Origin of the sequence: Bacillus sp. FSL M8-0266 (genome assembly GCF_038613425.1) — a bacterium.
In the GTDB taxonomy this organism is placed as follows: Bacteria; Bacillota; Bacilli; order Bacillales; family Bacillaceae; genus Bacillus; species Bacillus pumilus.
In genome coordinates this window covers 1,730,147-1,787,817 of the sequence record NZ_CP152015.1, presented here as the reverse complement: position 1 = coordinate 1,787,817, position 57,671 = coordinate 1,730,147, and the positions used below count along the sequence as shown (strand labels likewise).

General features: G+C 40.4%; 54 protein-coding genes and 1 pseudogene (2 of these 55 running past the window's edge). 8 read left to right on the top strand and 47 right to left on the bottom strand.

Annotated elements, in window-relative coordinates:
- From MKY83_RS08950 to spoVK, 9 genes and pseudogenes are all read right to left on the bottom strand, one after another.
- Window positions 1–104, bottom strand: the start of a protein-coding gene (locus MKY83_RS08950; protein ID WP_185107313.1) for a S8 family serine peptidase. The gene continues 781 nt to the left of window position 1, outside the view; 104 of the gene's 885 nt are visible here — the first part of the coding sequence; its start codon is at window positions 102–104; its stop codon lies beyond the left edge, outside the window.
- Window positions 105–184: 80 nt separating this feature from the next.
- Window positions 185–564: pseudogene (locus MKY83_RS08945) on the bottom strand (ArpU family phage packaging/lysis transcriptional regulator).
- A gap of 44 nt (window positions 565–608) precedes the next feature.
- Complete coding sequence (locus tag MKY83_RS08940) at window positions 609–1,448, bottom strand: hypothetical protein (protein ID WP_065097333.1); 840 nt, start codon at window positions 1,446–1,448, stop codon at window positions 609–611.
- 80 nt (window positions 1,449–1,528) lie between these two features.
- Window positions 1,529–1,735: an XtrA/YqaO family protein gene (locus tag MKY83_RS08935; protein ID WP_065097332.1), complete on the bottom strand. Its 207-nt coding sequence runs from the start codon at window positions 1,733–1,735 to the stop codon at window positions 1,529–1,531.
- Between the two features lie 661 nt (window positions 1,736–2,396).
- Window positions 2,397–3,731, bottom strand: a complete 1,335-nt coding sequence (glnA, locus tag MKY83_RS08930; RefSeq protein ID WP_003211015.1) for a type I glutamate--ammonia ligase — start codon at window positions 3,729–3,731, stop codon at window positions 2,397–2,399.
- Between the two features lie 59 nt (window positions 3,732–3,790).
- Window positions 3,791–4,201, bottom strand: a complete 411-nt coding sequence (locus MKY83_RS08925; RefSeq protein WP_003211674.1) for a MerR family transcriptional regulator — start codon at window positions 4,199–4,201, stop codon at window positions 3,791–3,793.
- A 91-nt stretch (window positions 4,202–4,292) separates the two neighbouring features.
- A complete protein-coding gene (locus MKY83_RS08920; protein ID WP_065097331.1) occupies window positions 4,293–5,573 on the bottom strand; it encodes an aminotransferase class I/II-fold pyridoxal phosphate-dependent enzyme in 1,281 nt (426 codons plus the stop codon).
- A gap of 18 nt (window positions 5,574–5,591) precedes the next feature.
- Window positions 5,592–6,854 (bottom strand): GTPase HflX, encoded by a 1,263-nt coding sequence (gene hflX / locus MKY83_RS08915; protein WP_050944939.1) that lies wholly within the window; start codon window positions 6,852–6,854, stop codon window positions 5,592–5,594.
- 121 nt (window positions 6,855–6,975) lie between these two features.
- On the bottom strand, window positions 6,976–7,935 hold the full coding sequence (spoVK, locus tag MKY83_RS08910; RefSeq protein ID WP_003211912.1) for a stage V sporulation protein K: 960 nt from the start codon (window positions 7,933–7,935) through the stop codon (window positions 6,976–6,978).
- A 320-nt stretch (window positions 7,936–8,255) separates the two neighbouring features.
- On the opposite strand from spoVK, the gene MKY83_RS08905 reads away from it, so the two are divergent.
- A complete protein-coding gene (locus tag MKY83_RS08905) occupies window positions 8,256–9,014 on the top strand; it encodes an N-acetylmuramoyl-L-alanine amidase (protein WP_065097329.1) in 759 nt (252 codons plus the stop codon).
- 66 nt (window positions 9,015–9,080) lie between these two features.
- Here MKY83_RS08905 and MKY83_RS08900 read toward each other — a convergent pair whose 3' ends face one another.
- From MKY83_RS08900 to MKY83_RS08860, 9 genes are all read right to left on the bottom strand, one after another.
- Entirely contained in the window at window positions 9,081–9,698 is a 618-nt protein-coding gene (locus MKY83_RS08900; RefSeq protein WP_065097328.1) for a hypothetical protein, read from the bottom strand.
- Between the two features lie 84 nt (window positions 9,699–9,782).
- Window positions 9,783–10,763 (bottom strand): class 1b ribonucleoside-diphosphate reductase subunit beta, encoded by a 981-nt coding sequence (nrdF, locus tag MKY83_RS08895; RefSeq protein WP_003212452.1) that lies wholly within the window; start codon window positions 10,761–10,763, stop codon window positions 9,783–9,785.
- Between the two features lie 17 nt (window positions 10,764–10,780).
- Window positions 10,781–12,883 carry a class 1b ribonucleoside-diphosphate reductase subunit alpha gene (gene nrdE / locus MKY83_RS08890; protein WP_044141838.1) on the bottom strand — a complete coding sequence of 701 codons (2,103 nt, stop codon included), beginning with the start codon at window positions 12,881–12,883 and terminating at the stop codon, window positions 10,781–10,783.
- Entirely contained in the window at window positions 12,843–13,235 is a 393-nt protein-coding gene (nrdI, locus tag MKY83_RS08885; RefSeq protein WP_008360380.1) for a class Ib ribonucleoside-diphosphate reductase assembly flavoprotein NrdI, read from the bottom strand. The genes nrdE and nrdI overlap by 41 nt, the downstream gene beginning before the upstream one ends.
- A gap of 265 nt (window positions 13,236–13,500) precedes the next feature.
- Window positions 13,501–13,713 (bottom strand): hypothetical protein, encoded by a 213-nt coding sequence (locus MKY83_RS08880; protein WP_003212415.1) that lies wholly within the window; start codon window positions 13,711–13,713, stop codon window positions 13,501–13,503.
- Window positions 13,714–13,792: 79 nt separating this feature from the next.
- Window positions 13,793–14,122, bottom strand: coding sequence for a YmzC family protein (locus tag MKY83_RS08875; protein ID WP_044141839.1), 330 nt, complete (start codon window positions 14,120–14,122; stop codon window positions 13,793–13,795).
- 161 nt (window positions 14,123–14,283) lie between these two features.
- Window positions 14,284–14,505: an RNA chaperone Hfq gene (gene hfq, locus MKY83_RS08870; RefSeq protein ID WP_003211269.1), complete on the bottom strand. Its 222-nt coding sequence runs from the start codon at window positions 14,503–14,505 to the stop codon at window positions 14,284–14,286.
- Window positions 14,506–14,530: 25 nt separating this feature from the next.
- On the bottom strand, window positions 14,531–15,487 hold the full coding sequence (miaA, locus tag MKY83_RS08865) for a tRNA (adenosine(37)-N6)-dimethylallyltransferase MiaA (RefSeq protein WP_065097326.1): 957 nt from the start codon (window positions 15,485–15,487) through the stop codon (window positions 14,531–14,533).
- A 69-nt stretch (window positions 15,488–15,556) separates the two neighbouring features.
- Window positions 15,557–15,958 (bottom strand): YmaF family protein, encoded by a 402-nt coding sequence (locus tag MKY83_RS08860; RefSeq protein ID WP_003211728.1) that lies wholly within the window; start codon window positions 15,956–15,958, stop codon window positions 15,557–15,559.
- Window positions 15,959–16,062: 104 nt separating this feature from the next.
- Between MKY83_RS08860 and MKY83_RS08855 the strand changes: the two genes are divergently transcribed.
- The 4 genes from MKY83_RS08855 (at window position 16,063) to MKY83_RS08840 (ending at window position 17,681) form a co-directional block, all read left to right on the top strand.
- The gene (locus tag MKY83_RS08855) at window positions 16,063–16,320 is read left to right on the top strand and encodes a spore coat protein (RefSeq protein WP_065097324.1); all 258 of its coding nucleotides are present in this window, start codon (window positions 16,063–16,065) and stop codon (window positions 16,318–16,320) included.
- Between the two features lie 114 nt (window positions 16,321–16,434).
- Window positions 16,435–16,980 carry a TetR/AcrR family transcriptional regulator gene (locus MKY83_RS08850; RefSeq protein WP_065097323.1) on the top strand — a complete coding sequence of 182 codons (546 nt, stop codon included), beginning with the start codon at window positions 16,435–16,437 and terminating at the stop codon, window positions 16,978–16,980.
- Entirely contained in the window at window positions 16,980–17,297 is a 318-nt protein-coding gene (locus MKY83_RS08845; RefSeq protein WP_065097322.1) for a multidrug efflux SMR transporter, read from the top strand. The genes MKY83_RS08850 and MKY83_RS08845 overlap by 1 nt, the downstream gene beginning before the upstream one ends.
- Before the next feature lie 15 nt (window positions 17,298–17,312).
- A complete protein-coding gene (locus tag MKY83_RS08840) occupies window positions 17,313–17,681 on the top strand; it encodes a multidrug efflux SMR transporter (protein WP_065097321.1) in 369 nt (122 codons plus the stop codon).
- Window positions 17,682–17,728: 47 nt separating this feature from the next.
- Here the strand turns inward: MKY83_RS08840 and MKY83_RS08835 are convergent, their stop codons facing one another.
- A complete protein-coding gene (locus tag MKY83_RS08835; RefSeq protein WP_050944954.1) occupies window positions 17,729–18,178 on the bottom strand; it encodes an OsmC family protein in 450 nt (149 codons plus the stop codon).
- Between the two features lie 77 nt (window positions 18,179–18,255).
- Window positions 18,256–18,990: a poly-gamma-glutamate hydrolase family protein gene (locus MKY83_RS08830; protein ID WP_044141847.1), complete on the bottom strand. Its 735-nt coding sequence runs from the start codon at window positions 18,988–18,990 to the stop codon at window positions 18,256–18,258.
- A 585-nt stretch (window positions 18,991–19,575) separates the two neighbouring features.
- Between MKY83_RS08830 and MKY83_RS08825 the strand changes: the two genes are divergently transcribed.
- The gene (locus MKY83_RS08825) at window positions 19,576–20,901 is read left to right on the top strand and encodes a S8 family peptidase (RefSeq protein ID WP_340910881.1); all 1,326 of its coding nucleotides are present in this window, start codon (window positions 19,576–19,578) and stop codon (window positions 20,899–20,901) included.
- Window positions 20,902–20,992: 91 nt separating this feature from the next.
- Here MKY83_RS08825 and MKY83_RS08820 read toward each other — a convergent pair whose 3' ends face one another.
- The 3 genes from MKY83_RS08820 to MKY83_RS08810 form a co-directional block, all read right to left on the bottom strand.
- On the bottom strand, window positions 20,993–22,141 hold the full coding sequence (locus MKY83_RS08820) for a Rap family tetratricopeptide repeat protein (protein WP_106067499.1): 1,149 nt from the start codon (window positions 22,139–22,141) through the stop codon (window positions 20,993–20,995).
- Window positions 22,142–22,306: 165 nt separating this feature from the next.
- Window positions 22,307–23,056, bottom strand: a complete 750-nt coding sequence (locus tag MKY83_RS08815) for a poly-gamma-glutamate hydrolase family protein (RefSeq protein WP_113767692.1) — start codon at window positions 23,054–23,056, stop codon at window positions 22,307–22,309.
- 313 nt (window positions 23,057–23,369) lie between these two features.
- Window positions 23,370–23,843 (bottom strand): CarD family transcriptional regulator, encoded by a 474-nt coding sequence (locus MKY83_RS08810; RefSeq protein WP_044141851.1) that lies wholly within the window; start codon window positions 23,841–23,843, stop codon window positions 23,370–23,372.
- 566 nt (window positions 23,844–24,409) lie between these two features.
- On the opposite strand from MKY83_RS08810, the gene MKY83_RS08805 reads away from it, so the two are divergent.
- Both MKY83_RS08805 and bslA read left to right on the top strand, forming a co-directional pair.
- Window positions 24,410–24,805, top strand: coding sequence for a hypothetical protein (locus tag MKY83_RS08805; protein ID WP_106028924.1), 396 nt, complete (start codon window positions 24,410–24,412; stop codon window positions 24,803–24,805).
- A 125-nt stretch (window positions 24,806–24,930) separates the two neighbouring features.
- Window positions 24,931–25,464 (top strand): biofilm surface layer hydrophobin BslA, encoded by a 534-nt coding sequence (gene bslA, locus MKY83_RS08800; RefSeq protein ID WP_106065317.1) that lies wholly within the window; start codon window positions 24,931–24,933, stop codon window positions 25,462–25,464.
- 177 nt (window positions 25,465–25,641) lie between these two features.
- Here the strand turns inward: bslA and mutL are convergent, their stop codons facing one another.
- The 24 genes from mutL to MKY83_RS08680 form a co-directional block, all read right to left on the bottom strand.
- Window positions 25,642–27,543, bottom strand: coding sequence for a DNA mismatch repair endonuclease MutL (gene mutL, locus MKY83_RS08795; protein ID WP_217012508.1), 1,902 nt, complete (start codon window positions 27,541–27,543; stop codon window positions 25,642–25,644).
- A 5-nt stretch (window positions 27,544–27,548) separates the two neighbouring features.
- Entirely contained in the window at window positions 27,549–30,140 is a 2,592-nt protein-coding gene (gene mutS, locus MKY83_RS08790; RefSeq protein ID WP_185107288.1) for a DNA mismatch repair protein MutS, read from the bottom strand.
- A 124-nt stretch (window positions 30,141–30,264) separates the two neighbouring features.
- A complete protein-coding gene (cotE, locus tag MKY83_RS08785; RefSeq protein WP_003212450.1) occupies window positions 30,265–30,810 on the bottom strand; it encodes an outer spore coat protein CotE in 546 nt (181 codons plus the stop codon).
- Between the two features lie 265 nt (window positions 30,811–31,075).
- Window positions 31,076–31,510 carry a RicAFT regulatory complex protein RicA family protein gene (locus tag MKY83_RS08780; RefSeq protein WP_065097314.1) on the bottom strand — a complete coding sequence of 145 codons (435 nt, stop codon included), beginning with the start codon at window positions 31,508–31,510 and terminating at the stop codon, window positions 31,076–31,078.
- 1 nt (window position 31,511) lies between these two features.
- Entirely contained in the window at window positions 31,512–33,038 is a 1,527-nt protein-coding gene (miaB, locus tag MKY83_RS08775; RefSeq protein WP_044141857.1) for a tRNA (N6-isopentenyl adenosine(37)-C2)-methylthiotransferase MiaB, read from the bottom strand.
- A 90-nt stretch (window positions 33,039–33,128) separates the two neighbouring features.
- Window positions 33,129–34,235, bottom strand: coding sequence for a DUF3578 domain-containing protein (locus MKY83_RS08770; protein WP_113767690.1), 1,107 nt, complete (start codon window positions 34,233–34,235; stop codon window positions 33,129–33,131).
- 111 nt (window positions 34,236–34,346) lie between these two features.
- The gene (locus tag MKY83_RS08765) at window positions 34,347–35,525 is read right to left on the bottom strand and encodes a glycine C-acetyltransferase (protein WP_065097312.1); all 1,179 of its coding nucleotides are present in this window, start codon (window positions 35,523–35,525) and stop codon (window positions 34,347–34,349) included.
- A complete protein-coding gene (gene tdh, locus MKY83_RS08760; protein WP_217012510.1) occupies window positions 35,525–36,589 on the bottom strand; it encodes an L-threonine 3-dehydrogenase in 1,065 nt (354 codons plus the stop codon). Before tdh ends, MKY83_RS08765 begins: the two co-directional genes overlap by 1 nt.
- Window positions 36,590–36,763: 174 nt before the next feature.
- Window positions 36,764–39,808: an efflux RND transporter permease subunit gene (locus MKY83_RS08755; RefSeq protein WP_113767688.1), complete on the bottom strand. Its 3,045-nt coding sequence runs from the start codon at window positions 39,806–39,808 to the stop codon at window positions 36,764–36,766.
- Between the two features lie 202 nt (window positions 39,809–40,010).
- Window positions 40,011–40,271, bottom strand: a complete 261-nt coding sequence (spoVS, locus tag MKY83_RS08750; RefSeq protein WP_029281188.1) for a stage V sporulation protein SpoVS — start codon at window positions 40,269–40,271, stop codon at window positions 40,011–40,013.
- Window positions 40,272–40,472: 201 nt separating this feature from the next.
- Entirely contained in the window at window positions 40,473–41,267 is a 795-nt protein-coding gene (locus tag MKY83_RS08745) for a TIGR00282 family metallophosphoesterase (RefSeq protein ID WP_003212177.1), read from the bottom strand.
- Window positions 41,268–41,355: 88 nt separating this feature from the next.
- Window positions 41,356–42,918, bottom strand: coding sequence for a ribonuclease Y (rny, locus tag MKY83_RS08740; protein ID WP_003211958.1), 1,563 nt, complete (start codon window positions 42,916–42,918; stop codon window positions 41,356–41,358).
- Window positions 42,919–43,224: 306 nt separating this feature from the next.
- Entirely contained in the window at window positions 43,225–44,265 is a 1,041-nt protein-coding gene (gene recA, locus MKY83_RS08735) for a recombinase RecA (RefSeq protein ID WP_003211102.1), read from the bottom strand.
- A 177-nt stretch (window positions 44,266–44,442) separates the two neighbouring features.
- Window positions 44,443–45,693: a competence/damage-inducible protein A gene (locus MKY83_RS08730; protein ID WP_342488517.1), complete on the bottom strand. Its 1,251-nt coding sequence runs from the start codon at window positions 45,691–45,693 to the stop codon at window positions 44,443–44,445.
- A gap of 16 nt (window positions 45,694–45,709) precedes the next feature.
- The gene (gene pgsA / locus MKY83_RS08725) at window positions 45,710–46,291 is read right to left on the bottom strand and encodes a CDP-diacylglycerol--glycerol-3-phosphate 3-phosphatidyltransferase (RefSeq protein WP_044141864.1); all 582 of its coding nucleotides are present in this window, start codon (window positions 46,289–46,291) and stop codon (window positions 45,710–45,712) included.
- 75 nt (window positions 46,292–46,366) lie between these two features.
- Window positions 46,367–47,278: a helix-turn-helix domain-containing protein gene (locus MKY83_RS08720; RefSeq protein WP_003212257.1), complete on the bottom strand. Its 912-nt coding sequence runs from the start codon at window positions 47,276–47,278 to the stop codon at window positions 46,367–46,369.
- Between the two features lie 23 nt (window positions 47,279–47,301).
- The gene (locus MKY83_RS08715) at window positions 47,302–48,093 is read right to left on the bottom strand and encodes a DUF3388 domain-containing protein (RefSeq protein WP_003211480.1); all 792 of its coding nucleotides are present in this window, start codon (window positions 48,091–48,093) and stop codon (window positions 47,302–47,304) included.
- Between the two features lie 131 nt (window positions 48,094–48,224).
- Complete coding sequence (locus MKY83_RS08710) at window positions 48,225–48,482, bottom strand: DUF3243 domain-containing protein (protein WP_003211590.1); 258 nt, start codon at window positions 48,480–48,482, stop codon at window positions 48,225–48,227.
- 73 nt (window positions 48,483–48,555) lie between these two features.
- Window positions 48,556–49,284, bottom strand: coding sequence for an SDR family oxidoreductase (locus tag MKY83_RS08705; protein WP_126741675.1), 729 nt, complete (start codon window positions 49,282–49,284; stop codon window positions 48,556–48,558).
- Between the two features lie 31 nt (window positions 49,285–49,315).
- Window positions 49,316–52,435, bottom strand: coding sequence for an MMPL family transporter (locus tag MKY83_RS08700; RefSeq protein ID WP_126741674.1), 3,120 nt, complete (start codon window positions 52,433–52,435; stop codon window positions 49,316–49,318).
- Window positions 52,413–52,889, bottom strand: a complete 477-nt coding sequence (locus tag MKY83_RS08695; RefSeq protein ID WP_126741673.1) for a MarR family transcriptional regulator — start codon at window positions 52,887–52,889, stop codon at window positions 52,413–52,415. The genes MKY83_RS08700 and MKY83_RS08695 overlap by 23 nt, the downstream gene beginning before the upstream one ends.
- Window positions 52,890–53,040: 151 nt before the next feature.
- Complete coding sequence (locus MKY83_RS08690; RefSeq protein WP_265208356.1) at window positions 53,041–54,333, bottom strand: pitrilysin family protein; 1,293 nt, start codon at window positions 54,331–54,333, stop codon at window positions 53,041–53,043.
- Entirely contained in the window at window positions 54,330–55,610 is a 1,281-nt protein-coding gene (locus MKY83_RS08685) for a pitrilysin family protein (protein WP_106067486.1), read from the bottom strand. The genes MKY83_RS08690 and MKY83_RS08685 overlap by 4 nt, the downstream gene beginning before the upstream one ends.
- 145 nt (window positions 55,611–55,755) lie before the next feature.
- Window positions 55,756–57,671, bottom strand: partial view of an MMPL family transporter gene (locus MKY83_RS08680; protein WP_126741672.1) — the 3' portion only. 1,201 nt of this gene lie beyond the right edge of the window; 1,916 of the gene's 3,117 nt are visible here — the last part of the coding sequence; the start codon falls outside the window, past its right edge; the stop codon is at window positions 55,756–55,758.

Here is a 57,671-nt window from a genome sequence, read left to right as displayed (position 1 = left end):
CAATTTTCATTCTTAAATTTTTCAGTTTTGGTTTTATTTACTATTAATGTTATAGATGTCACAGTTAGAATTAATACTACTAGAAGGAGTGTAAGTTTCTTCAAAATCATCGCACCTCTTTTAAACATATTATGAGAAACATGATGTATTTTACCATTATTTTTTTTCAAATACAAAACAGCACTCAGATGATTCCAAGTGCTGTCGAAAGTTTAAACGTAGCTTGCTTTTTCAATTTGTAAAATCGATCTTTCTTTAATCCTAGCTCTTCGCATACCTCAAGATCTTTAACCATTCGTGAAGTAAGGTACTTCGAATAATGTCTTGTTCAATTTTATCCAAGCTGTACTCTAATGCTCTTTCTATTTGCCGCACCTTCAGCTCCGAACAAACATTTTGATCTCTTAATCTTGGGAATAAAGTAAAAACACCATTTTCTTTTTGTTCATTTAAATTCTCTTGTTTAACTTTTAATGCTTTATAAAGCTTCAATTCATTTATTAATGTCTGACGGACCTGCTTTTCATTGACCTCAGGAATAAGGCATAATTGGTTGGTTAACAAATTTATACCCTCTCTCTAAAAAATCTTATAAGCAGACTGTTTAATTATATAATTGAATTATTGTTTGTAGTACTATCGTTCGTAGATTCCTCGTTTGTAGAATCTTGATCGACCTCTTCAATCGACATTTTTATATTGCACAAGTCTTCTAACTTGATAATTTTTGTTTCTGTACATAACTTTGGCTTAGGATTATTTCCTAATAAAATTAATTCTTTGTTTATAGCGTGTAGTACATACCAAGATTTTTTATTCAAATCACTTTCAAGAATATTTTGTTCATTAGCTAAATCAATGTCAGAAACGAGTATATACTTTTCTTTTGTCCAATATAAAAACTTTGAAATTTGCTTCATTAATGCTGGTATAGGGAGACATAGAACGGTCATACATCCTATTATAATTGCTAATTTTCCAATTGGATTTTCCACGAATACATTTGTTACAACTGTTCCATTCAACGGAAAATAATAGCACAATAAGCAAACCATGAACAGTATTGCTAATAATACTCTTACCCCAAACCGATTAAGTTTTGAAGAGGATTGACTGTTTATAACATAAATTATAGTGAAAATTGGAGCACCAATTGTGAAAAAAATTGATCCTATCATGGGAGATAAATTTGGATCCCCAGTCCAGGACGGTACACCAAAAGTATAAAGTATAGACAGATTAATCAATACCCACCATAAAGTCTGTCCAAGATATTTAATACTTAATAATAGTATAACCATATCTTTAGTTAACAACTTTTGTTCAAAGATACTTGATGATAATAAATTAATAGGTCTTATTAATTTGAAAATGATTAATAAAACTATTATTGCAGCAGCCAAATTACCTGGTATCCCCATTTTTTCAAGAAATCCAAAATACTCCATAAATACACACCTTTTCAATATTCTTCTTTATTGAATCGGCATTTTTTAGATTTTTTCAAGTAATTAGGGAACTCTATCTGCTAAATATCTATTCTGTGAGAACTTGTATAATTTAAATTTGTGAACTGGCCGTCACGTGTAGTGATTTCCGTTTTTCCGTAAATAGGTGCTTCAGCCAAAAACGCTTCGTTGGAATGGCCATCTAGGATAATGACTTTAACCTCTCCTTTTTCAAAAAGCTGATCAATTGAGATGTTAGAGTCTATATGTTTGTAAGGATTATTCATGCACAAGGCCTCCCATGTTATAATGAATTGTCGAGATTCATTAGAGCTGGAGCCTTGTGCTTCGGTTCTTTTTATTTGCCCTGAAGAGCTTGCAAATCACGTACACACATTTTAAAGAAGTGTTCGTCCCTTAAATCTAAAGACAAATGAATCAAAGCCTTCAGATCATCTTCAGTAAGTGCCTCATCCAAGTTTTCAGCCAAAGACTTTGGACAACCAAGGTATTACCACTAAGGAACCTTACTAAAATGTCATCTTCAGATACTTTAATTACATAACCTGGTTTTTTCCCTTTCCTAGATGCTTTGTTACAGTCTCCTTCTAAGAATTCGTTTGCGTGCCATCTTAGGCAGTCCTGTCTTCCTCTTCTTTTTGATCATTCCCGTCAGAATCGTCTTTCACACTTTGAGGGGAATCTTATCATTTCTACTTCAATCTTTCTGCATCGGTACAGCTTCGCTGGCTTGGACCTCATACTAGAAAAAATAGACACAAATTCAATGAATAAATATGAAGAGTATATCTCCAAGATAATGGAGTGATTTTTTTATCATTTTTTTGTGGGTGAATTGTGGGTGGCGGCTTTTTCATTTTGAAATATTAGAAACACCCACAAAAATAAAAACCCCCTGAAGCCAATGGCTCCAAGGGGTTTTCTTTATTAATACTGAGACATATACTGATCGCGTTCCCATGGGTGTACTTGGGTGCGGAACATATCCCACTCGATTTCTTTTGATTCAATAAAGTGCTCAAATAGGTGATCGCCTAGTGCGTTGACCATGACTTCGTTTGATTTCAGCAGCTCAAGAGCTTCTGCAAGTGTTGCAGGTAGGTCAGCGATGCCGTTTTCAAGGCGCTCTTCTTTGTCCATGACATAGATGTTTCTGTCAATTGGTGCTGGTGCGTCTAGTTTGTTTTTGATTCCGTCAAGACCTGCTGCAAGTAATACGCTTAATGCAAGGTATGGGTTTGCAGATGGGTCTACACTGCGTACTTCTACACGTGTGCTGATGCCGCGTGATGCAGGGATACGGATCAATGGGCTGCGGTTTTGTGCACTCCATGCCACATAGCATGGTGCTTCATAACCAGGCACAAGACGCTTGTAAGAGTTAACTGTTGGGTTTGTGACCGCTGTAAAGCTTGTTGCGTGCTTGACGATACCCGCGATAAAGTGTCTAGCAGTCTCGCTTAATTGTAAATCTGCTTTTTCATCAAAGAATGCGTTTTTGCCATTTTTGAATAATGATAGGTTACAGTGCATACCTGATCCGTTTACACCGAACAATGGTTTTGGCATGAATGTCGCATGAAGACCGTGCTTTCTCGCAATCGTTTTGACAACGAGTTTGAACGTTTGAATGTCATCACAAGAACGGATGGCGCCTGCATATTTGAAGTCAATTTCATGCTGTCCAGGTGCTACTTCGTGGTGAGACGCTTCAATTTCAAAGCCCATTTCTTCAAGCTCAAGCACGATATCACGGCGGCAGTTTTCGCCTAGATCTGTTGGTGCAAGGTCAAAGTATCCACCTTTATCGTTTAATTCAAGCGTTGGCTCGCCTTTTTCATCTAATTTAAATAAGAAGAATTCTGGCTCAGGTCCAAGGTTGAAATCACTAAATCCTAGATCTTCCATTTCCTTTAAGACACGCTTTAAGTTATTACGCGGGTCTCCATCAAATGGCGTCCCGTCCGGCTTGTAAATGTCACAAATAAAGCGTGCAACTTTACCTTTTTCTGCTGTCCAAGGGAAAATAACAAATGTGTTGAGATCTGGGTATAGATACATATCTGATTCTTCAATACGTACGAAGCCTTCAATAGATGAACCGTCAAACATACATTTGTTATCGAGAGCTTTTTCTAACTGGCTCACAGGAATTTCAACATTTTTAATCGTTCCGAGAATGTCTGTAAATTGCAGACGGATGTACTTTACGTTTTCCTCATTTACTAATTTTACGATATCTTCTCTTGTGTATTTTGCCATTTCGTAAAACTCCTCCCCTACAAAAGGTAAAATTGTATAGCAATGCTTTTGCTAATTGGTTAACGGAAGAACCTTGACATATCCCCCTGCCTAAAGGTCGTTCCTTGTTGGAAACGTCCAGCCTGAATGAGTTCCTTCTTCAGTAGCTTCCTGAGTTCATCATCTGTCAAGTTGTGCTTGGCTGTGGTTTTCTCCTCGGTCTTTGCATCAGACGCTGGATGTTCTGCCTCAGCTTTGGCAAAAAGTTTTTTGATTCCTGCCATGTTTACACCTTGTTCGATGAGGTTTTTAATTTCTAGTAATTTATCAACATCATGGAAAGAAAATAATCGGCGATTCCCATCACTTCTTGCTGGAAATACTAAACCATTTTCCTCATAATAGCGAATTTGTCTTGCAGATAATTCTGTTAGCTGCATGACAATCCCAATTGGGAATAAAGGCATTGAGCGGCGAATGTTATCACTCATCTCAACTGTCTCCTCCTCTTTGCTTAAATTTATTATATGTCATGTTATATTATGTGTCAACAGTATGTTAGGAATATTAACATGGATTTTTTTATCGAGCAGGTATGTCGATAAAACCTTGTTCCAATAAGGCATCTACAGCACTGCAAATCGCATTTTTCACATGGGCATACGTGAGTCCGCCTTGAACGTAGGCTGTATAAGGAGGTCTGATCGGTCCATCGGCTGATAACTCGATACTAGCTCCTTGGACGAAGGTGCCCGCTGCCATAATGACATCATCCTCGTATCCCGGCATATAGCTTGCATGCGGTGTGACGTGACTGTTGATCGGAGATGCATATTGAATCGCCTGACAGAATGCAATCATTTTGTTAGGATCGCCAAATTCGACGGATTGAATTAAATCCGTTCTTTTCGCATTCCACGCTGGGTTCGTTTGGAACCCGAGCTTCTCAAGAAAACGAGCCGTGAACACCGCACCCTTTAAGCTTTGTGCCACAACATGCGGTGCTAAGAAAAATCCTTGATACATTTCTTGGAGCGCATACAGCGAGGCACCCGCTTCACTGCCGATGCCCGGAGATGTCATTCGATAAGAGCAAGCTTCGACCCATTTTTCTTTTCCAACGATGTAGCCGCCTGTTTTGGCAAGCCCGCCGCCCGGGTTTTTAATAAGTGAACCCGCCATAAGATCCGCTCCCACATGACATGGCTCTTGTAATTCAGTAAATTCACCATAACAGTTGTCCACAAACACAATGATTTCTTCATTGATCTCTTTTACAAATGAAATCATTTGCTCGATTTCTTCTATTGTAAAGGAAGGTCTTGACGCATAACCTTTCGAACGCTGAATGCCGATCATTTTTGTTTTAGAGGAGATCGACTCTTTTACTTTGTCATAATCGACGGATCCATCTTGCCTTAAATCAATGGCCTTGTAATCAATCTGGAAGTCTTTTAATGAGCCTGTCCCTTTTTTGCCGCGAATCCCTACAATTTCTTCTAGCGTATCGTATGGTTTTCCCGTCATATAGATCAATTCATCACCAGGTCTTAGCACACCAAATAACGCAATGGAAATCGCATGCGTGCCGGAAATGATCTGCGGACGCACAAGGCCGCTTTCTCCCCCGAAGACGTCCGCATAAATTTTTTCTAACGTGTCTCTTCCCATATCATCGTAGCCATATCCAGTTGTTGGATTAAAGTGAGAGTCACTGACTCTATGCTTTCGGTAGCTTTCAAGCACCCGCCACTCATTTTGTTCGCTCTTTTGATCAATTTGCTGATGCATGTGTAAAATGTCTTGTTCTGTTTCTGCTGCTACTTTTTCTAAAATACTGCCGTGTTTTAATGTATGAAACATCTTGATTTAATTCCTTTCTTACAACATATACTTCTTGATTTGACCTAATATGGTCTGCTCCTCACCGCTAAACCCGGTGATGTCATAAAGTTCTGCTTCTTTTTGAAATTCTAGTGATTCCACGAGCGTTTCTGATTTTAATGCGGAAATGAGTTTTCCTTCATACGCAGGAATTTTCACATGATATGGCTTTAAAAAGTTTTGTTTCAGTTCTGCCATAATATCCGCTTTTAACCGCTTCACATCTTCTTCGCGTCTCGCACTGATTAACAGATGACGATGCTTTGAAGATGGGATGAAATCCGGTCTGATTTGATCTTCTTTGTTATAAACCGTCAGCATTGGAATACGATCTGCTTCTAATTCCTCTAAAAGCTCATGAACCGTCCGTTCGTGACCTTCGTAATCCTCATTAGAAGAATCAATGACATGAAGCAAATAATCAGCTTCCTTCACTTCTTCAAGAGTGGAACGAAATGCCGCAATGAGTGTTGTTGGGAGGTCTTGGATAAAACCAACGGTGTCTGAAATCAGCACACTGTAGCCAGATGCTAATGTCATCTTACGTGTCATTGGATCAAGTGTCGCAAACAGCAGATCTTCTTCATGACTATCTGCATCTGTTAATTGGTTAAACAAAGTAGATTTTCCGGCATTCGTATACCCAACAATGGCAATTTGAAACACACCATTTTTCTTCCGGCGTTCCCGGTATCTTGTACGGTGTTCTTTGACTGTAGATAATTGTCCATTAATTTCGTGAATACGGTTTCGAATATGACGTCTATCTGTTTCAAGTTTTGTTTCACCTGGACCTCTTGCGCCAATTCCGCCGCCTTGTCTTGAGAGGCTGATCCCTTGTCCGCTTAGTCTCGGCAAGGCATACTGAAGCTGGGCAAGCTCTATTTGCAGCTTCCCTTCTCTTGTCCGGGCTCTTTTTGCAAAGATGTCTAATATCAATTGTGTCCGATCGATAATTTTCACATCTAAGGCAGTTGCCAAAGCTTTTAGCTGACTTGGAGACAGTTCGTCGTTAAAAATAATGACATCACATTCGAATTCCTCACAAAGCACTTCAAGCTCTTCTACTTTCCCTTTACCGATATATGTTGCGCTGTCTTGTCTATTTCTCTTCTGCGTCATTACGCTGACAGCTTCACCGCCAGCCGTTTTGGTTAAGGAAGCTAATTCTTCCATTGAGTATTGAAAGCGTTCATCCGTGACATGCGGCAATTGACAGCCGACAAGGATCGCTTTTTCTGTCATTTCATGTTCATTCAACGTCAGTTGTTTCCTTTCTGTACTTAAGTTTTCAGTAGTACCATCATACCAAACACATCACACGTATACCACTATTCGGATGGTTTATTTTAGTATCTCTTTATAAAAAGGATACGCCATTTTAAGTAGGCGTATCCTCTTTCATTTGGAGATCGTGACTTTTAATCGTGAGCAAATCTTTTTTATCATAATGATCCACAAGCAGGAGTCTCATCGCTTGGGTTCGAATGGCCTTTTCAATCGTGTTTCGCACAAAACGGCCGTTGCTGAATTTTGCAGGACTCGTGGTGCTTTTAATGTGCATTAAGTAATCTCGCAGCTTCCATTCAGCTTCTTGAGTAAAGATATATTCTCTGTCAGCCATCATCCGTTTGGCAATGTCCATGAGCTGATCGACGGTATAATCAGGAAAGCTGATATTGATTGGAAATCTGGATTGCAGCCCCGGGTTTAATGATAGAAAATGATCCATTTCCTTGGAGTAGCCAGCAAGAATGAGAATGAATTCGTGCTGTTTGTCCTCCATATGTTTTACTAGGGTATCAATCGCTTCTTTCCCAAAATCCTTTTCGCCTCCGCGGGCAAGAGAATAGGCTTCGTCGATGAACAAAATGCCGCCTAGTGATTTTTTAATTAAGTCTCTTGTTTTTTGAGCAGTATGACCGATGTACTCCCCGACTAGATCTCCGCGTTCCGCTTCAATTAAGTGACCCTTTGAGAGGACATTCATTTCAAAGAAAAGCTTCCCGACAAGTCTTGCAACCGTCGTTTTCCCTGTGCCCGGATTCCCTTTGAACATCATATGAAGCGCTTGTTTACCTACCTTTAACCCTTGTTCCTGCCTTTTTTGATTGACAAAGATCCAAGCATAAATCTCTTTTATGTTTCGTTTCATTTCATCCATACCGACAAGGCTGTTCATTTCACGCTCTATTTCCCGTAAGATGCTGTGTTTTGCCTCATTTTTCTGCAAGGCTTCTAGGTATTCTGCCTCTGAATCTGCATCAACCAATACTTGCTTTTGTCCGTTAAGTATAATATTGATTTGGCCGTTGTTTTTATATGTGACAGCTCGCTCCAACGTATTCACCTCTCGCTCTTCTCTCTTTATTCTATTCGGGTGGAGCTGTAATCGTGACAATCGCCCGCTTAAGCCCAAGTTTGCTGTCAAAATGACCCGAGATACCGAATATTGTAGGGATTTCTGCGGTTTCCCAGGAAATGATGTGCTATTTCCATTGTATTCATCCCATTTAGGCGGACAAACCAACAATTTGTTTTTTCTTAGAAAAATGTAGCTTTCTCATCACAAATTGTGCAGAAAAGAGTCTCAATGATTTCCGCATTTTGTACAGGCAATTTTTCTATTTTCTCATAAAATAAAGACGAGGTGATGAATAGATGGTGAAAATTTTTATTGATCCTGGCCATGGAGGAACAGATTCTGGAGCTGCTGTTAATGGACTTTTGGAGAAAAATATAACACTGCAAATCGCGATTTTATTGAGAGATATGTTGATTAGTGATTATGATGACGTTTCCGTCCGCTTAAGTCGTTCAATTGATCAATCCGTTACTTTGGCCCAGCGTACAAATGCGGCAAACAGCTGGGGAGCTGACTATTTCGTGTCTATTCATGTTAATGCGGGCGGGGGCACAGGTTTTGAAAGCTTTGTGTATCCTGGCGTTTCAGCACCAACCACCACGTATCGCAATGCCCTTCATGATGAAATTGTTCGCTCGGTGGATTTTGCCAACCGCGGTAAGAAAACAGCGAACTTCCACGTTCTTCGAGAAACTTCTATGCCCGCTATTTTAACAGAGAATGGTTTCATTGATACGGCAGCTGATGCAAATAAGCTCCGCAACGCGACCTTCCTTCAAGGCATCGCTCGCGCTCATGCCACTGGATTAGAGAAAGCCTTTCAGCTGAAAAAAAAAGCAAGTAATCTTTATAAAGTACAGGCTGGAGCTTTCAAGGTGAAAGCCAATGCAGATGAATTAGCAGCCACGCTGAAATCAAAAGGCTTTGACGCCTTTGTTGTATTAGAGGGAGGTATGTTCCGAGTACAAGCCGGAGCTTTTCGTACAAAGCAAAATGCGGATGACCTCGTCGCAAGATTGAAACAGGCCGGTCACGACGCATTCGTTTTCCAATAACTGAAGCTGTTATAACGAAATAAACCGGCTCAAGTCTGCTGCTGAGCCGGTTTATGATTGATTCCTTTATGCTAAAATGTTCACGACAAATTGAGACCACGTTTCAAGTCGATCGAAGTATTCAGGCTTTTTCAAATCAGATGCTTTCATCCATTTTCCTGATATTTGATCTGTTTCTTTCACTTCTACATGAGCACTTGGAGATAATTCAAGCGCTGATAACAGTCCAATGTGCACACGGCCGACACTGTTGTCATCATCATTAATTAAACCAAGGGTTTTCATCTCAAGTTTGTCTTCTTCTTGAATAGAAAGTTCCTCGTCTAGTTCACGATCCGTATTTTCTTTTAGAATTTCAGCAAAGTTTTTGCCTTCGATGAAATTCATGTGACCACCAAAGCCAAGAGATAACTTATGATGCAATCGAGTCTCTCCCCCGCCTTGAAGCCTTTCATATACATACACTTCGTCCTCACGCTTAATCACGACATAAGGAATCGGCTGCTTGAAGTCAGGATTTTCTTCCGCATCGCCTCTTCGCATCTGCTTGAAGTGCTCTTCGATTTCTTTCATAATTGTGTTGATTGTTTTCTCTTCACTATTCACACCATTAAACGCAAGCGTTTCGTTTTGGAATACGCGTGTGCGCGGTGCAACTAGTATGATTTCATCCATTTTTCCCATGTTCTTTAACCTCCAGTATGTAACGCATTGTATGAAATGGCAAAAAGCCAAAACGAGTGATGCGTTTTGACTTTTACGCCTTACTTATGATTCATCTCCAAAGAAGAAGTCGTCATCTTTTAACGGCTCAACCGTCGCTTTTTTGTAGCCATTCCCTTTCATTGAGAAGAAGTCATGCGACTTTGTTTTTGTATTGAGTCCGTTCAATACAATTGGATTGATCTCTTCTTCTTCAAAGTAAGGGGCAAATCCAAGGTTCATTAACGCTTTATTGGCATTGTAACGAATGAACTTTTTCACATCATGCGATAAATTGACTTGGTCATATATATCTTCCGTGTAATGAAGTTCATTTTCATAAAGCTCGTTCAAGAGGTCAATCGAGAAATCGTACAGCTCTTTTTGCACGTCAGGTGTTTGTTTGTTGTAAATTTCTTGTGCTAATAATCCAACGTACACACCATGAATCGCTTCATCACGCAAAATCAAGTTGATGATTTCACCGCTTTGCATGAGCTTTCCTTGTCCATAAAAATAAAGTGGGTAGTAAAAACCACTGTAAAATAGGAAACTTTCTAAATAAACAGAAGCAACCATTGCTTTAAAGAGGGAAATCGGATCGTCCTTTTGAATCGAACGGTATAAACTGACAATCATATCTGCTTTCTTTTGCAAGAATTTATTCTTTTTGACCCATTCAAACACTTCACTGATCGTTTCAGTTGGTGCGAGTGTCATGAAGATATTTGAGTATGATTTCGCATGTACCGCATTTTCCATCATCGCCATAAAGTTTAATACCGCTTTACGCTGATGGCCTTCTACATGTTCAGCCACTATCGGCATCCCTGTATTTCCTTGTTCTGTATCAAGTAAAGTCAGTCCAGCAAGTACCTTCATGTACGTATCTCGCTCTTTTTCACCTAAATATTTCCATGTCAAGAGATCCCCGTTTAAGGAAATCTCTTCAGGAAGCCAGAACTGCTTCACATTTTGGTTGTAAAACATTTGTGTAAAATCGTCTTCGTGTTTTGACCAGTTGGCTGCATCATAAATTTTTGTCACGTTAAACTCTCCTTTAATCAAACAACACAAGAAAGACAGCCTTCCTGCCCTGTATCCTTCGTTCTTGCATAATAAAGTGTCTTAATGCCTTTATGGTGTGCATACAGATCGATGCGGTTTAAGTCACGCGTTGTCATCGTATCTTTCAGGAATAGTGTAAAGCTGATTCCTTGATCGACGTGCTGCTGAATCGTTGCGATCATATCGACCACTTTAAACATATCCATATCGTACGCTTCTTTATAGAAGAACCAGTTTTGCGCTGAAAGACCTGGCATTGGGTAATACGTTTTGCTGTTGCCGTATGTTCTTTCTTCGATACGTTCCATAATTGGCATAACAGAGGCTGTTGCCGATTGCACATAAGAAATGGAACCTGTTGGTGCAATACATAAGCGGTAGCTATGGTACATGCCATTTTCCGCTACAAAGTCTTTGAGTGCTGCCCAGTCTTCTTTTGTTGGAATGTGCATGCCTTCAAATAATGCTGCTGCTTTTTCTGTTTTTGGTGTGAAATCATTCTCCACGTATTTATTGAAGTACTCGCCCGTTGCGTAGCCAGAGCCTTCATAACGATGGAATGTTTCTCCTTTTTCTTTTGCAAGCTCACTTGAACGTTTAATTGAATAATAGTTTACCATCATAAAGAACGTATTCGCGAAATCTCTTGCTTCTTCACTTTCATAGGCCATTTGGTTTTGAGCCAAATACCCGTGAAGGTTCATCGCGCCAAGTCCGATTGACTTCATCGCTTTGTTCGCTTTTCGAACAGCTGGTGCATTGCGAATGTCTGTTGTTTCAGATACAAGCGTTAGTGAGTCTGTTGCAAGTTTGACCGTTTTTTCGATCGATTTGTTTTTCATGACATTCATGATATTTAATGAACCAAGGTTACAAGAAATATCAAGACCAATTTCATCTTCTTGATCGTAGTCCGCGTAAGAAGAGACCTCTGAAGCTTGAAGCACTTCTGAGCAAAGGTTTGAGAATTTCACTCGTGAAATATGGTTTAATGCATGCTCTCTATTCACATTATCTTGGAACATGATATATGGATAGCCAGATTCTGAGCGAAGAACAGCCAATTTTTCAAGAAGCTTTCTCGGATTGACTTTTTCTTTTTTGACTTTCGGGTTTTCTACAAGCTCATCATACATTTCTTCCATGTCCATCTCATCAAGATGCTGTCCATATTCTTTATAGACTGTGTGCGGATAGAAGGTGTAAGCTGTTTTATCTTCTCTTGCAAGCTCGATAAATTTATCCGGGATGACAACACCGATGGACAATGTTTTCACACGAACATCTTCATCTGCAGAGATTTTTTTTGTATCTAAGAAATCATTAATATCTCTGTGGAAAATATTGAGGTAGGCACTGCCTGATCCTTGTCTTTGTCCCATTTGATCTGCATATCTGAATGCATTATCAAGAAGCTTCATCACACCGACGACACCTTTTGTCGCGTTTTCAACATCTTTGATTGCTTCGCCTTTTGCACGAAGTTTTGACAGGTTCAAGCTGACGCCGCCGCCTAATTTTGAAAGCTGCATGGAAATATCAATCGCTCTTGAAATATCGTTTAATGAGTCATTCACTTCAAGCAAGAAGCAGCTCACAAGCTCACCGCGTCTTTTACGCCCAGCGTTTAAGAATGTTGGTGTACTTGGCTGGTACTCCTGATTGATCATCAATTCTACAAACTCAAGAGCTTTTTCTTTATCTCCGCCCGCAAAGAAAAGCGCTACAATTGAAATGCGGTCTTCATAGCGTTCAAGGATTTTCTTTTTATCATTTGTTTTCAGTGCATAGTCGTTGTAAAACTTAAACGCACTCATGAATGATGGGAATCTAAATTTCTTCGCATATGCAGCTTCGAATACTTCTTTAATATCTGCCATGCTGTATTGTCTTAAAAATTCTTCCTCATAGTAGTCGTTTTCTATTAAGTAATCAATCTTCTCTTCTAAGTTGTGAAAGAAGACTGTGTTTTGATTAATATAATCTACGAAATAACTATGTACAGCTTCTTTGTCCTTATCGAACTGAAACTTTCCTTCTTTTTGAATCATAATCTCGTTATTTAATTGTATCCACTTTGGAACCTGATTTTGTGACAATTCTTTCTACCTCCTGTGTAAACAATTCAACATCCCTTTTTGTTCCGCTTAGTTCAAAGGTGTGCAAAATAGGAACTTGATATTGTTTAGAAATCGTATCGGCGCTTTTGGCAAAATTATCTCCCCACACTTTGTTTCCACTCACCGCTACACCTAGTAAAAGGTGAGCATTTTTCTCTAAAAAGGATTGAGTGGTACTTGGGACTTGTCCAAATCCTGTCGTAAAGGTGACGAGAATAAACGGCGTATCCAAAAACTCTTCTCCAGTCAATTTTCGTTTGTCTGTAAAAGGGGTCTTGTCCAAAAAGCGTTGAACATTTCCTGTTTTTGAATCAAATACGATTTGAATCAATTCCATCACGACCTAGTTTTTAGTATTGTTGATCATTTCGTTATTCACTATATATAGTATACTATGTTTTTTCAAAACACAATATATAGATGTTCGAAACGAAAAAAATCAACCAACCCGGCCGAACATTCATAGCCAAACTCGTACGTTCAAATAAATAGAGCAGAACAGGATCTAAAAATAGACTGCTCTACTCTCTATTCAACTGAAACCGAAATCTATCATAACACGAAAAAAAATCGCTTAGTAGACTAGACTTTTTGTTTTATTTTTTGTAGGCATCGCACTGTAAATCTTCTGACACTTCTGTAATTTCCACTTCAACACCTAATTCTTTTAGCACCGCTTCAAGCGCAGAGACGATTGAAGCTTCTCTGACTAATTCTTTCCCATTTACAGAAACGCTTGTTCCATATTCAAAACAGGAGTCGTCTTCACAAGTTTGTTCCCAATGATTAATTTTAATTTTGTGTGTCATGAACTCATCCTTTTCTGTCTAGATGTCTGATGCATGATTATAGTGTAGCGACTTCACATTCATTTGTAAATTTACGTGCTTACTCTTCCACAGAATCGTCATCATCATAATCTTCGTCCCACTCATCTATGTATTTTGTTTTAATAAGGGTCAGTTCTCCCTCTTTTTCATCAAACCGGTACACATGTACTTCATCATCTTTCACAACTGCAAAGTGATTATTTTTTAGTGCAACAGCTGATTGTAATAGGCCATCTATATGTCCATGATCATCTTGATTAGAATAGTTATGCCAGCTTTCCTGTCTCGATTCAATGTTTGAAATGGCGCATGATCCAAATAAGACAACAATCCCAACTAGTAGAAGGATCACTCTAATCCTTCTTAATTCAAGCTCTGCATTTTCCATATCGCTTCCCTCACCTTTCTTCATATCCAATAAGGGATTATACGCAGAATAGGCAGAAAAGTTTCACGGCATGCAAAATAGCCCCTCTGCACTGACAAAAAACGTAGCGGGTTCCGGCCGGTTTATTCGCAGATGCATGGGGCTATTAGGTCGAACATATCCTATTCTAATTCTAGATTTACATTCTTTTGAGGTGCAAATGTAGAAATGGCGTGTTTATAAATAAGCTGCTGCTTCCCTTCTGTTTCAAGCAGCACCGTGAAATTGTCAAAGCCTTTCACTTGACCGCGAAGCTGAAAGCCATTCAGTAAGAATACTGTGACAAATGTATTGTCTTTACGAATTTGATTCAAAAATTGGTCCTGAATATTAATCGGTTTCATGTTTCGTCCTCCTTGATTCTGATAACTACAGTTTCGCTTTAAGTCCAAGCTTTCCTGCTATATATGCGAAAATTTCCTCTTTTTTGTCTGAAAAGTGGCAAGGCGGTGTCATGTCGAACCAAGTGACATCCATTTTATTACGGAACCACGTGAACTGACGTTTCGCATATCTACGGGAATTTTGCTTTAATTGCAGGATAGCTTCATCAAGTGAGCAGTCACCTTGAAAATACGCATACAGCTCTTTATAACCAATCGCTTGAACCGATTGACAATCCTTCAAGCCAGATTGATAAAGTGCGCTCACTTCCTCAATTAAGCCTTCATCTATCATCATATCAATTCTTTGGTGAATGCGCTCGTACAAAAGCTCTCGATCCATTTTCAGCCCAATGAAGGCTGTATCATAAAGAGGAACTTCTTGATGACCATTTTGCATCTCCGACATTTTCTGACCTGTTGTATGGATCACTTCCAGCGCCCGGATCACGCGGCGGACATTATTCGGATGAATGGTTTTTGCAGCATCAGGGTCTACTGCCTTTAGCTTTTCGTGTAGCTGAAGGGAGCCATGCTGCTGTTCAAACAGCGCCATTTCTTCTCTAAAAGAAGGGTCACTTTTCTCATCGGTAAATGTGTAATCATATAAAACAGATTGGATATACAAACCTGTTCCGCCGACAATCATGGGTGTTTTCCCTCTAGCGGCAATCTCTTTGATTTTCATACGGACCAGCTGCTGAAATTCAGCTGTAGAAAAAGATTCATCTGGCTCTTTCATATCAATTAGGTGGTGCGGGACACCATCCATTTCTTCAGGGGTGATTTTAGCTGTTCCAATGTCCATTCTTTTATAAATCTGCATAGAATCACCGCTGATAATTTCTCCATTAAATGCTTTGGCTATATGAATGCTCAGTTTTGTTTTGCCGACAGCCGTCGGTCCTACTAATACAATCACTGGTTGTTTCGTTTTTTTCATAACATCACTCTCTTTTACAAACTGCCTACAGTATAGCATAACTTCTCTTTCTCTCCTATATAGGGCCTATCACCAGCCGAGTGGTTCATTTCCGACCACTTCATATGTCTTTCCTTTTAATCGGTGCGTATGCGTCGGCCGCTCTTCGTCCGGACTATAGACGACTCCTCCGTACGGAATGGGGACAGAATCGTTATAGGCTGAAAACGTGACTTCCTCAATCTCGTGATAGTGCGTACCATCTAATCTCGGTATCGCAGGCCCTGTGACGCCGTAGTATCTGTGGAAATGCCCTCTCTCAAAAGAGGTGACCCCGCGATAGTAATGAGTATGCTGATCGGTATTGCTCCCATTGACAGGCTGAGAAATACCTTCTATTAAATGATAATGCTCTTCTGTTACATCCGTTCGTGCTTTATAGGCATGAGCATGCGGCGGGCATTTTGCCCAATCAGATGGATACAGGCCCATTTTTAACATTCCTCCTTATAATAGGCGTTCATCCAAACACATATAGGCCAATCGAATACACTGATGTCAGTTACAGTGATTTTATGTGAGAGGAGCCTTTTTTTATGAATTATTTTGATGCACCGCCATTTATGCAAGAAGACATGAGAAGACCTTTTGGATTTGGAAGACCTGGATTTGGATTTGGAGGCCCTGGGTTTGGAAGACCTGGATTTGGGTTTGGGAGACCTGGATTTTTTGGACCTCCATTTTTAGGTGGTTTTGCTGGAGGACTACTTGCAGGATCCCTGCTTGCGCCAGGCTATGGCTATGGCTATCCTTATCCACCACCATATCCGCCATATGGACCATACCCTTATTAATAAATATGACTTTTAAGTGAAAACAACCTTTCATAAAATGAATCGATTGACACATTAGTTTTTCATGGGTTAACATTTACTTTACCGACCGTTCAGTAAAGTAGGTGTTTTTTTATGTCTAAAACCAAAAAAGAGCAAATTTTTGAGGCAGCTGCTCGTACGATTTTAAAAGAAGGATTAAGTCAGCTTACCCTTCAGAAGGTAGCAGAGCATGCACATATGACCAAGGCCGGCCTGCTTTATCATTTTTCAAGCAAGGAAGAGCTCATTCAAAAAATGAATGAGCACGCGATTGTCTGCTTTCGTCAGCAGCTTGAGTCGTATCAGGAAACATACAAAAACGAAAAGGCTCCTTATGTACGTGCATATATTTTGGCGACATTAAATGATCTTGATATGAAAAACACGACCCAGTTATGTACAAGCATGCTGGCCACCATGTCATTTGATGAAGCGTTATTGAACCCTTGGCGTGATTTTTATGCGGAGTTTAAAGAGAAAGCAGCAGAGGAAATAAATGATCCTGCGCTGAGCCAACTGATCCGACTTGCATGTGATGGGATATGGTTTTCAGAGATGTTTCAGCTTGAACCGCTGAACCGAGAGGAAAAAACCCTTTTACTTCATCGGATTTTACACCTTTTAGAGGAGGGAACATGATGATCCTCGGATATCTTTTTCTAGCTGTGGCCATTTTTTCAGAAGCCGTTGGCGCCGTGATGTTAAAATTCTCAAATGGCTTTACTCGCTTTAAGCCTAGCGCTGTCGTTGTTGCTGGATATACACTTGCCTTTTATATGCTGTCATTGACACTGAATATCATTCCGCTTAGCATGTCTTACGCAACATGGTCTGGCGTTGGTACAGTCCTCACGGCTATTTTTGGCGTGCTTTTTTTCAAAGAAACCTTGAACCAAAGAGCAATCATTGGGATGGCGATGCTTGTCTTAGGGATCGTACTTTTAAATATGTCATAAAGGATGTGAGAGATCATGAAAGGAATGCTCTATTTAACAGGGGCTATTTTGACAGAGGTTTTTGGGAGTACGATGCTGAAGCTTTCCCAAGGTTTTTCGCAACTGCTGCCGAGTATTGGGGTCCTGATCGGATTTGGGTGTGCCTTTACCTTCCTCAGTCTGGCACTTAAAACGATTGACCTTTCGTCTGCTTATGCAACATGGTCTGGCGTTGGAACAGCACTCACTGCTCTTATCGGACTCGTGCTGTTTAACGAAACCATTCACATAAAAGGCTTCATCGGACTTGCACTAGTGATATGCGGCGTGATTGTCTTGAACCTGTCAAAAAAACAAAAGAAAGAAAACAAAGAACAAATCGATCAAACCAAATGGACGTCATAAAAAAAGTCATTTTCTCCATTTCATTAAGAGAAAATGACTTTTTGTTTTTACCCGCCGACTTGAATGGTTTCTTCTAAGGAAATGTCCACATTTCCTTGAACAGCTCTTGAGATCATACATGAGCTTTCGGCTTTGTGCGCGAGCTTACGGGCAAGCTCAATATCTTGCGGAGAAGCAGAGGCTTTGAGGATGATGACAGGCCGGTGAATGATTTTTTCATATGTAAACACACCATTTGTCACATCTACGACAGCCTCAGAACTCATTGTGAGATCCTCTTTTTCTAATTGGCTCCGCTCCATCATAGCGGCAAGTGTAATAATATAACACGTAGCCGCTGCACCTAAGAGCATCTCATCTGGATTTGTTCCGATGCCGGGACCGTCCATTTCTTTTGGAATTGAAATCTTCGTTTTTAACTGTTCACATGAGATTGTACCCACATCGTTGCGCAGGCCAGGCCAGCTCGCCTGAAGATGAAAATGATGACGCGCCATATTTGTCTCTCCTTTTGTTATCACTTTTTATAGTGTAACAAGAATTCACGCTGCTTGTCTTAACATGTGCACCATCTTTATGTATATTCCTCATCCAGCACTGTCCGAATCGCCCTGACATACCGGTAGAACGTCTCGTTTTTTGTACTCGACCGCCGCCGAAAGTCAAAACTGTCAAATAAAGCTTCACGCTGACTTCTACTAATCTCTAGCTGTACACTTTGCCCTGTTTTAGTAAGATTATTAATATTATGATTGCTTGTTCCGCTCAGGGTTGCGTGTGCGACAGCCAGTTCAGCAGAAAATCCGTTCCGCTCTAATGAGTTCACTATTTTTTCTGCACGGTCGTAATCTGTTCCGCCAACGAGCGTATGGTCAATGCCTTCCTCACCTTTGTATCCATGCACTGCTAAGATATAATCGTGTGCTTTTGCCTGCGCGACGCCGACTGGCTCATCAAAGTTTGTACTTGTCACATGAAGTTCTGACGCATTCTCTCTTAAACCTTCAAACAAATACGTAGAGAAATCATTATCGAAAAAATGGACGATCTCACTCACGCCGCCTTCAATTCTCCCGCCATGGGGTGACATCACAAGAAGACGGCTTCCAGGCACTGGGTTGGCTGTAATTTGATAGCTGCTTGTTGATTCGTTTTCTTCCAGTTCTTTAAAATTGCTATAAATATCATTTGAACCGCTTTCGTCTTCCCCACCTGATGACAATGGCTCATCAGGTTCCTGTGCTTGCATTGTATAATAAACGCCCCATCCGATCGCAAGCAGGAGAAGCAAAGCAAAAAACTTCTTCATTCCCGTTCTCCTTTAACAGATTTCTAAGCCGTTTCTATGATTTATATTGAATCATCATTTCTTTTCATTTTTTCCACTTTTTCTCTTCAAATTTGATCATAACACTCTAGATCATGAGATTCCTCAAAAATAAGATAATTGCATTTATATACACAGAAACGCCTCTCGTCTTTGAAAACAGAGTTAGAATAGTATGACAGACAAATGAAGTTATGTTTAAAATGACCTAGTTCTATCCAGTCTGTTTTCTTTAATTCGGCTACTTTTTATATGGATTTGATTTTTCCCCTCTGTGACAAGTCACATTTGTATGAGCATTGACCCTGTCTAACCCCTCCTTTTTTTCTGCAAAATCGTTTGTTTCACCGGTTCTCTAAGAAGAACTCTCCCACCTATCATCGGCTGATTCTACATGTTTTCCACCTTTTTCTATTATTTTACAAAATGTAAGCGCTTTTCTTTTTCATCAGAAATGAGTAAGCCGCCAATATGAAGAAAAGAAGGGACAAGAATCCGAACAAAGCAGCTCTCATTCTCATAACGTAAGAGTGTACAAGAATGGATAGCTAGAATGGAGGGCATCACATGTTTGGATTTTCGATGGTACAAATGGTCAGGACACATGCTAGTAAACTGGATCAGCCTTTAAGAGAGGCCGTCCTTCACCTTTATAAACCTTTTAAATGGACGCCATGCTTTCTTCATCGTTTCTTTGAAGGAAGATTAAAGAAGAGAAAGAAACTTCGTGTGATTATTGAATTTAAGGAAGACGCGGTCGAAGCAGGAATTCAAAGCACAAAACAGCTCATGAAAAAAAGTAGAAAAACAAATATCAAACGGCACTTTTCACATATCGACTGCTGCGCTGCAGACCTAACACCGGCTGCTTTAGAGGAGCTGTTAGCAAATGGTGAGCATATTCGTAAAATTTATTTAGACCGGAAAGTTCATGCACTTCTGGATGTTGCCACACAAGCAAGTCACGCGGATGAAGTCATCCGAAACGGTACAGCCTTAACTGGGGAAGGCATTACGGTCGCTGTCATTGACACAGGAATTTATCCACATGAAGATTTAGAAGGAAGGATTCGCGATTTTGTGGACTTAGTCAAGCAAAAAACAAAGCCTTATGATGATAACGGGCATGGCACTCACTGCGCTGGAGATGTAGCTGGAGACGGAGCGGCCTCAGATGGCTTGTACAAAGGACCTGCTCCAAAAGCTCATTTAATTGGCGTAAAAGTGTTAAATAAACAAGGGGCTGGATCGCTTTCTACTATTATAGAAGGGGTTGAATGGTGCATTCAGTTCAATGAAGATCACCCTGATGATCCGATTCATATTATGAGTATGTCACTAGGCGGAGATGCTCAGCGTTATGATGACGAACAGGACGATCCGATGGTGCGTGCTGTCAATGCTGCTTGGGATCAAGGCATTGTAGTATGCGTCGCAGCCGGAAACTCTGGTCCTAACAGCCAAACGATTGCGAGCCCTGCCGTCAGTCAAAAAGTGATTACGGTTGGCGCTTTTGATGACCGGAATACACCAGAATCAAACGATGATATCGTGGCACCATTTTCAAGCAGAGGTCCTACTGTTTATGGTGAGACAAAGCCTGATATCCTTGCACCAGGAGTAAACATCGTCTCTCTCAGATCACCAAGATCCTTTCTAGATAAACTCGACAAATCAAGTAGAGTCGATGATGATTACACGACGTTATCTGGCACATCTATGGCAACACCGATTTGCGCTGGTATTTGTGCTCTTCTATTAGAGCATTCACCAGATTTAACGCCAGATGAGGTCAAAACCCTGTTAAAAGAAAATACAAGCAAGTGGCCTGGGGATGACCCGATGATTTACGGAGCAGGTGCCATTGACGCAGAAAAAGCCATCAAAGAATAAATAAAAAAGCCCTTTACGTTGATTCGTAAAGGGTGTTGTTTTTGTCTGTTATTACGTGTGAAGTCTTTCATCTACTTGATCAGCTGACATGTTATGCTTCGTTCTCATACATCTCATCTCCTTTTTGAATGTGCGTACGCGCTTCGATCACAATCTCAAAAAAAGTGGAGGATTCCTTGTACATGTCGCGTTCCTTATAATAATTAGCCGCATCAAGTGCTAATTCCTCTAAATCAGCAAACATTTTTTTGCTTCGCAGTCCAAATAGTGTCGATCTTAATTGCTCACAGCTGTCTTTTTCTATATAAAGCGCCTGTAAAAATTGGAATTTCAACTGATAAATTTCATCTTCCAATAAACAAGCCTCGTTCATTCCTTTACGTATAGCCTCACCCGCTCGCTCGATATCTCCGAGTTTAAACCAGGTAAGAGCAAGTGAAAATAATGATTTGATCATCGTGGATGCTTGATCTTTTTGATAAAGGGAAATGGCTTGTTCAAAAAAGACTGTCGCTGTATGGTACGTTCCCATACTATAATGACAAGCTCCTAAGTTATTAAGAGCCATTGCTTTAAAATAAGATGTGCACTTTTTCCGCTCCATCGCTTCACAGACCTTTAACGTTTTTTCTAAGTAAGGAAGCGCTTTTTGGTGCTGACTCACATCAATCCAATTACCTGCCATGACAAAATCACATTGAATGCTTCTTTTTCCATAAAGCTGATGTTTCTTATAAATGTCTCTCGCCTTTTTAGCATAATGCATGGAGAAATAAGTTTGTTTCATATGATAGTATACTTCAGCGATTTTATAGTAAAATTCCGCTTTTTCAATCTCATCTGTCACTAAGATCAGTTGATGTTCCGCATGCTTGTAATAGGAAATGGCCTCGATGTACCGGCGCTGGATAAACGCATACATTCCATGAAAAAAATGAAAGTAATAGCCAAGTAAGCCTGTCATCTCATCTTCTCCATCTTCCATTTCTTTCGGAAAAGACACGGCTTGAAGTGTTTCACTCGCTGCATGGACTGGCGTTAAATGCTGAAGCATCAGTTGATGGCGAAAATCCATTAGAGAATAATATAGAAGTAAATCTTGATCTTCTTCCATCTCATGAATTTCTTCTTCAACAAGGCGCTTCATATCGTTTGCTTGTTCGACTTCAAATTTGCAAATATGCGTGTACCATTGATTGATCTTTACACCTACTTCGGAAGATGGTATTTTATGTGCCATCCACTTCAGCCCCATTCTATCATATCAAACTGATAACTATTATTTTACATAATTTATGTTTTCAAGGCAAATTGTAATTTATTGCATAATTTATGTTCATTTCGCATATTTCTATCTTTTTTACCAAGTTTAAATAGAGTACTTTTGCCCATCAAAACGATTTTTCTATGAAGATGGGTCAAATTCTCTTAATACTTCTTTTAAAGCACGGATATAACGTCTGAATGCTTTTTTCTTTCCTTTTCTCGTATCAAAATGGTCGAAAAAAGCCTCTCTCTGTGCCGTACTAATTTCTAACTGAACGCTTTCACCACTTGCATTTCGATTATTAATGTTTTTAGGGTCTGTTCCTGAAAGCCGTTCGCCTTCTTGCACCATTTCTGCAGAAAATCCTCGATCTTTTAATTCTCGTACAACTGCTCTTTGCATTTTTTCATTTGTACCGCCAACTAACGTGTGCCTTTTATCACTTTTGTAGCCGTGGATGGAAATGGAGAAGGGGTACGTTTTAATCATTTGAACCAATATCGGTTCATCAAACTTGGTGCTTGTAATATGCAAATCACGATTATTCTCTTGTTTCGTTCCTTCAAACAAATACGTCGAGTACCTTTCTTGAAATGCTTCTACAATTTCACTTGTTCCTGGTTCAATTTCCCCTCCATGAGGAGAAAAGACGAGTAAATCACTTCCACCCTTTTCGTGAAATTCTATTTCATAGCCTTCTTTTTCATGCCTGATAAGCTGTTTAAAGCTTTCATATTGATCCCCTTTTTTTCGCTCTTTTTGATACTTTTCTACCTCTACTTGATGTTGCTTTTGCTCTTTTTTTTCTTGAACAGAATGGCCGCATTTCACCATTAAAAGAGCACATAGGATCAGAAAGATGAATCCACATATCAGTAGCCTTTTCATTTCACCGCTCCTTTTCATTCTCTAAGGTGTCATCTTATCGCATTATTTTACTATCAATGGCTAACAGAATTCAAAGGTTGTCCGGCTCATTTAAACGAATCAGGAGAACTTACCTGTTTTTTTATGCCTCTCTAGGTATTTCTGACTTCTTTGAATCATTCGCTGCTTGAATAAAAACTGCATCGTATGACCTTATTTTAGATTTAGTTAAAATCACCTACAAAAATAGACATATTCTTCTGATTTCAAACAAAAAAAGCCGTAAACAAAAGGGATACCCTTCTGTTTACAGCTAATTATTGTATATCCATCATTAAACTCTTAGTTCATTCTCTAAAGCTGAAAGGACTTCATCTTGTGAAAGCCCTTGTGCAAGAGAAATTTCACTCACTAACATGCCTCGAGCATCTTCAAGCATCTTCTTTTCACTTGAATTTAATGCTTTCTTCTGATTTCGTCTCATCAGATCTTTGACAACGTCTGCACCATCTTCGATCGCACCTGTTTTTAGCTTTTTCATATTTTCATCATATCTTTGCTTCCAAGTAAGCGTGTCGTCGTTTGTTTCTTCTGCAAAATTGTTCATCACAACTTTCAGCGTTGCTTGATCTGCTACCTGACGTATACCTAGTTGATTGATTCTGCCTCTTGGGATCATCATCTGCATATTCGGCATTTGAATCAGAAAATATTCTTCCGTCTTACCTAAAATCTCTTTTTCTTCCATTCCTTCAATCACACCGGCACCATGCATAGGATAAACAATTTTATCACCTATTTGAAACAAATCCGCCACCTCCGAAAGTATTCACAATTTGATTATACCACATTTCATCGGCGAATAAAAATTTATATTTTATCATGTTATTTTAGCACTAGTCAATTCTTTTCATTTAAATTTTTCAGAAAAGCCTTTTTTACAAAAGATGCGCCACCATCCAGTCCCCTTGTCTTATTCGTGCATATACTAGCATTGAGTCACATTTAGGAGGGATGACAATGTGCAAATGCAAGTGCAAACATTCCCACTCAAACTGTTATAAAAAGCATGACGATCATTGCCATGAGGACCCATGTAAAGAAAAAAAGTTTCATCATAAAAAAGATGATTGGTTTGAGAGCGATTTCTGGGATACTTCTAGAAGCTACGATCCCTATTATTACCCTAAAAGTGTCTGCAGCAGTTGTAAGAAGCGTCGTAGAAGAAGACATGGCTTCTCATATTAGCACCTGACGCTTTCAACTGCTTTTTGTTTTCCCGGCTGAAAAGCCGGTTTTTTTCATATGGATAGGCTCATGAAACGGATCATGCTCATAGGATATGGCAACCTGACATAAAGGATGAGATATCAAATGAACAATATGAATAGCCAAATGAATCATCATCACGAAGGAAATCCGTACCATACGTTTGAGAATGTGTATACAGCCAATCATGAGCATGTGGTCGCGCCAAACATGCATGATCATATGAATATGCCAAACCATTATCATGGTAAAAAAGATAAGTACAGCGGACATTATCCGCATCATCATTCAGCCTATCCGCCTTTTCCAAATCAGCATGACCCCTTTTCGCATGTTCCAATGAAGGATCACCATTATCATGGCCACTATGGTGGATATGGAATGATGCCATATCATCCATACGGATATCAAGATATGCAAATGATGATGCCGAATCAACAAATGCCAGGCTTTGGGTACGGAATGAACCAACCAAATGCGCATTTTCCCCGTTATTACTAAACAAAATGACAAAATAAGGGTACAATATACCATTTAATACCACACAGGGATATGGTAACATTATAGGTAAATAATGGATTAAATCATCTATTATTTACCTATAATCAACAAGGGGGAATGAAGAAATGAAAAAAACATGGACAATGATCATGATGGGGATGCTCACACTGGTCATGGCACTCTCGGTACCGATTGCCGCATCCGCTGAAGGAGCCACACAGGAGGGCAAGGCATCAACAAATGCCAGACCAGCAGAACTTTATGCGAAAATTACAGGTACAAGTAAGCAGGAATGGTCTTTTTCTGACATTGAGCTAACATACCGCCCAAATTCTGTGTTAAGTATCGGTGCCATTGAGTTCACATTACCTGCAGGCTTTCAAGCGACAACAAAAGACATCTTCAACGGAAAAGCATTAAAAGACAGCTACATTTTGAACAGTGGAAAAACTGTCCGCATTCCAGCTAGAATCGATTTATTAGGAATCTCACAATATAAATTACAACTTTCACATAAAGTACTTCCTGCTGCAGGTACATACACGTTCCGCGCAGAAAACCGTGCGCTTAGCATTGGTTCTAAATTTTATGCAGAGGACACCCTTGATATTCAAACACGACCAGTTGTGGTCACACCGCCAGATCCGTGTGGATGCTAAATAAAAAAGCGCTCTAATAAGAGCGCTTCAGCGTGTAGACAAACCTTCGCATTCGGTGTCAGGTCTGCGCTCCGGTGCTCGTCCTTCCTAGGGCTGCAAAGGCTTTCTATCACGCTGAAAAGAAGACAAAGGGCTAAAATGATTTTTATTTTAGCCCTTTGTCTTCTTTTTATTTGATCACATGACCCGTTTAAACATTTTCTCCATTTCATATGTCGAGTGATGAATGATAATCGGCCGGCCGTGCGGACAAGTGAAAGGATCCTTTGTCTGCCTGAGTTCATCTAATAGTGCTTTGATTTCATCATTTCGCAAATGACGATTTGCTTTGATAGAGCCTTTGCAACTCATCATGATTGCCGCTTCTTCTCTTAATTTTTTGATATCTACACGTTTCTCATCCAGCACTTGCTCTATAATCTCTTCGATCAGTTCAGCCTCTTCCCCTTTTGGAAACCACTGTGGATGCGACCGAACAATGTAGCTTCCTGAACCGAAAGGCTCTAAGAAGACACCCACTTTCGTTAGTATTTCTTTATGCTCTTCAATAATCAGCATATCGTTTTTCGAGTAGTGGAATGTTAATGGAACGAGCATTTCTTGCACTTCCTGTTTGATCTCTCCTACTTTCTCACGATAATACTCATACTTGATTCGCTCCTGGGCCGCATGCTGATCGATAATATAAAGTCCACGTTCATTTTGAGCCAAAATATATGTGCCGTGCATTTGCCCGATGGGATACATGACTGGAACACGTTCGTTTTCTGAAATGGTTTCTGCAGCATCTTCTCTAAGTTCTGACTCTTCATATTCAAGAGAAGCGGCGGATTCCTCTACATGAACACGCTCAGATGGAGCATCTTCATTAAATACGGGTGATGATGCACCTGTCATTTCCTGCGTAGGCGTCCCGTATATGCTCATCTGATTCGTCTCGTATACAACCGATTCGAAAGGCTCCGGCTGATAGGATAGCGATGTTTTCGCCTCGTTTGTGTTTCCTTTTTTCGCATCAAAGGTTAAGGATTGCTGCTCATTTTTGATCGCTGGCATTGGTGCTTTCTTTGGCACCGAAGCACTTGGAATGAGCTGCTGCTTTTGAAATACTTCCTTAATTCCTTGTTTGATTAGCTCATGAAGTTCCTGCTCTTTACTAAGTCTCACTTCAAGCTTCGAAGGATGAACGTTCACATCCACTAAAATGGGGTCCATCTTCATCTCAATAAATGTAATCGGGTGGCGGCCAATCGGTAGCAGCGTGTGATACCCTTCATGGACCGCTTTCACGAGAGGAAAATGTTTGACATATCTGCCGTTTACAACAGAAGACATATAATTCCGTGATGCCCTTGTCACTTCTGGTAAGGAGATATATCCTTTCACTTCAAAATCAAGTGATTGCACATGAAGTGGCACCATTTTTTTCGCAACAGCTGTCCCGTAAATGGCCGCAAGCACATGCCGCACATCCCCGTTTCCATTCGTCTGAAGCAGGACTTTTCCTTGGTGACGCAAGCGAATCGATACTTCTGGGTGAGCCAGCGCAATTCGATTGACGACATCTGATATATTGCCAAGCTCCGTATGAACGGTTTTCATGTATTTTAGGCGGGCCGGTGTATTGTAAAATAAGTTGGTAACGACGATCTCGGTACCGCGGCGACTAGAGGTTTTTTTCTCTGAAATGATCTTTCCGCCTTGCAGCACCAGGTGCGTTCCAGCTCCTTCACCAGTACTTGTTTTCATTTCTAGATGAGAGACAGATGCGATACTTGGCAGTGCCTCTCCCCTAAATCCGAGCGTTCTGACACGGAACAGATCATTTTCATCTTTGATTTTACTCGTTGCATGGCGCTGAAAGGCGAGCTTACAATCTTCAGCATCGATTCCAACACCATTATCAATCATTCTAATAGAGGAAAGACCTGCTTCTTCTACATCGATTTCAATCACTGTACTACTTGCATCGATTGCATTTTCCATAAGCTCTTTTACGACAGAAGCTGGACGCTCGACTACTTCACCTGCAGCAATTTTATTGGATAGGTCATCGGATAACTGAATAATCTTTGCCATTTTGCTCACCTCACCTTACATGATAATTTCTTTTGCAATTCATATAGCTTAGTCATCGCTTCGAGCGGAGTCATATCCATTAGATTGAATGACTTTAATTCCTCGATCACCGCTTGATCTTTCTGTTTTAGAACTGGTTTGGTTTGCGGTTTTTCTTCTACTTCAAAGAAAGAAAGCTGCTGCTTTTCCTCAGCCTTTTCTGTTTTTGGAGCTGCAGATACGTGCGGGGTCACTTCATGTGATCCGCTCTCAAGCTCCGTCAAAATGGTCTGGGCCCTATCGATGATCGCATCAGGCAATTCAGCAAGCTGCGCTACATGAATACCATAGCTTTTATCAGCTGCACCCTCTTTGATTTGATGTAAGAAAACGACCGTGCCTTCATGCTCTTCAGCACGTACATGAACATTTTTCAGCTCGCTTAATTGAGATTCAAGAACTGTCAGCTCGTGATAATGTGTGGAAAAAAGCGTTTTGGCACCAATATGATCGTGAACAAATTCAATGATCGCCTGTGCAAGAGCCATTCCATCATAGGTGCTTGTCCCGCGTCCAATTTCATCAAATAAAATCAAGCTGTTTTTCGTTGCATGCACCATTGCATTTTTTGCTTCGAGCATCTCTACCATAAAAGTACTCTGACCAGAAATCAAATCATCTGCCGCCCCAATGCGTGTAAAGATTTGGTCAAAGATCGGAAGAGTTGCCTTCGATGCCGGCACAAAGCAGCCAATTTGCGCAAGAATGGAGATAAGCGCCATTTGTCTCATATACGTACTTTTCCCTGACATATTTGGTCCAGTAATGAGTAAGGTTTGCCGGCCATTTCCCATATGGCAGTCATTCGGTACATACTCCTGGTGATCCATCACTTTTTCAACGACTGGGTGACGACCATCTATGACATCCACCTCATCCTCTGAGAATTCAGGACGGATATAACGGCGTTTTTCACTGACAGTCGCAAAGCATTGAAGCGCATCCAGCTCACTCATTTGTTTTGCAAGCAGTTGTAATCTAGGAATATAACCTTTCACTTGTTCTCTGAGAGCTGTAAATAGTTCATATTCCAATTCGTTAATATTTGATTCTGCTTCAAGTATCAGTGCTTCTTTTTCTTTTAATTCAGGTGTGATATACCGCTCTGCATTGGCAAGCGTTTGTTTTCTTTCATAACGGCCTTCCTCCAGCAGATGTGTATTTGCGCGTGTCACTTCGATATAATAACCAAACACTTTATTAAACCCGACTTTTAAGGAGCGAATGCCGGTATATTCCCTTTCCTGCTGTTCAAGACGTGCAATCCAGTCCTTTCCGTTTCGGCTGGCATCACGGTATTCATCTAATTTTGCATTGTAGCCATCTTTAATCAAATTGCCTTCTTTTATCGTCATCGGCGGATTTTCATAAAGTGCATCTTCTAATAAATTAAGCAAGTCGCCACAAGGATCAATCTCATTCGCTCTTGATTTTGCCATTTCCTCTGGCAGTGAGTGCACAAGCTCTTTAATGGCTGGTACTTGTTTTAAGGATTCCTTTAACTGAATGAGATCACGGGCATTTACGTTGCCAAATGCGACACGGCCCGCTAAACGTTCGAGATCATATACTTGCTTTAACCGTTCACGCAGATCCTCTCGTTCAAAGAGATGGTCCATGAGAATTTGCACCATTTCCTGGCGTTCTTTAATGTGCGAAAGCCGAATTAACGGCCGGTCGATCCATTGCTTGAGCAGCCTTCCACCCATCGCTGTTTTTGTTTCATCTAACAGCCATAACAAAGAGCCCTTCTTGCTTTTTGAGCGGATCGTCTCTGTTAATTCAAGATTTCGTTTTGAGTAAAGATCAATTTTCATTGTTTGTTCGAGCTCAAACACTTGAACTTGCTGAAGGTGATCGAGACTTCTTTTTTGCGTTCTTCTTAAATAAGCATATAATGTCAAAAAGGCCGATCTAAGTTGCTCGCTCAGGCGGGACACGAGCCGCTCAGCTTCATCGATCAATTCATCACTATCTTCGTATGAAATGGTCGCTTGGCACCGATCCTTTAAGGTCTTGACTGTTTCCTCATCCAGCTGCTTTGACACCACAATTTCTTTTGCACCGACAGAATAAATTTCAGACACGACTTCATCTAATCGATCAATGAAAGCCGCCATGTTTTCACCAGTAGATAAATCGGAAAGTGCAAGTCCATATCCACTTTCAAATTTTGTCACAGAGGCAATGAAGTTGTTTTCATTTTCACTTAAGCCTTTACCATCCATCACCGTACCTGGTGTAATGAGTTGAACGACTTCTCTTTTGACCACACCTTTTGCCGTTTTAGGATCTTCCACCTGCTCACAAATCGCGACCTTGTAGCCTTTTGAAATCAATTGTTCTATGTATGCAGAAGCAGAATGATAAGGAACACCGCACATTGGTATGGTCCCGCCATCTCTGCTTGTTAGCGTGATTTCTAATTCTTGTGACGCTTCTTTTGCGTCATCAAAAAACATTTCATAAAAATCGCCTAAGCGAAAAAATAAAAAGGCATCTTGATACTCTGCCTTGATTTTTAAATATTGCTGTATCATGGGCGTATAACTTGCCATATTTTTAATCCCTCACTATATTACATTCGAATTCATACCATCTTTCATTATAGCATAAAAAATCACCTTTTTTCCCCTAGATAGGACACAAAAAAACTAGGGGGATATGCGCCCTAGTCATCAATTACTCTTCTGGATCACCCGCTAGGAATTCTGGATGAATATCCTCTAACTCCTCATCCACCTCTTCTTCCCACTCATGATCATCTTTTTCTTTCCAGCTTGAATTGACCTCTACAACAATTTTTGTTTCTCCTACCACTTCAGCAATGAACTCCCGCTCTGCTTGAACGATAATTTTATTGCCGTTTGGAGAAATGGTCACTTCTAAGCAATTCGGCTGCTGCAGCACTTTTGCAATCACTTCGTGCTCATCATCAAGGAAATTTTTATCTTTATATCTCAGTTTGATGATGTCTACATATTTCACCCGTTCTGTGACGACTTCTGTTTTTGTGTTATCAGCGTAAGAATACCATACGTTAATATCAAAGGTTCCTTCAATCTCAACAGTTTTACCGACCTTTTCAGCATCATACTTATGATTAATGATCCAACCACCTAGGATGCTGGTTGGTTTTTGCGATGGAGAAATGGTGTGTGTGCTTTGGGTGAATTTCCTCCCTTTTGCAACCACCGCTTTTGTAATAATTTCTCTGTATTCAGACATTCCGGCATGCCTCCTTGTTCTTGATCGTTTTATCTTATGCTGGGCATTCGTCTAGTGTGTCACGATTTTGAACTTCATGTTCAATTAAATTCATTTCTGTTTCAGTGTATGCATGGTCGCCCATAAACTTGCCTTGAAAATTGGAAAAGTTGGAGAGTGAGAGATTTTGGGGTGACGAAGCAAGAAGTAGAATGGGAAGTGAGATTTTTGTTCTTTCAAAAAATGATGATAGCAAAACAAAAAACCCCGCATCTGCGGGGTTTTCTCATTTAATGGAGCAACTTGGTGATGAGTTTTTGACTTTTGAACCGGTTTCTCCTAATAAGAGGTCACCGCCGGTTGAAAGAATAATTTCATCTGTTACTTGATTAGAAATCGTATGCGCTACGAGCTGAAGCAGGGAATTGACTACCACTTGTGATTCTTTGAATTCTTGAATCACTGGGATTTCATCCAGTTCTTCTTGCAGGGCATCGATTTTTTCTTCCACTTGCTTTAAGGCTTCATGTTTGCCGTAATGCTTTAAATTCACAGCTTGTTTTTGAAGCGCCTTAATTTGATTAATAATCGTTGAAATTTTTGTATTTTCATTGATTTGCGCTTCTGCTTTCTTGAAGAAATCAACTTCTTCTGTTTCAGAAATCATTTTAGCGAGCTCTCTTGCGCGCTCGACAATCTCTTTTTTTGAATAAAGCGTCATTTTAATTCACCTCGATAGCTTCTCCAACCATTTCTCCGTCAAGAGACCAAGTTTTGGCTTGTGTTATTTTCACTTTGACGATGTTGCCAATCGCTTCTTTTGGTGCTTTAAAATTCACAAGCTTGCTTTTACTTGTATATCCGGCTAGGATTTCAGGGTTGTTTTTACTTTCACCCTCTACTAATACTTCGACAGTCTGCCCTTCATATTCCTTCATTTTTTTCGCAGAAATTTCATTCACGAGGGCATTCAGGCGCTGCAGACGTTCTTTTTTCACATGCATTGGCACGTTGTCTTGCATTTTCGCTGCTGGTGTTCCTTCTCTTGGAGAGTAAATGAACGTATAAGCAGCATCAAACTCAACCTCGCGATAGAGGGAAAGTGTTTCTTCAAATTGCTCATCTGTCTCATTTGGGAACCCAACAATAATATCCGTTGTTAATGAAGCATTTGGCATCGCTTCTTTGATTTTGCGTACAAGTTCAAGGTAACGTTCACGGTCATATTTTCTCGCCATAAGCTTCAAGACAGAAGAACTGCCTGATTGAACTGGCAAATGAATATGATCGAGAAGGTTCCCACCCTTAGCAAGCACTTCAATTAAGTGATCGTCAAAGTCACGTGGGTGGCTTGTTGTAAAACGGATACGCGGAATATCGATTTTACGCAGCTCATCCATCAAGTGTCCAAGACCATATTCCATGTCTTCAAAATCTTTTCCATACGCATTCACGTTTTGACCAAGAAGGGTAATTTCCTTATATCCTTCTGCCGCTAAACGTCTAACCTCTTGAATAATTTCGTCAGGGCGGCGGCTTCTTTCTTTACCGCGCGTGTAAGGGACGATACAGTATGTACAGAATTTATCACAACCGTACATAATATTCACCCAGCCCTTAATTTTTCCTTGGCGGGCTCTCGGAAGGTTTTCAATGACATCGCCTTCTTTTGACCAAACCTCAATGACCATTTCTTTTGAAAGATAGCATTCAGATAGCAGCTCTGGCAGGCGATGAATGTTGTGTGTACCGAAAATCAAATCAACAAATGGATGTTTCTTCAAAATTCGGTTGACGACAGATTCCTCTTGCGACATACATCCGCAAACACCTAAAATTAAATCTGGCTTTTCACGCTTTAATGCTTTTAAATGACCAAGCTCTCCGAACACTTTGTTTTCCGCATTCTCACGAATTGCACAAGTGTTTAATAAGATGACATTTGCATCTTCCGTTGAGTTTGTCGGTTCATAACCAAGCGCCATAAAAATACCAGCCATCACTTCTGTGTCATGCTCATTCATTTGACAGCCATATGTGCGAATATAAAACTTGCGCCCGTTTCCTAACCCTTGAAAACGCTCGTCAATTTGAAATTGATTGTATTCGACTTCTTCTTTACCCCGTTTTTTTGCATCTTTTAAGGAAGGCGGAATGTACACAGCTTCAAAATACTGGCTGTAGTCCTTCTCGGATTTTTTGTCCGAAGAACTTACTTGTCCGCTCGCTTTTCTCTGCTCTTCATTCATGAATTTGTACTCCTTTCAAACCAAGCTCCACCCTACAGTATAGACTATTTTGTCGTGAATTGAAAATAAATTCATACGTGCCACCACTTTTCAATCCACACGAATTTTGCATGAATATTGAGTAGGTTTCAGATGTAGATCGTCTTTACCTAAAGGGTTTTGTATTTCTTTGACAATCTTCATATGCTGTGTACCAACACTCTCAACTAAAGTAATCACATATGATTCTTTTTCCTCTTCTGCTACCATTCTTTCTTGTTCAGATAAGAAGAATGGAAAGTCTTGGTGAGTCAATTTAGATCCTTTTACTTCTATGAGCTTCTCTTTTCCATCGGGGAAATAAGATTTGATATCAAATCCATGACCATCTTCCGTCTCAGCCACCCAATTGACAGCTTCCGCTAATTGTTCCCGACCCACTGCTTTTAATTGCTCTACTTCCTTACGATAAACAAATTTCTCTGCTATTCTACCTGTCTCTTCGTTTTGCTTTGCTCTTTCTTCTCTTAATTGTTTATAAACATCTCTATGAATGATTCTTTTTCTTTTAAATTTGTTCTGATCTTCCAATTTTGGAGTAAGGTCCTGATCCAAATATACTTCGTAAACAAAATCATAAAAAAAATCATTTAAAGAATTGATATCTTGTATTAATTGGTGATGGTCAAAATGATCAATATTATACTTTTTAAAGACCAATGAGCTTGCTACATATTTTTTAGGTCTTAATGATTTACCCAAATGAAAATCACCTATATGAAAGCCCTCTAGTCTTTTATGGTGCTTTAATTCCGGCTGTAGCCTCTTCCTCCAAATGGCTGCCTCTTCCTTAATTTCAGATAAAGATAGATTTTCAGTTCCTGTTTCAATTGTTAAATAAAAATCTTCCCCGTTCTCAGCAAATAAAATAACAATAAATATTCCTTTTTGTGTCGTTGTTTTTTGGGAATTAGGATTTGTCGTTAATCTCCTGTCTAAAAGTGCAATCCAAAAACATTCTGCAACTTTTCCATTTCCTGTAGATGCTTTAATATCGATCCTATCCAAATTCCTCATATGACGTTTTTCTAATTCATAATGAATGTTGTTTGGGATTTCTTTATTAAACATGTTGTGAAAAGGGTGATTCTTATCTGTTCTCCCTTTGTTCTTATAATCTAAAAATTGCTCATAAAAATCTTCTTTATTAAATAGCATTTGTCTCACCACTTACCTCAATAGATCTTTTTACATACATTATACATAACAAACGGTAGATTTGATGAAATATGGAAAGAATAGTGCAAAAAAAAGAGAGCCCGCGCTCTCTCAATCAAGTATGTTTAGTTTTTTTGCTTCTTCTTCGATGATCGTCAGTGCACGGTCTAGTTCTTCTTTTGTGTGCTCGGCTGTGATGATGGCTCTAATTCTCGCTTTTCCTTTTGCCACAGTTGGGAAGGCGATGCCTTGAGCAAACACGCCTCGTTCTATTAAAGCCTTTGAAAAGCGAAAAGTAAGGGCTTCGTCTCCAATCATGATGGGGATAATCGGTGTCTCTGTCGGTGCAACTTGAAACCCGAGACTGACGACCTTTTCTTTAAAATAGGCGGCGTTTTCCCAAAGTGTATCGATTCGCTCCGGTTCATCTAACAGCACTTCAATCGCTTCTTCACACGCTCTAGTCACAGCTGGCGGATGTGAGGTGCTGAATAAAAACGGTCTTGCTTTATGCTTTAAATAATCAATTAAAACGGCTGAACCCGCTACATAGCCGCCAAGGACTCCGACAGCCTTACTAAGTGTCCCAACCTGAATGTGCACTCTGCCGTCGAGTTTAAAATGGTTGACTGTCCCGCGGCCATTTTTACCAAGCACGCCCGAGGCATGCGCATCGTCTACCATCACAAATGCATCATATGCTTCTGCGAGCCTGACAATCTCAGGAAGTGGCGCAATATCTCCATCCATTGAGAACACACCGTCTGTGACGATGAGACGCACGCGGTAATTCATAGATTTCTTTAAAATTTTCTCAAGCTCTTCCATATTGGAATGACCGTATACTTTTTTATCTGCTTTTGTTAACCGGATGCCGTCAATGATTGAGGCATGATTCAGTTCATCTGAAATCACAATATCATCTTTTGTCAGGATACTTGATAAGACCCCTTGATTGGTCGTAAAGCCTGATTGGAACACAAGGGATGCCTCGGTCTTTTTAAATGCAGCGAGCTTTTTTTCAAGACGTTCGTGCATCGTCATTGTGCCAGCGATGGTTCGTACAGACCCCGTACCAGCACCGAATTCATCAATGGCCTCTTTTGCCGCTTTCATCAGCCTTGGATGTGAGGTGAGTCCTAAGTAGTTATTTGAGGAGAGCTGTATGACAGATTGTTCATTTAATGTCACAGTGGATGATTGTTTTGAGTCAATCTCTTTCAATGTTTGGTGGGTGCCTTGCTGCTTCATTGTTTCCAGTTCATTTTGTAAATACGTGAATTCTTTCATCATTTCTTCCCCCTTTGGTTTGATGGCATTATCAGTACGACTTTTCCGCACGTACCATTTCTCATGAGTTCAAATCCCTTTTCGAACTGTTCAAATGGCAGCGTATGGGTGATAACTGGCTGGACATCGATGGTATTCGTTCTTAATAGCTCAGATACTTGACGCCACGTCTCAAACATTTTTCTCCCCGTGATTCCTTGCACGGTTAATCCCCTAAAAACAATTTGATTCGTAATGTCAATGGTCACTGGTCGTTCTGGCAAGCTTAGTATATTGACTTTTCCTCCATTTGCACACGCTTCGAGAGCTTGATTAATGGCAACTGGATGTCCTGACATCTCGCATACCACATCTCCCCCTTCCATCCGTGTGAACTGCTTAATCACCTCAACAGGATCATCTTTTCCAATATCCACGATATGGTCTGCCCCCATTTTCTGAGCAAGATTCAGTCTGTATTCGTTTTGATCGACAGCAAACACTTGGACAGCACCGGAAGCTTTCGCGACGGCGATCGCCATTAAACCGATTGGTCCGCAGCCAAAAATCGCCACTGACTTACCTGAAACAGGTGTGTGCAGCACTGTATGAACCGCATTTCCAAGCGGCTCTTGAATAGACGCAAGCTCTACTGGCATTTGAGCTGGATTGTGCCACACATTTTGTTCAGGTACTTTGACATATTCAGCAAAACAGCCGTCAATGTCTACCCCTAAAATTTTCGTTTCATTGCACAAGTGCTGCTGCCCAGTTAAACACATAGAGCACTGATTACATACAACATGTGTCTCTGCCGATACAAAATCCCCTACTTTTGCTCGTGAGACTTGGTTCCCCGTTTTGACAACTTCCCCTGTAAATTCATGTCCAAAAATGTAGGGCGCTTTAACTCTTCTCTTTGCCCAGTCATCCCAATTATAAATATGCACGTCTGTTCCGCATATCGATGTGGCTTTTACCTGAATCAATACTTCATGATCATTGATTTCTGGAATCGGCATCTCCATCAGCACCGCTCCGTAAGCGCTTTCTTTTTTAACAATCGCTTTCATCGTTCCACGCATGACGTACAACCCCTTTGTTAAAAAACTTCTCCCAATGAGATTTTAACACGTCTTATTTTCGTCGTAAATACCATTGTCCTCTACAAAAAGACAAATGAACACTCCACATATTTTTTTGGATATTTTTCTAAAAAAAAAGCAAATCCCCGTAGAAAAGGAGATTTGCTTTTTGCGTCATCGTCTTTTTGAAACGGCAATATATAAGGCAGGTACGATTAATAGTGTCAAAATTGTTGAGAAAAAGACACCCGATACAATGCAGATGGCCAGCGGCTTAAAGAGCGGATCATTACTTAATGCTACAGGCAAAAGGGCGACAAGTGCCGTAAATGCTGTTAGTAAAATTGGCCTGATCCTTGCTCTTCCCGCTTCAATGACAGCTGTCTGTTGATCGAATCCCTGCTTACGCCGCTGCTCAATAAATTCGAACAAGACAACCGCATTTCGGACCACGATACCAGCTAATGAGACAATTCCCATTGTTGCCATAAAGCTGAACGGCGTTTGGGTGACAAACAGTCCGATAACAGCTCCAGATATCGCTAAGTAAACCGTTCCTAGAACTAATAGTGGAAGCATCAATGAATTGAACTGGAAAGCGATGGTCACATAAATGAGCAGCAAGACAACTCCAAATAAGAGACTAATTTCAATAAAGAACTGGGTTTGATCTTCATTTTCTCCGCCTTGAGAAATGGCTAAATCCTTTGCTGCATCCGTTTTTCCTACTTGATCGACAACTTCTTTCATGTCGTCTTTAAACGAGTCTGACGTGCCAGGGTACGCCTTCAGCGTAATGGTCGGAATTCCATTTTCATGTGGAATGCTTTCGTACTGCTCTGTTTCTTTTTCTTTTACATATCGGCTAAGTGGCTCAAGTGAAGGCATACCTCCTTCATTTGAATTCACAGGCACTTTTATTTTGTTTAGCTTTAATCCATTTTGATGTGTACCTACATCCTGTTTGACCACTAAGTCGATATCTTTTGTTCCTTGTTTAAAGCTGCCTAATGGCATACCTTCTGTCACAAGACCGAGCTGTCTGCTGACAAACTGAGCGCTGAGACCATCTTCTGCCATTCGGTCACGGTTTAGTTCAAAGGAGATCGTTTTTACTGGCTGATTGACATCGTCAGTGATCAAGCTTGCTCCTTTTTCTTTCATTTCACTTGTGAGCGTTTCTTTGACATCAATGAGCTTTGCAAAAGAGTCACCCGCAATGGTTACTGTCACAGGCGCACCAGTTGGCGGTCCTTGAACAATGGTTTTCATAAAGATATCAGCATCTTTAAATTTCTTACGCAATGGCTCTGTCATACGATCTATTAATTGTTTACTCGTCATCTGATCATTGTCTACTCTCACGACAACCTGACCAGTATGATCACTTGCATTTGAAATACTTTCATTAAACAGGTTCGGTACACCGCCGCCTGCAAAGATCGCCGTTTCTTCAATGCCTTTCTGCTGTTTCATCTCTTGTTCTATTTTCTCTAATGTTTCATTTGTTTTGTCTAATGTTGTTTCACTTGGAAGTGTGACAGTGACAACCACTTCTTTCTTATTCGCTGCAGGGAAAAATTCAAATGGTGTGACGAAAATCAGTAAAAAGGCAAGCGTTGCAACAAGCAAACCACTTAAGCCAATAAGCAGCGGACGCTTCACAATGTTCGTCAGCATACGGTCTGCATAAAAATCAGCTAATTTTTTTAACGGTTTGCCTAGGAATCCTGGCTCTTTTTGAATTTTCTTGTTCTGTCTTTTTCGGTTCACGGTATATTGATAGACTGGCACTAGTGTCAGAGAAATCACCATAGATGCAAGTACAGTCGTTACGAGAACAGACGGTAATGCTCGTATAAATGAACCGTTTGCACCTGATAGGAAAACAAGCGGCAAGAAAGCAAACACAACCGCTAGTGTTGATGTCAAAATAGACCCTGCAACTTCTTTGACCCCTGCAATCGTTCCTTTCAGCGGACTTTCATATTTTTTCATCTGTCTTAATATATTATCGTTGACGACAATGGCATCATCGACAAGTATTCCTAGGGCAATGATAAAGCCGATAATCGAAATCTGATTGAGGTCCACTTGTAAAAATGGCAGCGGAATCGTTCCGATTGTGATTGATAATGGGATGGCAAGTGAAACGATAAACGCACCGCCAATGGTAAGACCAAGTGTGGTGACAACAATAACAGCGATGACAGCAACAATGGCTTCTTTTATCAAATCATTAAAAATGGCATCCACTTCACTTTTTTGTGAATAGTAGTTTACCCACTCGACACCACTTGGAAGCTGCTTCTCTTTCTCAATAACATCACTGACTTTGTCATACATTTTAGGTATATCAAGCCCTGGTTTGATATTGACTGTAAATGAATAGGCGGGCTTTCCGTTATACGACACAATGTCACTTTTCTCTTTTTCTACTTCTTTTAAAATGCCAAGCTGACTGATTGTGACCGGTTCACGGTTCGTTTTGGAGAAAAGCTCAAGCTTTTTCACTTGATCCAAACGGTCGTAGGTATTGATGGACAGCTTGACCTTCTCGCCGCCTGTCCGAATGTCGCCTAGTGGAGATGTATCAAATTCCTGATTGATGGCATTTGTGACATCCGTTACATTTAACCCTTCATCCTCCAGTTTGCTTGAATCTAAGTTTAATACCGCTTGCTTATCATTGAATCCTTTGATGACGACACTGTCTACCCCTTTGATGTCCTCAACCTTTTCCTTCAACGCACGCAGCGATTCCTGACTTTTTGCTAAGTCTGTTGATTGACTTGCCACAACCATATAAGAACCAACCGGCACGTTGCCAAACTCATCCTTTACATCAGGCTCCATCACTCCGTCAGGAAAGGACGACGCAGCACTCGTGGTTTCATTCTTAATTTGACTTGCCACCTTTTGAAAGTCGGCTTGATCATCAATTTCAAGCACAATATTTGAAAAACCAATGGCAGAAACAGAGCTCGTTTTCTCTACACCATTGATATCAGATATGGCTGATTCGAGCTTATTGGTTACATCACTTTCCACCTGTTTTGCATCCGCACCCGGAAACACGGTGGAAATCGTGACGATATTTGCTTGGAATTCTGGCAGTTCTCGCTTAGGAAGCTGCGTAAATAAATAGCCGCCAGCAATGAGAACAATAAAAAATAAAATAAAAACAAGCTTTCCTCTTTTCAAAAAAGCTTCAACCATTATTTCACCTACTTAAATATTTATTTTTGATGAAGTATTTTTAACTTAATCTTAATTTATCATCATGGTGAAAAAATGCAAGCTCTAATATGTCATTTTTATCTATTTCATGAACTGAATATGTTATATAAGAAATGTATAGTGGTAAACAAAAACAACCTGCTTACATGATGTAAGCAGGTTGAAAATAATAAAATTAGAATTATCGTGGCTCAATAATCAATTTGATGGCTGTTCTTTCTTCTCCATCGATAAGAATGTCAGTAAAGGCTGGAATGCATATCAAATCCACTCCGCTTGGTGCAACAAATCCCCTTGCTATGGCTACAGCCTTGACCGCCTGATTCAGCGCTCCAGCGCCGATTGCTTGTATTTCCGCTGCACCGCGTTCACGTAAAACGCCTGCTAATGCTCCTGCTACTGAATTCGGATTTGACTTTGCTGAAACTTTTAAAATTTCCATTTCTGCTCCCCCTTAAATTTACAATGGATAAGTGAGTGTTCATTAGAACAATCTTTGTTAGATGATGCTATTTTTTGAAAATCCATCCCCAAAATGTTTTTCAAAAATAGCAGGCTACCTACCATTTTTACTATATTCACGATAGAGGGCGCATATTCCTTCTTTCTGATTAATATTTTTCTGAAATAAATATGTGAACATTTATTCAAAGAAAATATGGTCATCATTTATCAAAATTCGATCAATTTTGACAGCTTTTTTCGACTGTTCGTCAATTTCTACGATTACTGCACTTAATGTCGTGCGTCCTTCTGCAATCTCAAAACGGACTGGAAGACTTGTTTTGAATCGTTTAATAATCGTCTCCCGATCAACACCTAAAATGCCATCATAAGGTCCTGTCATTCCCACATCTGAAATATACGCAGTTCCTTTTGGCAAAACGCGATTATCTGCTGTTTGAACATGTGTATGCGTTCCAACGACACATGATGCTCGGCCGTCTGTATACCAGCCCATCGCTAGCTTTTCACTTGTGGCTTCACCATGAAAATCAATAAAAATAAACGGTGTACGTTTGGATGCTTCCGCAATTAACTCGTCTACTTTTTGAAATGGGCAGTCAAGTGGGGGTAAAAAAGTACGTCCTTGCAGGTTGATGACGGCTAATTCTTTCCCTTGTTTTTTTATAAACGTCAGACCTTTACCAGGTGTGCCTTCTGGGAAGTTCGCCGGACGAACCATGTTGGCTGCGTCATCAATGAAATCAAAAATGTCTCTTTTATCCCAAGTATGGTTGCCCATTGTGAGCACGTCAGCTCCTGCTTGCAGCAGCTCATGATAGATTTTTTCAGTTATCCCTTTCCCATGAGCAGCATTTTCTCCGTTGACAATGGTAAAGTGGGGCTGATATTTCTTCTTTAGCTTTGGTAAGTATTCTTTCAGTGTGTCTCGTCCAGGTGAACCGACAATATCTCCAACAAATAATATTTTCATGCGCTTTGAACCCTTTCTCTTATAAATTGACTTCTTATCAGTGTTGCATATTTACACAAAAAAATAAAGCGGCGCTAAGCGCACCGCTCTATTTTGCATACTCTACTGCGCGAGTTTCTCGAATGACCGTCACTTTGATGTGACCAGGGTAATCGAGCTCGTCCTCAATTCGCTTACGAATATCCCTTGCTAGACGGTGAGCTTCAAGATCATTAATTGAATCTGGCTTCACCATAATACGCACTTCACGTCCAGCCTGTATCGCAAACGATTTTTCAACACCTTCATAAGATTCAGAGATATCTTCTAATTTCTCAAGTCTCCGAATGTAATTTTCAAGCGTCTCACTTCTTGCACCAGGGCGTGCTGCAGATAATGCATCTGCTGCCGCAACAAGAACAGCGATAATAGATGTCGGTTCTTGGTCACCGTGGTGAGAGGCAATACTGTTGATGACAACAGGATGCTCTTTATATTTCGTCGCAAGCTCAACGCCAATTTCTACGTGGCTTCCTTCTACTTCATGATCAATGGCTTTTCCAATGTCATGCAGAAGACCTGCTCGTTTTGCAAGCTTTGCATCTTCTCCAAGCTCTGAAGCCATGAGACCTGCAAGATGTGCAACCTCAATTGAATGCTTCAGGACATTTTGTCCATAACTTGTACGGAATTTTAAGCGACCGAGAATTTTGATGAGATCCGGATGCAGACCGTGAACTCCGACTTCAAATGTCGTTTGCTCACCCATCTCACGGATATAATCATCGACTTCACGGCGTGATTTTTCCACCATTTCTTCAATTCGTGCAGGATGAATGCGGCCATCCTGGACTAGCTTGTCCAGAGCTATCCTCGCTGTTTCACGTCTAATCGGATCAAAGCCCGATAGGATAACAGCTTCAGGTGTATCATCTATGATCAAGTCAATACCTGTTAACGTTTCTAACGTACGGATATTTCGTCCTTCACGTCCGATAATACGACCTTTCATCTCATCATTTGGAAGATTGACTACAGATACCGTCGTTTCAGCTACATGATCAGCTGCACAACGCTGTAACGCAAGTGAAAGAATGTTTTTCGCCTTTTTATCAGCCTCTTCTTTCGCTCGGTTTTCAGATTCTTTCGTCATGACTGCAATGTCGTGGGAAAGCTCATTTTCAACTTGATCCAGAATGATTTGTTTCGCTTCATCTCGAGTTAAACTTGAAATACGTTCCAACTCGGCTTTCTGCAAACGAATCATATCATCCACTTTGCTTTCCATCTCTTCAATATGTTGTTGTCGTTCATTCAGAGAATGATCTCTCTTCTCCAACAGGGACTCCCGTTTATCTAAAGATTCGTCTTTGCGATCAAGATTTTCCTCTTTTTGAAGTAAACGGTTTTCTTGTCTTTGAAGCTCATTACGTCTTTCACGAACTTCTTGCTCCGCCTCTACACGAAACGAATGAATTTCATCTTTCGCTTCCAAGAGCGCTTCTTTCTTCAATGCTTCCGCATCACGCTTTGCATCCTCAACAATTTGTTCGGCCATGTTTCTTGCGCCGGATATTTTTGCTTCTGCAATGGTTTTACGAACAAAGTAGCCAACAACTAAACAGATTAGGCTCAGCAAAATGGAGATGATCGTAAACATCGTAGGCGACATATTTTCACCTCCTCTTGCTATGAACTTGGTTTTACAAATAAAGTGTCGGCATGTACATTGTTTTGTGTCTCAACATACAGGGCCTTCACAGGGAATGAGATCCTCACTGCCCTTGTCAAGTTTAAATTAGTTATCAATCATGTTAAGAAAAACAAGTGATACATTTCCATTGTAATTGTGTCGGAAATACTTGTCAAGCTAGTCAGACTGAGGCGTAAGTCGTTATTTCAAGCAAAGACAGAACTTTTGACCTGCTAGCTGTCATGTAAATGTAAAAAAAAGACGCTTTTCAGCGTCTTTTAGTCTTTAAATTTCCAATTCCTCTTGACCTTCTTCTTCTTCAGCTGCTTTCACTCCGTTTGTATCCAAACCGTAGTGCTCTCTAATTTGTTCTTGAATCATGAGAAGAATATCTTTGTTTTCTTTAAGGAACTGTTTCGCATTTTCGCGGCCTTGTCCAAGACGTTCCTCTTGATAAGAATACCAAGCACCGCTCTTTTGTACGATATCTAATTCGCTTCCAAGGTCGATGATTTCGCCCTCTTTTGAGATTCCTTCACCGTACATAATGTCTACTTCTGCAATACGGAATGGCGGTGCTACTTTGTTTTTCACCACTTTAATTCTCGTTTTATTCCCCATAATGTCATTGCCCTGCTTCAGCTGTTCAGCACGGCGCACTTCTAAACGAACAGATGAATAGAACTTCAGCGCACGTCCACCTGGCGTTGTTTCAGGGTTACCGAACATGACCCCAACTTTTTCACGAATTTGGTTAATAAAGATGGCAATGGTTTTTGATTTATTAATGGCACCAGATAGTTTACGAAGTGCTTGGGACATCAAACGTGCTTGTAGACCAACGTGTGAATCACCCATGTCTCCTTCAATCTCTGCTTTTGGTACAAGAGCAGCTACTGAGTCAATAACAACAATATCAACTGCACCACTGCGGACAAGAGCTTCTGCAATTTCAAGTGCTTGTTCTCCTGTATCAGGCTGAGAAAGTAACAGCTCATCAATATTGACACCTAGTTTTTGAGCGTAGACTGGATCGAGCGCATGCTCTGCATCAATAAATGCAGCTTGTCCTCCTTGCTGCTGAACCTCAGCAATGGCATGAAGTGCTACTGTCGTTTTACCAGAACTCTCTGGACCATATACTTCAATAATACGGCCACGAGGATATCCACCTATTCCTAGTGCAGTATCAAGTGCTAACGAACCACTCGGTACTGTTGAAATACGTGTATCTGTTCGCTCTCCTAGTTTCATAATAGAGCCTTTACCAAACTGTTTTTCTATTTGTTTAAGAGCCATATCTAAGGCTGCTTGACGATCACTCATTCTATTGTTTCCTCCTTTATCAATTCCACTATCTATACTATACCTTGTTTCACGTCATTTGCCAAGAAAAAAACGAACACATATTCGATTTTTTCTTGGCAGATTTTTAAGAAAAGAGTGATTTCTATTAGAAAAAACACTCTTTTATAAAGGAGTAAACCTAACAAAAAAACAAAATTAACTTTCTTTTAATAAATTGAGCAAGTGATGCAGTCCGTATTTCACAGCGCGCTTTCGAATACCCGACCGGCTTCCTGTAAACATCCATTCAAACACGTCTGTGTGGTCTTTCGTAGATAGCCCGATGAACACTTTTCCGACAGGCTGTCCCTCGTGGGTATCAGGGCCCGCTACACCCGTAAAGCTAATGCCAATATCACTTCCCGTAAGCTTTCTAGCACCTTCAGCAAGCTCTAAAGCACACTCTTTGCTAACAGCACCATGAGAAGACAATGTTTCCTCACGGCAGCCAAGCACCTGCTGTTTGACTTGGTTTGTATAACAAACGATACTGCCGCTTAAAATCGACGATGCACCTTCAAGGTCTGTCAGCCATTCAGAAAACATCCCGCCTGTCAGGCTCTCAGCCGCCGCCACTGTTTTCCCGTGTTCGTGCAGGGCCTTGGAAGCTTCACGGACAAGTGATGTATCACCATACCCGTAGAAGTACTCTCCTACACGCGCTAAAATTTTCGCTTCCGTCTCTTTTAACAGACGCTCCGTTTCTTTTTCATCCTCATGCTTAGCCGTGAGCCTAAGTGTCACTTCACCGTCAGATGCGAGAGGTGCAATCGTTGGGTTGGTTTGAGCATCAATTAAATCTTCTAGGTCTGTTTCAAGCTGTGATTCACCGATTCCGAAAAAGCGGAGAACAACAGACACGATTTTTTCCTTTAAGTCCAGTTTCTCAGATATCAGCGGCTTCGCCTCGTTCTCAAACATTGGATGCAGTTCACTTGGTGGTCCAGGAAGTAGCATATAAAACGTATCGTCTTCTTGAATAAACATACCTGGGGCCATCCCAAACCGGTTCACGAGCACATCAGATCCTTCTAGAACGAGTGCCTGCTTCCGGTTATTCGGTGACATGTCTCGTCCAGTCTTTCGAAAGTATTCTTGAATGGATTCAAATGCTTCTTCATTTAGCACGAGCTCTTTTCCAAGTGTAATCGCGATGGTTTCTTTTGTTAAATCATCTTTCGTTGGTCCAAGACCACCTGAGAAGATAATAAAATTCGATCTTTCCTGCGCCACTTGAATGGCCCTTTTTAAACGCTCTGGATTGTCACCAACTGCTGTATGGTAATACACATTCACACCAATTTCAGCTAGCTGTTTGCTGATGAATTGTGCATTCGTATTCGTAATTTGCCCTAGCAAAAGTTCGGAACCGACTGCAATAATTTCTGCTTTTCTCTCTGACTTCAAAGCGTACACGTCCTTTTTAGTTAGCATTCTTTAAAGATTCCCAGTTTTTCACAAAGTAATCCCAGCCTGACACAACAGTGAAGAACACTGCTACCCACATCGCAAGGTCACCAAACGGGAATGATACAAGTTCGAACGGCAGGTTATGCAATAGAAGAGCTGAAATCGCAATGATTTGCGCCCATGTTTTCACTTTTCCAAGCATATTAGCTGCTACCACTTCACCGCCTCCGGCTAGTACAAGTCTTAGACCAGTTACAGCAAATTCACGGCTAATGATCACAATCGCCATCCATGCCGGCGTGAGGTTGTACTGAACAAGTATAATTAAAGCAGCTGAAACAAGCAATTTATCTGCAAGCGGATCTAAAAATTTACCAAAATTCGTCACTAAGTTCAGTTTACGCGCATAGTACCCATCAATCCAGTCCGTTGTCGAAGCAACAATAAACAGGATTGCTCCAACAAGATGCGTCACTTCGATGCTGACGTGACCAAAACGTGCAACGCCCCAATCTAAAGGTGCAAGCATAATAATCATAAAAACAGGGATCAAGGCGATCCTAGAAAGAGTTATTTTATTCGGTAAGTTAAACATGAATTTCAATCCTCCAATAAGCCATTTTTTTATGTATATATAATAGTAGGAACAAAAGAAAAGTCATCTACTTGCTTAAGATGACTTTTCCTTTCCTTTATTCACAATCACAATGTTTTGTGTCATGGTGTTCTTAGGGTCTAATTCGTACTTAAGTGTCTCGTCATTCACCTTAATATCAATTCCAGTCGCATTGCCTAGACGGATATCGACCTGAGAGAGCTCAGACAGGTCTGTTTTAAACGATTCACCATCTTTTAGTTCACCCATTTTCAGCACTTTTCCAGATTCGTCTCTGACGCGCAGCCAAGAAGCTTTTGTAGCAGAAATGGTTAACTCCATCTCATCTGCGCCTGACACTTCATACGTTGTCGTTGAGCCTTCTGTATTCGCTGCCTTCAAAGAGACCGTTTCATCGTCTTTGGATGAATCCTTTGATGAGTCATCTTTTTTAGATGATTTTTCTTGATCATCTGACGAAGCTTTTTCTTTTTTCTTTTGATCCTTTGCAAGAGATGAATCCTCAGATACTTCATACTTAGATTCTGACTGCTGAGGAGCCGTCTGGTTGTTCTTCTGTCCGCTATCATGATTGACCGCCTGCACGATGACATAAATGATCGCGATGACCACTAGGACACCTCCAATAATCAAAATGGTCGGCAGCAGCTCAAGCACCTTCGAGGCAGGCTTAGGCAGCTCTCTTTGCGGCTTAATATTTGATAATTTATCAGATACTTCATCGTTATACGTGCTCGGCACATCTTTACGAAATTCTTCGAACAATTGTTCAGGATTTAGTCCAACGGCTTCGGCATATTGTTTAATAAACGCTCTGACGTAAAATTTACCTGGAATAATATCATAGTTTCCTTGTTCGATTGCTAGCAAGTAGCGCTTTTGGATTTTGGTCACCGTCTGAAGATCCTCCAGCGACATCCCTTTTTCCTCTCTGGCCTCAATGAGCCGTTTTCCCAATTCAGTCAAAACAAACACCTACCATTACCATATTAAAAATCGAAGCCAGAAAAACCAGAATGATCAAACACTTGTGGTTCTTCAGCGTGCTCATATGTAATCTCTTCGTCTGCACTATTACGCAATTCAATGATATAGTCGAAATCATCCATTGTATATTCTGAATTTTGAATAAAGATGTCTGGATGCTCAACTACTTTTGTTGCCGGCAGTCTCATAATTTCTCTTAAAAGCTGCAAGTGCTTCTCAGAACCTCTTCGCGTCGACACAATTCCATCAATAATAAAGACGTTATCTGGGCTGTATTCATCCGCAATCAGCTGGCTTCGGATCGTCTGTTTCAAAAGAGTGGATGATACAAAAAGCCATCTCTTGCTGGCACATACACTTGAAGCCACAATTGATTCTGTTTTTCCGACACGCGGCATCCCGCGAATCCCAATTAATTTATGCCCTTCTTTTTTAAATAGTTCAGCCATAAAATCAACAAGAAGACCAAGCTCGTCCCTTTCAAATCGGAACGTCTTTTTGTCATCTGCATCACGCTGAATATATCTGCCGTGACGAACCGCTAAGCGGTCACGAAGTTTTGGCTGTCTTAATTTCGTTACTTTTATCGTTTCCATTGTATTTAAAATTGATTCAAGGCGCTTAATTTGATCTGTATGGTCACAGCGCAGAAGCATTCCGCGTCTTGATACATCAACACCATTAATTGTCACAATATTAATTGAAAGCATCCCCATTAGAGATGAAATGTCTCCTAAAAGTCCGGGACGGTTTACCTGTATCTCATATTCAAAATACCATTCGAGCTTTGCCAAATGATATTACCCCCTTCATTGTGGCAAATTTTTACCTTCCTATATCATAAAGCATTTTCACATTTTTAGAAAGCACAATGTTGTGAAACAGTTAAAATAAAAAGAGAGGCACAAACGACCCCTCTTTTTGTTTAGTGCGAGCTATTATTTTCAACCAGTTTGACCATCATATTGGCAATTGCGCGCTGCTCATCTTCTGATGCAACGCTCCAAAGGTCAGCAAGTACTCTTTCTTGCTCGTTCTTTGCTTCAACTTCGTTAGCTAAATATCCGCCAATTTCATACGCAAGGTTATTGATGGTATCATCTTTTAAGCCTTTATCCTGCGCATGATTTAAACGGTCACCTAAAAAGTTTTTCCAATGGTCCCAGTTCTCAAGTACTGACATGTCGATTCCTCCATTCGAAAAGATGAATTACAGCCATAGCTTTTGTCATGGAGAGACGAATTATACACGTTTTTTAACAGTACCAGCCGCCATTAACGGATAAAATTTGACCTGTCATATAACTTGACTGCTTTGAGGCGAGAAACCAAATGACATCAGCAATCTCCTCAGGTGATGCAAGCCGGCCAAGCGGGATTTCTTCCTCCAGCATTTCAATATCTTCTTGTGTGAAGCTTTTCATCATGTCTGTATGGACAGCACCTGGTGAAACAGCATTTGCTCTAATTCCACTTGGGGCAAGCTCTTTTGCCAGACCTTTAATAAACGCATTTTGCGCCCCCTTCACCATGCTGTACAGCACTTCACACGATGCACCTGTTTCACCCCATATCGAGCTTATCGCAACGATATGACCTGTTTTTTTTTGAATCATGGCTGGCAATAGGTGCTGGGTGAGCTCATATGGACTTGTCACATGAAGCTGCACCATACTGGCTAATACGTCTTTTTCTGTATCTGTCACTAATCCGATATGACTCTTACCGCTATTTAACACAAGAATATCCGGAGATACGGGCAGACGGCTGACGAGCTCATCTGCACCGCCCATTTTGGCTAAATCTGCTTGAACGACATGCGTCTGAATATGACATGTTTCTTCCAGCTCAGCGGCAAGCTGCACGGCTGTCTGTTCATTTTTGTGATAATGGAGTATCACATGGCAGCCTTCCTGGGCGAGCTTTTTTGCCGCAGCCTGCCCAATCCCGCCACTGGCACCTGTTATCAGCGCCCATCGACTCATCACATGGATTCCTACTTTCTATTTGAAATATCTATTCTTTTCGTTTAAATGGGAACCAGTTCGCTGATCCGAACAATTTCACCATTACAGGTACGAACAATGGTAGCACAACGAGTGCGTACAGCAAAAGTCCTGTGAGAACAAGTGTTGCAATCTGCAGGAGAGACAGCACTCCTGAAGGAAGCATGGCTGCAAATGTTCCTGCCAAAATAACAGCAGCAGACATAATGACAGAGCCCATATTCTTCATTGATTCGGTCATCGCAAACTGAATGTCTTTTGTTTTGTATTCATTGAACCTCTCCATTAAGAAAATCGAATAATCGACTCCGAGCGCCATTAATATGACAAATCCAAAGAAAGGAACCGCCCAGTTAATGCCCGGATATCCGAAGAAATGAGTGAAAATAAATTCTGTCATTCCGATAGCTGTAAAGTAAGTCAAAATAAGTGAACCTACTAAGTACAGCGGCATCACAAGCGAACGGAACAGGATCACCAGGATGAGGAAAATACCGATCATCATGTAAAGAACCGTCTTATTGAAATCTTGGTCTGACAGCTGTTTTAAATCAGCGTTCATACTTGATACACCTGAAACGCCGAATGATGCATCTTTTAAATTCGTTTCAGGAAGTGCCCGCTTGACAGAAGCTTCTACTTGTTTGATCGTCGACAGGGCTTCATTGCCATATGGATTTTTTTCTAAAATGACATCAATCTTTGTCATCTTGCGGTCATCCGACATGTATGAATCAAATACTTGCTTGAATGCTTTGTTTTTCAGCACGTCTTTTGGAATAAACCAGCCGGCCATGTCTTGATCTGGTGCATTTTTCAGTTCGTCTAAGTAGTCACCTGCACCCATTAGTCCGCTTGAAATTTTCTCCAAGCCATCGACGCTTTTGTTCAGCCCGTCTGTCAGCTTGGTCAGGTCATCACCGAAGCCGCCAATCTTTTCTTTCATTTGTTTTTGACCATCAATCACTTGCCCGGCACCATTTGCAAGCTTTGGCATATTATCAGCTATTTGCCCTTGACCTTTAGACGTTTTATCCAATCCAGTTTCAATTGCATCTAAGCCAGCAACGAGTTCATCGATTTGACTCGTCAAAACTTTTTGCTGCTCTCTAGCTTTTGCGATAAAGGCATCTGCTGCTTCAAGCTGTTTTCTAGCTTCTTTCGCTTGTTTGGCATAGCTGTCTGCCTGTTTCGCCCCTTCTTGCAACGTCGTAGAAAGTTCATTATATGAAGCTTTGATGGCTTGATACGATTGATTTTCTTTCACCTGCGGAATTTGTTTTTCAAGTGTACTAAATTGTTTGTTTGCTTGTGTGATTAATGCTTTTACATCCGCTGCGGCAGAGGATGACGTATCCACCTGCGCCAATGCTGCCTTTAATTCTTTGGAAATGTTTTTATACAGCGACACTTGCTGATTCACTTGTGCGACTTGGGCCGTTAATTCTTTTTTCGCACCTTTAATTTTTTCTTTAATCTGTGCAACACCGTTTTTGTTTTGATCGATTCCGCTTTGTAAATCTCTTAACGATTTTTCGACATTTTGAATGCCTGTTTGCACTGATTCTGTACCAGAAATCAATTTGTTAATGCCTTTTCCAGATGATTTGATTTGCGGCGTTTGATCCTCAATGGATTGACTCATTGTCGTCAGTGCATCTTGGATTTTTTTTAAGCCTTCATTACTTTTATCAAGTCCGGTATTCAGTTCTTTGGCTTGTGATTTCACGTATAGATCACTTAGCCCTTTACCGACAGGACGTGTCGCACTTCTCACTTTACTTACGCCATCTGTTTGTTCAATTGCACGGCTGAGTTTTTCAACAGCAATCAGCCCTTTATTGTTGTCTAACAGATCAGCTGATTTCACGACAATCGTTGCCGGTAGAGCTTCTCCTGGCCCAAATTTGTCGGAAATCGTATTGAATGCATTGACTGATTCATATTTATTACCGATTTCATCTAAGCTATTATAAGAAAGCGTTCCTTTATACATGAGAATGGGAGGAAGCGTAATGATTCCTACGATTAGTAAACTGAAAAGTGGTTTTTTAAATGAAAAGCGTCCTGCTGTTTCCCACATTTTTGACTGCGGATGCGCAATATCACCTTTAATCGGCCAAAATAACACTTTTCCTAAAACCGCCATAAAGAACGGAACAATCGTGAGAAGCGCCACAATGAGCACAGCGACACCAACTGCTACTGCAACAGCTGATTTATAGAGCTGAAACTGTGCCAGACCAATACATGTAAAACCGATGAGCACAGCAATTCCGCTGAATAAAACAGTCTTTCCTGCTGTTTTATACGTAATAAGAATCGCCTCAATTTTATCTTTACCGTGTGCGATCTCTTCTTTAAAGCGGCTGAGAAGTAGAATGCAGTAGTCTGTTCCTATTCCAAACATGATCGCGACCATGAAGATTTGGGTAAAGGTCGAGAGCGGGAAGTCGAGATATTTAACTAAATAAGCCACGATGGATTGACTCACCAAGTAAGACAAAGCTACTGCGACTAATGGAACGAAAGGCGCCACAGCTGATCTAAAGACAAGGACAAGAACGATGAGAATAAACCCAATCGTAATGAACTCTGTTTTCTTCAGACCTTCTTGCGAGCTTGTGATCACGTCATCATCAATTAACGGCTGTCCTGTCATTTCATATGTCAGATTTAAGCTCTTCAGCTTTTCATTGACTCTTTCTTTAAAATCGGAAGCTTTGATTTTGTTTGAGTCATATGTAACTGGAACAAGGAGCGTCGTGCGATCTTTAGAGAGCATCTGTTTTTTGATATCTTTATTGGCGTCAAAATAAGAAGTGATGTCCTCGACATGTAGATTTTGGTCCTTTTCTAAAATCTCCATTGCCTTTTTTAAAGATGTTTCTCTTTCTTTGACGATGTTCTTTTCTTGAAAGACAATGACAATTGATTTTTCTGTATCACCGTTTTCAGACATTTTCTTTAATAACTGATTTGCATATGAGGACGGATAGCCGTCTGGTACTGAAATTTGCCCTTTTTCTTTTGTTAATTGCGCCATATTAGGAGCGGTGATGAGTAACACTGCCGCTAATACGATCCATAAAATCGTGATCAGCCATCTACCCTTTATGATTGCTCTCATTAGTACTTTGTGCCTCCTCTTCGATGATTACTTGATAGATCTTTTCATATGTTTGAATAAATGATTCCATTTCTTTTTCTTCCAGCTTTTCAAAATAAGATCGAACGAGATCCTGAAGCTGCTTTTCCATTCGGCTGACCACATCTTTGCCCTCTGGCGTAACGTACAGGTGAACATTTCTTCGATCGGCTTTATCGTGCTCACGGACAATATAGTTTTTTGTAAAAAGACGATTGGTCATGGAGGTTACCGCACTTTTATTCACATTGCATACATTTGCAAGGTCAGTAGACGTACATCCAGGATGTAAATTAATGTATCGAAGCGAGTAATACTGATCAAGCGTCAGCTCTTTATCAAGCTTTTCCGTGATCATACTCGATACCTTTTTTTCCATCATGAGATAGACGTCTGCATATCTCTGAATGAGCTGTGCAATTTTTTTTTGTTCCATACGCTGCTCCTTTTTAGTTTAAGTGTTTAACTATTAAAGAGTTTAACTAATGAACAAAATGATTGTCAATGAAAATCCTCACAAATCACAGGCTTTTATTCATTAGACACAAAAAAGACAAACTCATTTATCTGAGTTTGTCTCTCTTTATTTATTTTGTTTTCGGGACGACTTTGAAAACGGACATCCGTTCTTCGTCAATTTCTTCCTCTAAAATTTGCTGAATGTCGGTTAATTGGATCTGTTCCAGCATGGTCACGACATCAAATAAGCTCATGTCTAAAAATGCATATCGAGTGAATTGATTCGCAATGTATTCAGGAGAGTTCATGGCTTTTAAAAAGCTGCCGATTTTCTTCTTACGCGCGAGCACAATTTTCTCTTCTGAGATCAAGTTCTTTGCTTGAAGAAGGGTTTCTTTTAATACTTTTGCCAGCTGATCAGGATCATTTGTATCTCCGCCAACTGACGTGAAGCCAAAGCCGCCTTCTTCCGTATAATCGTAGCTGAAGGTCTCATCAATTAAGCCTTTTTCATACATTTGTTCATATTGTAAGGAGCTTTTACCAAACAGCGTCTCTAAAATGAGATTCATTCCTAGTTCATGTTTTAGCAACTCATTTCCTTTTTTATGAGGATTCTTAGTTTTCAAACCGAACATACATTTCGAGCCTTGTACGTTCATTGGAAGTTCGTATTCTTTTCGGTACACACCTTCAGGCTCATTGATGTCTTTTCGTTTGATCTCTGGCTGGTCTGTAAATGGCTTTTTAGCCTGATTCGCTCGAACTTGGTCTAATATTTGCTTCGGGTCAACGGGACCGACAACAAATAGAAGCATATTACTCGGGTGATAGAACGTTTCATAGCATTCATACAAATGATCTTTTGTAATCGGAGCAATACTTTCTACAGTTCCAGCTATATCAATTCTCACAGGGTGCTCTTGATATAGATTTTCAATCAGACCGAAGAATAAACGCCAATCCGGATTGTCATCATACATGTTAATCTCTTGACCAATGATGCCCTTTTCTTTTTCGACCGTTTTTTCAGTAAAATAAGGCTCTTGAACAAAATCAATGAGTGTCTCAAGATTTTGTTCGACATTTGAGGTGCTTGAGAATAAGTAAGCTGTTCTCGTAAATGTCGTAAAAGCATTTGCGGATGCTCCTTGTTTACTAAATGTATGAAATACGTCTCCGTCTTCTTTTTCAAACAGTTTATGCTCTAAGAAATGGGCAATTCCGTCAGGCACTCGAATCATGTCTGCTTTGCCAAGCGGCACAAATTCGTTATCGACAGAGCCATATTTGGTTGTAAAAGTCGCATAGGTTTTGTTAAACCCTTGCTTTGGGAGCACATAGACGTCAAGTCCGCTCTCCATTTTTTCGTGATAGACCGTTTCTTGCAGCTGGTCGAATTGAATTGTTTTCACTGTCATGAAGCTCCCTCCGTTCCTTTAAGAAAATAGGTCGTATCCCATTCGATTTTCTGACCCACTTTGATGATATCCTCTTTTGTCACTCGGTCAAGTGCTTCTAAAAAGGAATCAAGTGTTTCCCCTGTTGGCACAACGGCATGCTGATACAGGTATTCCGCTGTCCCATAAGATGTATCGATCGTTTCAAGTAGCTGATTTTTGACGACAGCTTTTGTTTGGTCAATCGCTTCATCTGAAAAATCACCTTTTTGCATCGCTTCAAATTGTTCTTTAATGATGTCTACTGCCTGCTGATAGTTGCCGACTTCAATCCCTGACATGACCATCATCAAGCCTTTAAAGCTCTCAAGTCTAGACACAGCGTAGTACGCAAGACTTGCTTTTTCCCGAACATTGATGAATAGCTTCGAGTGCGAGAAGCCGCCGAATATGCCATTAAACAAATGCAAAGCCGGATAATCGTCATCTGCAATCGTCGTATGCGTGCGAAAGCCGATATTCAGTTTGCCTTGCTTCACGTCTTCTTCGTCGATGACTTCTTTTGCTTCTCTTTGCGTGCTTGTTGATTCAGCGTGTTGTTTAACCGGTTCTCTATCACTTGTTTTGAAGTATTGAGAGACCATTCGGCTGATGTCTTGTTCGTCTACATCTCCCACAACATAAAGATCAAGCTGATTTGTTTGAAGCGCATGCTTATATGCTTCAAACAGCGATTGAGCTGTGATCGTTTCGATATCTTCCATTTCTCCATTGACGTGCAGTGCATACGGTTCACCTTTGCACATTTCCTGCACAAGCCTTAAGTTCGAGTAACGCATTTTATCATCATACACTGCTTGAATTCGCTGTTTTAAAGTGCGTTTTTCTTGATCTACATATAATTGACTAAACGCTCCATTTTCAACATACGGATGGAATAGTAGATCAGATAGTAAGGCAATCCCTTTTTCTAGTAAAGGGGTTTGATCCTTTAAATATTTCTCATTCGCCATTTCCAGGCGGAAGGTAATGATGTGATTCTCCCCTTTTTTCGCCATGTCTGCTGAAACCGTAGCACCATAAAGCTCATCAAAATAAGCACGCAATTCTCCTGTTTTCGGCATTTTCTCTGTTCCTCTTAACAGCACATGCGGGAAAAGTGAACGCATGGTGACGTCATCTTTCGATAGAGGCGCGAGCATTTTAAAAAGGATTGTGACCGTTTTAAATTTTTCTGTTTTGACAATATGAGTATGAAGACCAGGTGTGTCTAGTGTCTTCTCTTGTAAGTACGTCATGAGAAACCTCCTTTGTTCATCCTATTTATTATGTATTAGAACATAGCTGATATATACGTAAAACAGCCATTTAATAGACATTATATCAATCAGAGGAAAGGATAGGAAATAAAAACGCCTCTGCTATAAGCAGAGACGCCGGTCGTTATTTCATTCTAAAAGGCCACCAATTCCATTTACCGAAAATACGAACCATGACCGGGATGAAGAGCGGTAATACAACAAGCGCATATAATAAAAGCCCAATGAGTATGACCGTTGCAATTTCAACAAGTGATAATACACCGGACGGCAGCATAGCGGCAAAGGTCCCCGCTAATATTGCGACTGCTGAAATAATGACGGAACCCATATTTCTCATCGCTGATATCATTGATGCTTGCACATGCTCTCCCTTCCATTCATTAAAGCGATCCATTAGAAAGATCGAATAATCAATACCAAGGGTGACAAGAATGACAAAGCTGAAAAATGGGACAGCCCAGCTGAGACCGTCGTAGCCAAAAAATGTTTTAAAGATCCATTCTGTTAAACCGACGGATGTAAAATACGTTAAAATGAGTGAAAGTGTTAAGTATATCGGCATGACGATTGACCGTAATAATATAATTAAAATGATAAAGATGCCAACTAACATGAAAATGACCGTTCGAATAAAGTCACCGTCAGATGTTTCTTTTAAATCTACATTTAAACTTGAGATACCAGACACACCGTAATTTGCATTCTTTAACCCGCTGACAGGTAAATATTGATCAAGGGTGTCCTCAATTTTCGCAACGCCTTTCATCGCTTCATTGCTGTATGGATTCACATTTAAAATAACTTCAAAGGATGTTAATTTACGATCTGGAGACATATACGTATGAAAGATTTGCTTAAATTCATGGCGTTTCAGCACTTCTTCTGGAATAAACCAGCCTGTTATTTCTTCATCTGGCGCTTTCTGAAGCTGCTTTAAATAACCGTCCGCCTCTGTGAAGCCGCTTTTGACCTGCTCAAGCCCTTCAATACTTTCATCTAAACCATCTGTTAACAATGTGAGTTTTGATGAAAGCTGACTAAATCCTTTTTTGATGGCTTTTTGGCCGTCTGTCAGCTGGTCTGCGCCATCTTCAATTTTAGGCATTTCTTTAATCAATTGTTTTTGGCCCTCATTTGTTTGTTCAAGACCGTTATAAACTTGATCGAGCCCTTCCATGAGCGCTTGTACTTGACGTTTTACTTCTTTTTGCTTGCTTGATAGGCTTTGAATCACTGAATCTGCTTTCTTGATCTTTTCTTTAAAGACAGAGGCTTCCTCTTCATACAGATTCATTTGGTCCCCTGCTTGATCAAGCATTCCTTTTGTGTTTTTGAATACTTCCTTGATTTCTTTATATTCATCCATATCTTTTACTTCTGGCAGCCGTTTTTCAAGTGCTTCAAACGATACATTTTCATACGAACTTTTTACTTTTTTAATGGTGGTTATCAGCTGCTGATTTGATTTCGCATGACGTTCAAGCGTACTCACCATTCGTTTAAGCTCTTGAATCATCGCTTCACTGCTTCGATATTCTTGCTCTAATTCCTTTTTTGCTTCTTTGATTTTACTTCGAATGGTTCCGACGCCATCTTTACTGCGCCTCACCCCATCTTCTAAAGAGATCAGGGACACCCTTACTTCTCCAATGCCGCTTTTGATCGCTTTTGTTCCATCAATCAGCTGATCAATGCCTTTAGCGGATTCTTGAATTTTTGGTTTTTGTTTAAGAAGGGCAAGATTTGTTTCGGTCAAACCATCTGAAATTTTCCCAATTCCTTCATGGCCTTTTCCTAGTTCTCCGCCCAGCTCTTTTGCTTGAGAGGTGACGTAAAGCTGACTTAGCCCATCTCCAACAGGCCGAGTGACACTACGGACCGTTTTTACTTCGTCAATGTCATTTAATTTACGGGTCAGTTTTTCAATCATGACAATCTTTTCTTGGTTATCTAACTTATTGTCACTTTCAACAAGTACATTCAGGGGCAGCGCTTCCCCAAAGCCAAATTGCTCTGATATCGTATTAAATGCAGACA

Coding starts and splice junctions, on each gene's coding strand:
- MKY83_RS08690 (WP_265208356.1), bottom strand. CDS start 54,333: ATGACAGTGAAAACAATTCAATTCGACCAGCTGCAAGAAACGGTCTAT.
- MKY83_RS08695 (WP_126741673.1), bottom strand. CDS start 52,889: ATGGAACAAAAAAAAATTGCACAGCTCATTCAGAGATATGCAGACGTC.
- MKY83_RS08770 (WP_113767690.1), bottom strand. CDS start 34,235: ATGCTATTTAATAAAGAAGATTTTTATGAGCAATTTTTAGATTATAAG.
- MKY83_RS08710 (WP_003211590.1), bottom strand. CDS start 48,482: ATGTCAGTACTTGAGAACTGGGACCATTGGAAAAACTTTTTAGGTGAC.
- MKY83_RS08700 (WP_126741674.1), bottom strand. CDS start 52,435: ATGAGAGCAATCATAAAGGGTAGATGGCTGATCACGATTTTATGGATC.
- MKY83_RS08820 (WP_106067499.1), bottom strand. CDS start 22,141: ATGGCACATAAAATACCATCTTCCGAAGTAGGTGTAAAGATCAATCAA.
- MKY83_RS08905 (WP_065097329.1), top strand. CDS start 8,256: ATGGTGAAAATTTTTATTGATCCTGGCCATGGAGGAACAGATTCTGGA.
- spoVS (WP_029281188.1), bottom strand. CDS start 40,271: ATGGAAATTTTAAAAGTTTCAGCAAAGTCAAATCCGAATTCAGTAGCA.
- MKY83_RS08925 (WP_003211674.1), bottom strand. CDS start 4,201: ATGAGTGATAACATTCGCCGCTCAATGCCTTTATTCCCAATTGGGATT.
- MKY83_RS08935 (WP_065097332.1), bottom strand. CDS start 1,735: ATGAATAATCCTTACAAACATATAGACTCTAACATCTCAATTGATCAG.
- tdh (WP_217012510.1), bottom strand. CDS start 36,589: ATGCGTGGAACGATGAAAGCGATTGTTAAAAAAGAAAGCGCTTACGGA.
- MKY83_RS08920 (WP_065097331.1), bottom strand. CDS start 5,573: ATGTTTCATACATTAAAACACGGCAGTATTTTAGAAAAAGTAGCAGCA.
- MKY83_RS08840 (WP_065097321.1), top strand. CDS start 17,313: ATGAAAGGAATGCTCTATTTAACAGGGGCTATTTTGACAGAGGTTTTT.
- MKY83_RS08780 (WP_065097314.1), bottom strand. CDS start 31,510: ATGACGCTTTATTCAAAAAAAGAGATTGTCGAGCGCGCAAGAGAGCTC.
- recA (WP_003211102.1), bottom strand. CDS start 44,265: ATGAGTGATCGTCAAGCAGCCTTAGATATGGCTCTTAAACAAATAGAA.
- glnA (WP_003211015.1), bottom strand. CDS start 3,731: ATGGCAAAATACACAAGAGAAGATATCGTAAAATTAGTAAATGAGGAA.
- MKY83_RS08860 (WP_003211728.1), bottom strand. CDS start 15,958: ATGGGCCTGTATCCATCTGATTGGGCAAAATGCCCGCCGCATGCTCAT.
- MKY83_RS08940 (WP_065097333.1), bottom strand. CDS start 1,448: ATGGAGTATTTTGGATTTCTTGAAAAAATGGGGATACCAGGTAATTTG.
- MKY83_RS08805 (WP_106028924.1), top strand. CDS start 24,410: ATGAACAATATGAATAGCCAAATGAATCATCATCACGAAGGAAATCCG.
- MKY83_RS08875 (WP_044141839.1), bottom strand. CDS start 14,122: ATGGAAAATGCAGAGCTTGAATTAAGAAGGATTAGAGTGATCCTTCTA.
- miaA (WP_065097326.1), bottom strand. CDS start 15,487: ATGAAAAAAACGAAACAACCAGTGATTGTATTAGTAGGACCGACGGCT.
- mutL (WP_217012508.1), bottom strand. CDS start 27,543: ATGGCAAAGATTATTCAGTTATCCGATGACCTATCCAATAAAATTGCT.
- MKY83_RS08850 (WP_065097323.1), top strand. CDS start 16,435: ATGTCTAAAACCAAAAAAGAGCAAATTTTTGAGGCAGCTGCTCGTACG.
- MKY83_RS08755 (WP_113767688.1), bottom strand. CDS start 39,808: ATGGTTGAAGCTTTTTTGAAAAGAGGAAAGCTTGTTTTTATTTTATTT.
- MKY83_RS08835 (WP_050944954.1), bottom strand. CDS start 18,178: ATGGCGCGTCATCATTTTCATCTTCAGGCGAGCTGGCCTGGCCTGCGC.
- MKY83_RS08880 (WP_003212415.1), bottom strand. CDS start 13,713: ATGACACACAAAATTAAAATTAATCATTGGGAACAAACTTGTGAAGAC.
- MKY83_RS08845 (WP_065097322.1), top strand. CDS start 16,980: ATGATCCTCGGATATCTTTTTCTAGCTGTGGCCATTTTTTCAGAAGCC.
- MKY83_RS08825 (WP_340910881.1), top strand. CDS start 19,576: ATGTTTGGATTTTCGATGGTACAAATGGTCAGGACACATGCTAGTAAA.
- hfq (WP_003211269.1), bottom strand. CDS start 14,505: ATGAAACCGATTAATATTCAGGACCAATTTTTGAATCAAATTCGTAAA.
- MKY83_RS08685 (WP_106067486.1), bottom strand. CDS start 55,610: ATGACGTACTTACAAGAGAAGACACTAGACACACCTGGTCTTCATACT.
- mutS (WP_185107288.1), bottom strand. CDS start 30,140: ATGGCAAGTTATACGCCCATGATACAGCAATATTTAAAAATCAAGGCA.
- miaB (WP_044141857.1), bottom strand. CDS start 33,038: ATGAATGAAGAGCAGAGAAAAGCGAGCGGACAAGTAAGTTCTTCGGAC.
- MKY83_RS08745 (WP_003212177.1), bottom strand. CDS start 41,267: ATGAAAATATTATTTGTTGGAGATATTGTCGGTTCACCTGGACGAGAC.
- rny (WP_003211958.1), bottom strand. CDS start 42,918: ATGTCGCCTACGATGTTTACGATCATCTCCATTTTGCTGAGCCTAATC.
- MKY83_RS08765 (WP_065097312.1), bottom strand. CDS start 35,525: ATGAAAGAATTCACGTATTTACAAAATGAACTGGAAACAATGAAGCAG.
- cotE (WP_003212450.1), bottom strand. CDS start 30,810: ATGTCTGAATACAGAGAAATTATTACAAAAGCGGTGGTTGCAAAAGGG.
- MKY83_RS08855 (WP_065097324.1), top strand. CDS start 16,063: ATGAATTATTTTGATGCACCGCCATTTATGCAAGAAGACATGAGAAGA.
- MKY83_RS08830 (WP_044141847.1), bottom strand. CDS start 18,990: ATGAAGAAGTTTTTTGCTTTGCTTCTCCTGCTTGCGATCGGATGGGGC.
- MKY83_RS08705 (WP_126741675.1), bottom strand. CDS start 49,284: ATGAGTCGATGGGCGCTGATAACAGGTGCCAGTGGCGGGATTGGGCAG.
- MKY83_RS08815 (WP_113767692.1), bottom strand. CDS start 23,056: ATGAAAAGGCTACTGATATGTGGATTCATCTTTCTGATCCTATGTGCT.
- pgsA (WP_044141864.1), bottom strand. CDS start 46,291: ATGTTTAACTTACCGAATAAAATAACTCTTTCTAGGATCGCCTTGATC.
- bslA (WP_106065317.1), top strand. CDS start 24,931: ATGAAAAAAACATGGACAATGATCATGATGGGGATGCTCACACTGGTC.
- MKY83_RS08900 (WP_065097328.1), bottom strand. CDS start 9,698: ATGGGAAAAATGGATGAAATCATACTAGTTGCACCGCGCACACGCGTA.